Source organism: Maribacter thermophilus (assembly GCF_001020565.1).
GTDB lineage: Bacteria > Bacteroidota > Bacteroidia > Flavobacteriales > Flavobacteriaceae > Maribacter > Maribacter thermophilus.
Genome location: NZ_LDAS01000001.1, coordinates 2,003,342 through 2,060,590, shown reverse-complemented (window position 1 = coordinate 2,060,590; position 57,249 = coordinate 2,003,342). Strand labels below are relative to the sequence as shown.

General features: G+C 38.0%; 59 protein-coding genes, 1 other RNA gene and 2 pseudogenes (2 of these 62 only partly in view). 21 read left to right on the top strand and 41 right to left on the bottom strand.

What is annotated here, in order from left to right:
- Positions 1-138 carry the 3' end of a winged helix-turn-helix transcriptional regulator gene (locus tag AB657_RS08965; protein ID WP_047247895.1) on the top strand. Its footprint begins 240 nt before the window's first position, so the window shows 138 of its 378 coding nt (coding positions 241-378); its start codon lies beyond the left edge, outside the window; the stop codon is at positions 136-138.
- A 129-nt stretch (positions 139-267) separates the two neighbouring features.
- Here AB657_RS08965 and AB657_RS08960 read toward each other — a convergent pair whose 3' ends face one another.
- From AB657_RS08960 to AB657_RS08930, 7 genes are all read right to left on the bottom strand, one after another.
- Positions 268-696 carry a DUF1330 domain-containing protein gene (locus AB657_RS08960; RefSeq protein WP_047246183.1) on the bottom strand — a complete coding sequence of 143 codons (429 nt, stop codon included), beginning with the start codon at positions 694-696 and terminating at the stop codon, positions 268-270.
- 323 nt (positions 697-1,019) lie between these two features.
- Positions 1,020-1,793 carry a DUF6090 family protein gene (locus AB657_RS08955; RefSeq protein WP_047246182.1) on the bottom strand — a complete coding sequence of 258 codons (774 nt, stop codon included), beginning with the start codon at positions 1,791-1,793 and terminating at the stop codon, positions 1,020-1,022.
- Between the two features lie 292 nt (positions 1,794-2,085).
- Positions 2,086-2,652, bottom strand: coding sequence for a hypothetical protein (locus AB657_RS08950; protein WP_047246181.1), 567 nt, complete (start codon positions 2,650-2,652; stop codon positions 2,086-2,088).
- A gap of 63 nt (positions 2,653-2,715) precedes the next feature.
- Positions 2,716-3,447 carry a hypothetical protein gene (locus AB657_RS08945; protein WP_047246180.1) on the bottom strand — a complete coding sequence of 244 codons (732 nt, stop codon included), beginning with the start codon at positions 3,445-3,447 and terminating at the stop codon, positions 2,716-2,718.
- A gap of 242 nt (positions 3,448-3,689) precedes the next feature.
- Complete coding sequence (locus tag AB657_RS08940) at positions 3,690-4,376, bottom strand: hypothetical protein (protein WP_047246179.1); 687 nt, start codon at positions 4,374-4,376, stop codon at positions 3,690-3,692.
- 247 nt (positions 4,377-4,623) lie between these two features.
- A complete protein-coding gene (locus tag AB657_RS08935) occupies positions 4,624-5,565 on the bottom strand; it encodes a hypothetical protein (RefSeq protein WP_047246178.1) in 942 nt (313 codons plus the stop codon).
- Between the two features lie 346 nt (positions 5,566-5,911).
- Positions 5,912-7,201, bottom strand: coding sequence for a hypothetical protein (locus tag AB657_RS08930; protein WP_047246177.1), 1,290 nt, complete (start codon positions 7,199-7,201; stop codon positions 5,912-5,914).
- Positions 7,202-7,560: 359 nt separating this feature from the next.
- On the opposite strand from AB657_RS08930, the pseudogene AB657_RS08925 reads away from it, so the two are divergent.
- Positions 7,561-8,530: pseudogene (locus AB657_RS08925) on the top strand (IS110 family transposase).
- A 157-nt stretch (positions 8,531-8,687) separates the two neighbouring features.
- On the opposite strand, the gene AB657_RS08920 reads toward AB657_RS08925, so the two are convergent.
- From AB657_RS08920 to ssrA, 6 genes are all read right to left on the bottom strand, one after another.
- Entirely contained in the window at positions 8,688-10,040 is a 1,353-nt protein-coding gene (locus AB657_RS08920) for a TrkH family potassium uptake protein (RefSeq protein WP_047247894.1), read from the bottom strand.
- A 231-nt stretch (positions 10,041-10,271) separates the two neighbouring features.
- On the bottom strand, positions 10,272-10,754 hold the full coding sequence (locus AB657_RS08915; protein WP_052958663.1) for an SMI1/KNR4 family protein: 483 nt from the start codon (positions 10,752-10,754) through the stop codon (positions 10,272-10,274).
- A gap of 221 nt (positions 10,755-10,975) precedes the next feature.
- Positions 10,976-11,830: a reverse transcriptase family protein gene (locus tag AB657_RS17655; RefSeq protein ID WP_052503510.1), complete on the bottom strand. Its 855-nt coding sequence runs from the start codon at positions 11,828-11,830 to the stop codon at positions 10,976-10,978.
- A 9-nt stretch (positions 11,831-11,839) separates the two neighbouring features.
- On the bottom strand, positions 11,840-12,130 hold the full coding sequence (locus AB657_RS08905) for a helix-turn-helix domain-containing protein (protein WP_052958662.1): 291 nt from the start codon (positions 12,128-12,130) through the stop codon (positions 11,840-11,842).
- A gap of 38 nt (positions 12,131-12,168) precedes the next feature.
- Positions 12,169-12,366 carry a hypothetical protein gene (locus tag AB657_RS08900; protein WP_157491641.1) on the bottom strand — a complete coding sequence of 66 codons (198 nt, stop codon included), beginning with the start codon at positions 12,364-12,366 and terminating at the stop codon, positions 12,169-12,171.
- 1,029 nt (positions 12,367-13,395) lie between these two features.
- Positions 13,396-13,795: a transfer-messenger RNA gene (gene ssrA / locus AB657_RS17845) on the bottom strand.
- 132 nt (positions 13,796-13,927) lie between these two features.
- Between ssrA and AB657_RS08890 the strand changes: the two genes are divergently transcribed.
- Positions 13,928-15,124, top strand: coding sequence for an NAD(P)-dependent oxidoreductase (locus tag AB657_RS08890; RefSeq protein ID WP_047246174.1), 1,197 nt, complete (start codon positions 13,928-13,930; stop codon positions 15,122-15,124).
- 38 nt (positions 15,125-15,162) lie between these two features.
- Here the strand turns inward: AB657_RS08890 and AB657_RS08885 are convergent, their stop codons facing one another.
- Positions 15,163-16,275 carry an Sb-PDE family phosphodiesterase gene (locus tag AB657_RS08885; RefSeq protein ID WP_047246173.1) on the bottom strand — a complete coding sequence of 371 codons (1,113 nt, stop codon included), beginning with the start codon at positions 16,273-16,275 and terminating at the stop codon, positions 15,163-15,165.
- Between the two features lie 83 nt (positions 16,276-16,358).
- Between AB657_RS08885 and AB657_RS08880 the strand changes: the two genes are divergently transcribed.
- Entirely contained in the window at positions 16,359-16,724 is a 366-nt protein-coding gene (locus AB657_RS08880; protein WP_047246172.1) for a DUF1801 domain-containing protein, read from the top strand.
- Positions 16,725-16,746: 22 nt separating this feature from the next.
- Here the strand turns inward: AB657_RS08880 and AB657_RS08875 are convergent, their stop codons facing one another.
- From AB657_RS08875 to AB657_RS08850, 6 genes are all read right to left on the bottom strand, one after another.
- Entirely contained in the window at positions 16,747-17,103 is a 357-nt protein-coding gene (locus tag AB657_RS08875) for a hypothetical protein (RefSeq protein ID WP_157491639.1), read from the bottom strand.
- Between the two features lie 5 nt (positions 17,104-17,108).
- Positions 17,109-18,677: a PepSY-associated TM helix domain-containing protein gene (locus tag AB657_RS08870; RefSeq protein ID WP_047246170.1), complete on the bottom strand. Its 1,569-nt coding sequence runs from the start codon at positions 18,675-18,677 to the stop codon at positions 17,109-17,111.
- Positions 18,677-18,895, bottom strand: a complete 219-nt coding sequence (locus AB657_RS08865; RefSeq protein ID WP_316933214.1) for a hypothetical protein — start codon at positions 18,893-18,895, stop codon at positions 18,677-18,679. Before AB657_RS08865 ends, AB657_RS08870 begins: the two co-directional genes overlap by 1 nt.
- Before the next feature lie 82 nt (positions 18,896-18,977).
- On the bottom strand, positions 18,978-19,310 hold the full coding sequence (locus AB657_RS08860; protein ID WP_047246168.1) for a hypothetical protein: 333 nt from the start codon (positions 19,308-19,310) through the stop codon (positions 18,978-18,980).
- Between the two features lie 9 nt (positions 19,311-19,319).
- Positions 19,320-20,039 carry a DUF4198 domain-containing protein gene (locus AB657_RS08855; protein ID WP_047246167.1) on the bottom strand — a complete coding sequence of 240 codons (720 nt, stop codon included), beginning with the start codon at positions 20,037-20,039 and terminating at the stop codon, positions 19,320-19,322.
- Between the two features lie 91 nt (positions 20,040-20,130).
- The gene (locus AB657_RS08850) at positions 20,131-22,464 is read right to left on the bottom strand and encodes a TonB-dependent receptor (protein ID WP_047246166.1); all 2,334 of its coding nucleotides are present in this window, start codon (positions 22,462-22,464) and stop codon (positions 20,131-20,133) included.
- An 80-nt stretch (positions 22,465-22,544) separates the two neighbouring features.
- Here AB657_RS08850 and AB657_RS08845 point away from each other — a divergent pair, with 80 nt between their 5' ends.
- Positions 22,545-23,537 (top strand): AraC family transcriptional regulator, encoded by a 993-nt coding sequence (locus AB657_RS08845; RefSeq protein ID WP_047246165.1) that lies wholly within the window; start codon positions 22,545-22,547, stop codon positions 23,535-23,537.
- Positions 23,538-23,579: 42 nt separating this feature from the next.
- Here AB657_RS08845 and kdsA read toward each other — a convergent pair whose 3' ends face one another.
- Positions 23,580-24,398: a 3-deoxy-8-phosphooctulonate synthase gene (gene kdsA / locus AB657_RS08840; protein ID WP_047246164.1), complete on the bottom strand. Its 819-nt coding sequence runs from the start codon at positions 24,396-24,398 to the stop codon at positions 23,580-23,582.
- Positions 24,399-24,485: 87 nt separating this feature from the next.
- Between kdsA and AB657_RS08835 the strand changes: the two genes are divergently transcribed.
- From AB657_RS08835 to AB657_RS08815, 5 genes are all read left to right on the top strand, one after another.
- Positions 24,486-25,052 carry a hypothetical protein gene (locus AB657_RS08835; protein WP_157491636.1) on the top strand — a complete coding sequence of 189 codons (567 nt, stop codon included), beginning with the start codon at positions 24,486-24,488 and terminating at the stop codon, positions 25,050-25,052.
- 90 nt (positions 25,053-25,142) lie between these two features.
- Positions 25,143-25,724 carry a hypothetical protein gene (locus AB657_RS08830; protein ID WP_047246162.1) on the top strand — a complete coding sequence of 194 codons (582 nt, stop codon included), beginning with the start codon at positions 25,143-25,145 and terminating at the stop codon, positions 25,722-25,724.
- Between the two features lie 200 nt (positions 25,725-25,924).
- Complete coding sequence (typA, locus tag AB657_RS08825) at positions 25,925-27,724, top strand: translational GTPase TypA (RefSeq protein WP_047246161.1); 1,800 nt, start codon at positions 25,925-25,927, stop codon at positions 27,722-27,724.
- Between the two features lie 325 nt (positions 27,725-28,049).
- Positions 28,050-28,838: an SDR family NAD(P)-dependent oxidoreductase gene (locus tag AB657_RS08820; RefSeq protein ID WP_047246160.1), complete on the top strand. Its 789-nt coding sequence runs from the start codon at positions 28,050-28,052 to the stop codon at positions 28,836-28,838.
- A gap of 37 nt (positions 28,839-28,875) precedes the next feature.
- Positions 28,876-29,781: a hypothetical protein gene (locus tag AB657_RS08815; protein ID WP_047246159.1), complete on the top strand. Its 906-nt coding sequence runs from the start codon at positions 28,876-28,878 to the stop codon at positions 29,779-29,781.
- A 46-nt stretch (positions 29,782-29,827) separates the two neighbouring features.
- Here AB657_RS08815 and ppgK read toward each other — a convergent pair whose 3' ends face one another.
- Both ppgK and AB657_RS08805 read right to left on the bottom strand, forming a co-directional pair.
- Positions 29,828-30,577 carry a polyphosphate--glucose phosphotransferase gene (gene ppgK, locus AB657_RS08810; RefSeq protein ID WP_047246158.1) on the bottom strand — a complete coding sequence of 250 codons (750 nt, stop codon included), beginning with the start codon at positions 30,575-30,577 and terminating at the stop codon, positions 29,828-29,830.
- 146 nt (positions 30,578-30,723) lie between these two features.
- The gene (locus AB657_RS08805; protein WP_047246157.1) at positions 30,724-31,026 is read right to left on the bottom strand and encodes a hypothetical protein; all 303 of its coding nucleotides are present in this window, start codon (positions 31,024-31,026) and stop codon (positions 30,724-30,726) included.
- 259 nt (positions 31,027-31,285) lie between these two features.
- Here AB657_RS08805 and AB657_RS08800 point away from each other — a divergent pair, with 259 nt between their 5' ends.
- From AB657_RS08800 to AB657_RS08765, 8 genes are all read left to right on the top strand, one after another.
- Positions 31,286-32,152, top strand: coding sequence for a polysaccharide deacetylase family protein (locus AB657_RS08800; RefSeq protein WP_047246156.1), 867 nt, complete (start codon positions 31,286-31,288; stop codon positions 32,150-32,152).
- 174 nt (positions 32,153-32,326) lie between these two features.
- Positions 32,327-33,010, top strand: a complete 684-nt coding sequence (gene aqpZ / locus AB657_RS08795; protein WP_047246155.1) for an aquaporin Z — start codon at positions 32,327-32,329, stop codon at positions 33,008-33,010.
- Between the two features lie 189 nt (positions 33,011-33,199).
- Positions 33,200-33,763, top strand: coding sequence for a TetR/AcrR family transcriptional regulator (locus AB657_RS08790; RefSeq protein WP_047246154.1), 564 nt, complete (start codon positions 33,200-33,202; stop codon positions 33,761-33,763).
- 71 nt (positions 33,764-33,834) lie between these two features.
- A complete protein-coding gene (locus AB657_RS08785) occupies positions 33,835-34,398 on the top strand; it encodes a carboxymuconolactone decarboxylase family protein (RefSeq protein ID WP_047246153.1) in 564 nt (187 codons plus the stop codon).
- A gap of 99 nt (positions 34,399-34,497) precedes the next feature.
- On the top strand, positions 34,498-35,142 hold the full coding sequence (locus AB657_RS08780) for a DsbA family oxidoreductase (protein ID WP_047246152.1): 645 nt from the start codon (positions 34,498-34,500) through the stop codon (positions 35,140-35,142).
- Positions 35,143-35,148: 6 nt separating this feature from the next.
- Positions 35,149-35,808, top strand: a complete 660-nt coding sequence (locus tag AB657_RS08775) for a peroxiredoxin-like family protein (protein WP_047246151.1) — start codon at positions 35,149-35,151, stop codon at positions 35,806-35,808.
- An 84-nt stretch (positions 35,809-35,892) separates the two neighbouring features.
- Positions 35,893-36,690, top strand: coding sequence for a haloacid dehalogenase type II (locus AB657_RS08770; RefSeq protein WP_047246150.1), 798 nt, complete (start codon positions 35,893-35,895; stop codon positions 36,688-36,690).
- A 220-nt stretch (positions 36,691-36,910) separates the two neighbouring features.
- Positions 36,911-38,212: a metal-dependent hydrolase family protein gene (locus AB657_RS08765; RefSeq protein ID WP_047246149.1), complete on the top strand. Its 1,302-nt coding sequence runs from the start codon at positions 36,911-36,913 to the stop codon at positions 38,210-38,212.
- A gap of 81 nt (positions 38,213-38,293) precedes the next feature.
- Here the strand turns inward: AB657_RS08765 and AB657_RS08760 are convergent, their stop codons facing one another.
- From AB657_RS08760 to AB657_RS08750, 3 genes are read right to left on the bottom strand one after another with little or no spacing between them, the layout of a single operon-like run.
- Positions 38,294-38,893 (bottom strand): class I SAM-dependent methyltransferase, encoded by a 600-nt coding sequence (locus tag AB657_RS08760; protein ID WP_047246148.1) that lies wholly within the window; start codon positions 38,891-38,893, stop codon positions 38,294-38,296.
- Between the two features lies 1 nt (position 38,894).
- The gene (locus tag AB657_RS08755; RefSeq protein WP_047246147.1) at positions 38,895-39,140 is read right to left on the bottom strand and encodes a hypothetical protein; all 246 of its coding nucleotides are present in this window, start codon (positions 39,138-39,140) and stop codon (positions 38,895-38,897) included.
- 1 nt (position 39,141) lies between these two features.
- Positions 39,142-40,143 carry an NAD(P)/FAD-dependent oxidoreductase gene (locus AB657_RS08750; protein WP_084696405.1) on the bottom strand — a complete coding sequence of 334 codons (1,002 nt, stop codon included), beginning with the start codon at positions 40,141-40,143 and terminating at the stop codon, positions 39,142-39,144.
- A gap of 85 nt (positions 40,144-40,228) precedes the next feature.
- On the opposite strand from AB657_RS08750, the gene AB657_RS08745 reads away from it, so the two are divergent.
- Positions 40,229-40,618, top strand: coding sequence for a Fur family transcriptional regulator (locus AB657_RS08745; protein ID WP_449405309.1), 390 nt, complete (start codon positions 40,229-40,231; stop codon positions 40,616-40,618).
- Between the two features lie 102 nt (positions 40,619-40,720).
- On the opposite strand, the gene AB657_RS08740 is transcribed toward AB657_RS08745, so the two are convergent.
- The 7 genes and pseudogenes from AB657_RS08740 to AB657_RS08715 form a co-directional block, all read right to left on the bottom strand.
- Positions 40,721-41,509 carry a flavin monoamine oxidase family protein gene (locus AB657_RS08740; protein ID WP_394332529.1) on the bottom strand — a complete coding sequence of 263 codons (789 nt, stop codon included), beginning with the start codon at positions 41,507-41,509 and terminating at the stop codon, positions 40,721-40,723.
- 21 nt (positions 41,510-41,530) lie between these two features.
- A pseudogene (locus tag AB657_RS18275) lies at positions 41,531-41,770 on the bottom strand (FAD-dependent oxidoreductase); the annotation flags it as partial.
- A 130-nt stretch (positions 41,771-41,900) separates the two neighbouring features.
- A complete protein-coding gene (locus tag AB657_RS08735) occupies positions 41,901-42,497 on the bottom strand; it encodes a T6SS immunity protein Tdi1 domain-containing protein (protein WP_047246144.1) in 597 nt (198 codons plus the stop codon).
- 30 nt (positions 42,498-42,527) lie between these two features.
- Positions 42,528-43,001, bottom strand: a complete 474-nt coding sequence (locus AB657_RS08730) for a hypothetical protein (protein ID WP_047246143.1) — start codon at positions 42,999-43,001, stop codon at positions 42,528-42,530.
- A gap of 110 nt (positions 43,002-43,111) precedes the next feature.
- Entirely contained in the window at positions 43,112-43,399 is a 288-nt protein-coding gene (locus AB657_RS08725; protein WP_157491634.1) for a hypothetical protein, read from the bottom strand.
- Positions 43,400-43,476: 77 nt separating this feature from the next.
- Positions 43,477-44,412, bottom strand: coding sequence for a DUF6929 family protein (locus tag AB657_RS08720; RefSeq protein WP_052958661.1), 936 nt, complete (start codon positions 44,410-44,412; stop codon positions 43,477-43,479).
- 307 nt (positions 44,413-44,719) lie between these two features.
- Entirely contained in the window at positions 44,720-45,844 is a 1,125-nt protein-coding gene (locus AB657_RS08715) for a histidine decarboxylase (RefSeq protein WP_047246141.1), read from the bottom strand.
- 155 nt (positions 45,845-45,999) lie between these two features.
- Here AB657_RS08715 and AB657_RS08710 point away from each other — a divergent pair, with 155 nt between their 5' ends.
- Complete coding sequence (locus tag AB657_RS08710; protein ID WP_047247890.1) at positions 46,000-46,458, top strand: Lrp/AsnC family transcriptional regulator; 459 nt, start codon at positions 46,000-46,002, stop codon at positions 46,456-46,458.
- A 132-nt stretch (positions 46,459-46,590) separates the two neighbouring features.
- Here AB657_RS08710 and AB657_RS08705 read toward each other — a convergent pair whose 3' ends face one another.
- The 8 genes from AB657_RS08705 to AB657_RS08660 form a co-directional block, all read right to left on the bottom strand.
- A complete protein-coding gene (locus AB657_RS08705) occupies positions 46,591-47,454 on the bottom strand; it encodes a hypothetical protein (RefSeq protein WP_047246140.1) in 864 nt (287 codons plus the stop codon).
- Between the two features lie 167 nt (positions 47,455-47,621).
- Positions 47,622-49,763, bottom strand: coding sequence for a KAP family P-loop NTPase fold protein (locus AB657_RS08700; protein ID WP_047246139.1), 2,142 nt, complete (start codon positions 49,761-49,763; stop codon positions 47,622-47,624).
- A 576-nt stretch (positions 49,764-50,339) separates the two neighbouring features.
- Entirely contained in the window at positions 50,340-50,828 is a 489-nt protein-coding gene (locus tag AB657_RS08685) for a YybH family protein (RefSeq protein ID WP_047246136.1), read from the bottom strand.
- A 367-nt stretch (positions 50,829-51,195) separates the two neighbouring features.
- Positions 51,196-51,741 (bottom strand): cupin domain-containing protein, encoded by a 546-nt coding sequence (locus tag AB657_RS08680; RefSeq protein ID WP_047246135.1) that lies wholly within the window; start codon positions 51,739-51,741, stop codon positions 51,196-51,198.
- A gap of 84 nt (positions 51,742-51,825) precedes the next feature.
- Positions 51,826-52,629 carry a helix-turn-helix domain-containing protein gene (locus AB657_RS08675; protein WP_047246134.1) on the bottom strand — a complete coding sequence of 268 codons (804 nt, stop codon included), beginning with the start codon at positions 52,627-52,629 and terminating at the stop codon, positions 51,826-51,828.
- A 258-nt stretch (positions 52,630-52,887) separates the two neighbouring features.
- Positions 52,888-53,469, bottom strand: a complete 582-nt coding sequence (locus AB657_RS08670; protein WP_047246133.1) for an outer membrane beta-barrel protein — start codon at positions 53,467-53,469, stop codon at positions 52,888-52,890.
- 212 nt (positions 53,470-53,681) lie between these two features.
- Positions 53,682-54,965, bottom strand: coding sequence for a PQQ-like beta-propeller repeat protein (locus AB657_RS08665; RefSeq protein WP_047246132.1), 1,284 nt, complete (start codon positions 54,963-54,965; stop codon positions 53,682-53,684).
- 161 nt (positions 54,966-55,126) lie between these two features.
- A complete protein-coding gene (locus tag AB657_RS08660) occupies positions 55,127-55,549 on the bottom strand; it encodes a hypothetical protein (RefSeq protein WP_047246131.1) in 423 nt (140 codons plus the stop codon).
- A gap of 247 nt (positions 55,550-55,796) precedes the next feature.
- Here AB657_RS08660 and AB657_RS08655 point away from each other — a divergent pair, with 247 nt between their 5' ends.
- On the top strand, positions 55,797-57,249 hold the 5' portion of the coding sequence (locus AB657_RS08655; RefSeq protein ID WP_047246130.1) for a tetratricopeptide repeat-containing sensor histidine kinase. It continues 551 nt past the right edge of the window; only the first 1,453 of its 2,004 coding nucleotides appear in the window; the start codon lies at positions 55,797-55,799; its stop codon lies beyond the right edge, outside the window.

The window sequence follows — 57,249 nt, the reverse complement described above, 5'->3', positions numbered from 1 at the left end:
CCCGATACCGTTCCCATGGGAATTGAATACGTTTTGACCAATAAGGGGCTGGATCTGGTCCCTATTTTAAAAAGTCTTTGTGACTGGGGAAAAGAGTATGCAAACGGCAAGGAAATTTCTACTGGCCCTGTTTCTTAGATTTATCCGTAACCAAGGTTTTTATTGTGGCTTGTAACGGCTATAAAATACTTTGCGTTCTGCCGCAACCCATGCGGATGGGCATAACTTTGCACTAGGTGTTGCATCCACCATGGCTATACATGTTAGTTAGGAGTAATTGCGTATTTCGGTCGTTGGCAACAATCTCGAATCTTCCAATGCGGCTGTTCTGTGCCCTGCTTTTTTTAGGTATTCCGGATTTTTGGCAAATTCCATAAACTTTAAAACGGATTCATGTTCCACCAACAACACCGCGTCCCATTTTTCAGAGGAGGGTCCGATCAGAAAGTTTTGGCTCTTCCCAAAATAGATGATGCGACTTCCGGCCTTCTCCAATTGAGGTAATGTACCTTTCAAATACAGTTGGTAGGCTTCTTCTCCGCTCATTTCCTTTGTGGGTCTTAATTCATCAAGGTTTGTGTAGTCGGCTATCGGCTTGAACTTTAGCAAGTTCAGCATTACAACCTTTCCTTTGTCATGGAAGTTTATATAAAACTCTTTTCCAGCTTCAGGGCTTGCGTCAATGTATTTCTTCATACCAACTTAAATTACAAATGGTTCTTTTAAATTAGACGAAACAAACTTGTATATGTCATTTATCTTTAAAAGATATGAATTATATATATTGTACCTGCATTATTTATTTTTAATCCGTTTTTATAATTCAGTTCATCCTCACAAAAACTTACAAGTTCAGATTCACAGTTTAATAAAAACTTGTTTTTTAATATTCGCCCGTTGTATTTTAAACGTCTTTGGTTAGATTCGCATTACATTATTGTTATAACCAGAAAGAACAAAAGAGAGAATTAAGAAAGCATTTGTTCGTTTTTTTACCTCGGTTCTTTGTTGTGCTTTCGTTATTTTTTTTCTTTCAGTTCAGATTCAATTAAATTCATTATCTCGTTTGAGTAATCTAACATTTTGGCATACAAGTTTAATCTATTGATTTCAACACCTGTTTTCATTGTGAGTGGGTGTAATATATTTGAATTTTGATATAATTCTGAAATTATTTTATTCTGTAACTCGATATTTACTTCAGCCTTGCTTAAGCCATCAAATTGTCTAGTTCTATCATCTACAAATAGTGTTCCAATTGATCTGAATTCATTATGTAGTGTATTTAATAAATTCATGGATAACGTTTCATCTTCAAATCCTTGATTTATTTCTGCGGAAAATAAAGCTAATTTTGATTTAAGGGTTTCGCTTTTCAATATTTTTAAATCTCCACTTCCGATCATGGCCTGATAACTTCCCAAGACGGGTTCGGCCCTATAATAATTAAAGGCTCCGTAGTAGATAAATACACCAATGGAATCTCTCTTGTATTGTACATCTTTTCTTTCCAAACATTCTATAAGTGATTTACAATTGTCAATAACAAAGGTCTGTTTATCGACTATGTCCGAATATATTTTTTTGTTCTCTATAAAGTCTTTTTGTAGCGTTTTGAGTATTAATACCTCACTCTTTTCTTCTTTTTGTTTTTCATTCCAATCGTTGATATATAACGCAATTAAAATTCCAAGAACCACAAGCACAATTTCGCCAATGGCATAAATCAAATACTTACTGAATTTATTTTCAGAGAGTAGTTTTTGCCTAATTTTTCTAAAGAATTTTATCATTGGTTAGCGGTTGGTTTTAATGCAGCGCAACAATGAGGCCATGCCCAGTGCATAGGATCGACATCTGCGACGGCAGCGCGGGAGTTGGCACGCCGGCAAGTTTTCGTCTGCGCATATAGCTAAAGCTTGTTGTTTTGCTTTTTCCTTTTAATGTTTTAAGCTAACATTGAATATTTGGCTGTGGCGTAATTTTCAATATAGCGACTTTATAAATATACACAGACCTTTCGGTTTGGCCCAAAAGCCCAAATTGTTTATGGGTTTTGTGGTGCGCAGTATTTCTCGCCATTAATTAATGTCCACTGTCAATTAAGGCTCTTTTGTGTGCAGCTGATAAAAGCCTATAAAACTTTTCGTCCCTATCTTTAAACCTTTCAAGTTCGCTGGGCACGTTTTTATATTGAGGGTGAATCTCATTAAAAAAGAAGTAGAAAAAAGACTCAATTTCTTCATCCGTATATTTCTTCAATAGTTCATAGGCCAAGTCGGTTTTTTTTAGAACAATGGGTCTTAAATTGTGCTGAAAGTAATTAACCGCATCGGCATCCCAATAACCATCAATGGAAATATTTATCCATTTTTTCATTTGTTGACTTTCTGATATACTATCTATTGCGAAAAAAGCCTCTACGTATTCAAATCCATCGTAAAGGGGGGCTTCTTTTCCATTTTCAAATCCGAACATTTTTAAAAAGTCCTCAAATGAATCGGGAAACAATTCGAAGTATTTTTTTTGGGTCTTTAAACTCTTGTCCTTTTTTAGTTCCATTAGCGCATTTTTCAACTCTATGGATTCTACAGACTGTCCGTTTACTTGGCAAAGAAGTAAAATAAATATGATAGCTATTGTATTTTTCATATTGGGTATAGCGGTTTGGCTAAAGGTATGGCGTTTGGGTATTGTTACCAATACAATAGTTGTCTACTGCATATATTTTGCAATAAAAGAGCCTTCACTTTCAGTTATTTGAACGCTATATGGCATTGCATCGTGAAAAGTTTCAAAACCATAAAAACCTTCATCAAAAAATGTAAGATTGTAGACCCCTTTGGTTTGAAGAAAATCTGCCTCTTTAAAATCACTTGAAATTTTAGAGAACAGTTCATTTTTTTCAAGTTTTATCAAATTAAATTGTTCTTTTTTTACATTGTATATAACAAAAGGAGAATACGTAAAGTATTCACAAAATTCAAAACCCTGAGCTGGTTTTATATTTTGTAGGTAATCTTGCGATTTTGAGGTTTCAAAAAAAATTAGCGCACTATTTTCTCTCTTTGGTTGCTCTTTAAATTTTTCTAATTTAAAAATAACATTTCCTTTCACAATGTATTCAGTATTTTCATGAACAATTTTAACGAACCTGTAACCATTACAATTTTCGTCTATTTTTCCATTGTTATAGTAATTTCGAGATTTTTCAATAGTTTTTACAAAAGTCCCTGTTTCAATCGTTTTAACGACCTTTAATTCGTCATTAAAAAGCTCTATGTTTTCTCCTATTAAAACAGCACTTTCATTTTCATCTTCAAATTTTAGGGATAAATGAGTCAATTCATTAGTAGACTCATGTTCTTTAAATTTTACCGAGTCGTTTTCTTGGCCAAATAGTAAGACTGATATTAATAAACAGGTTACGGTTATTTTAGTTTTCATCGTTGTTTATAATTTTTGGTAACGGTTTAGCTATGCGTAGTTGCGTGGTTTAGCACTTAACTTTGCAAGTATACACCATACTGAAAATCTGCGAGGATTTTCGTAGGTAGGCGAGAACCAGGCAATTAACTATATACCACAAGTTTGATCCTCATTAATTTGTTGGTGTAGCCAGAAAGAACAAAAGAGAGTATTAAGGAAGAATTTACTTGTTTTTTACCTCGGTTCTTTGTTCGGGCACGTTATTCTGTTCCTAATGGCTTAATATTTTCAGTTTGAAATTTGTTTTTCAGTTTAGTCAATTCCTCTATTTCAGATGATATTTTAGTGTCGGTTAATCGTTTGTTCCATCTTAAATATAATTCCTTAATTGCAAAATAATTAATATCACTTTCTTTTTTTCTTGTAATAGCCATAATTGGATAATAGGCGTGAACTACATTGCAAAAATATTGTCCAATAGTTTTAAATCCAGTTTCATCATCTGCTATTTTTGAATTGAAGGCCATTGCTATAGTATTCATTCTGTGGGCCAAAATGGCCATTTTGTCCACTTTATCACTGTCATTTATTCCACTAACTTTTAAGTAGTTTTTCAATTTAGTCTCACCAAAACCAATCAATTCATCATACGTAAATTTTTTAAGGTTTTCTTTATAGAACTCCATTTTGTATTTATTTTCTTCCCTGAATTTCATTAATTCTAATTCTATTGGCTGTATGTTCTCTTGAATATATTTATCTTGAGCAATAGCTAATTTAATAGCATCTCTTTGTGAATTTATAACTAAACTTTGTTTTGTCTGTTTAATATTTATCCAAGATATTTTTATTTGATAGATTCCTATAATTAGAGTTATAAGTAATAAAGGTCCACTTAAGAAATACAAATTTTCTATGATTGATTTAGTTGTATCAAATAATTCCATATTTTGTTTTTTAATGTGCCGCAACGGTCGCAGCTATGGCAAGTAGGGCGGTACACCGTCTACAACAGCAGCGGGCGAGTTGGCGCGCTGGCCAGTTTCCGTCTGCGCACGAAGCTAAAGCTTTTGGTTTTGCTTTTTCTTTTTTTGTCCAAAGCTAAATCCCAAAGATTTAGCGACTTCATAAATATACCCAAACATTGGTTTAAGCACCAAAGCCCGTATTGTTTATAGGTTGTGTTGGGCACAGTTATTTTTTTGCGTCAACCTCGTAAATATCATAAATTTTCCCAATTCCGTCAAAGCTGACAATAATATTTTTTCCTCTCTTTTTTGGCTTTATATATTTATATTTTAGGTTGGATATTTGGGTATAATTTAAGTTTCTCTTATCTAAAGAGTTTTTAAGAGGCTTTAATTTTACAATTTTTCCTGTTTTACCTATTGCTGATTCAATGAATTCGGTTTTTTCGCCTTCATAGATGTAAGGAGATAGATATTCTTCTGATTTTTTTAATTCATCATTTTCAATTCCTCTTAAAAAGTCAAGTAGGTTTCGGTTTAAAGCTTGTTCTGATAATTGATTTTCAGTTTTTGAATTATCAATAATATCAAGCGTAATCTTAAATATTCCAGTATATGTTGACAATTCTCCCTTTTCATATAATGATGAAATGTCAGTATCCAATTTAACACTTATATTATTGTCAACTTTCCAAATAAGTGTTTTAATTAAACCTCTTTTAATTTGACCATGATCTGACGTCCCAACATATGTCTCCTCAATTGAGTTGTCAATTCCTTTTCCAAATTTCTTTTCAATTGATGATTTAATATCGTAATATTTATTTTTGAATGATTTTTGAATAATTATTTTTTTTGTATCTAAAATACTGTTTGAATATTTAGTATTCCATAAAAACCGGATTGATATAATAGATGAATCTAATTTATCGTATGTGTAGATTGCCTCGTAATCTTTAGTTGCTAGTTCATTTTTATAAAATTTAATGATATGCCTTTCGCCTATTGACGCTAAATTGTTTGATGAATTAACACACACCTCAGAACCTTCTTTTTTTTCCATATTTATGTACTCGGCTATTTTAACGTTGGAGATGTTGAAATTAAAATCTTGAGTAATTCCTTTGATGGATATGAAAAATGTAAGAATAAGTAGAAGGTTTCTCATGGTCTAAAATTTTAATACTGATTATTGTTATTTTGTGTTAATATATTGAGTTTGGAACGTTTTGTTTAATTCTGACTAACGTCAATTTAAAATGTTGATATTCAGTCTTTTGTAAAATTATAATAATCGACCGAATTCCCTTGGTTTTCAGCTCTATTTCTTGATGTTAGCTTAAGAAATTAATAGCGTTTCTTTATGTAGGGAATTGTGCCCAACGGTCTTGGCTAAGGTTCGTTGCTGTGATTCGTCCGAAGGACAATATAGCCGAACCTAAAGATAGCTTTTTGCGCAGGATTTCCGTTTAGGAAATCCGCAAGCAATGAATTATAGCCAATGTTAGCACATGTTAATTTTGACAATTCCCATTTAAGATTTCTTGCTGTGAAGGGTTGTAGGCATTTTCAGAAACCTCATAGCTACCCGTAAACCCAGTTTTTATAAGGGTGTCGATTCCGCAGAAATCTACAAGTTCTGTATTTTGGATGACCGTCAAGCTCTCACCCAAAGAAATAAGTTTAACTAGACCGTCTAGCGATGTAAGAGCGCCATTATTGTTTATTTCAAGATTGGAGCCGATAGATTCAAGTTCGCCAAAACCATTGAAACTCGATAATGAGTTATTGTTTTCAATAACTAAAAAAAGCTGTATTGTTTTTAGGCTACTAAACCCATTAATAGTGTTCAATGTGCTATTATCAGAAATTGATAGTCCAGTGGAAAATTCTAAATTGTTAAAGGAATTTATTTCTGATAATTTGTCATTGTTTCTTATGGCAATGTCAAATCCTACTGATATCAAATTGTTTAGTCCATCGACATTAACCAATTCATCATTATTGAAGATGAGTAGTAAGTTTCCAATTTCAGTCAAATTGCTTAACCCGTCGAGATTTGAAAGAGCACTATTCTGAACTACTCTCAATCCTTCACCAATAGTCCTCAAATTATTCAAACCATCAATGTTGTCAAAAGCCTTATTGGAAGATAGAAATAGCTCTCCCCCTATAACTTCAAGATTTCTCAAGCCCTCCAAACTATTAAGCGCATCATTGGCGTGTAATGTGAGATTTCCTCCAACTGAATTTATTGTACTTAACCCTTCTAAATTAGAAATGGAGGTCGTGGAGGCAACATTAATATTTCCAATTTCAACATTGCCAGTTATTTCTGTATAGCCTTGATTGCCAAAATCATCGATTTCCTCTTGAATTAGAAAAACAATATCACCATCGAAAATTTTTGCTTCAACTTCAGAGGTTGTAAAACTTCTTTCTTCGCCATAGGAAGTACCTACGCTGTTAGTGGCATAGGATCTGAGAAAATAAGTAGTGTTGGCAGTTAACCCTTCAATTACGCTGGTGAATTCACCTATACCATTGCCATCTTGAGTCCTATCATTTTGAATTGTTGGATTTTGATTAAGGCTCCAACAAACCCCACGCGCAATTATTGAAACACCGCCATCATCCGAAATATTGCCGCCACTCAATGCCGAATTTTGAGTTATTTCTTGAACCAACGATGTGGTCAAAGAGGGGAGATTGGGCTCATCCATTATTTCTTCTGCACCTGAGTCATTTGTACTACAGTTGAGAAGGAACAAGGAAAGTATTATAGGTAAGTGTATGTTTCTCATAAATTTTCTTATAGATTAATATGTGCTAACGGTCTTGTATATGAAAAGTAGCGGGTTTTTAGCACTAACTTTTCAGATTATAATAGACCTTTAATTTGTTCATTTTCTTTTGATTAAGTGATTATACCGCTATTTTTTATATACGACTTAAGTTTGATTCTCATTAAATTGATGGTATAAACCAGAAAGAACAAAAGAGAGAATTAAGGTTATGTTATACGGTGAAGCTTTAGACTTCGACAACATTGGTAATCCTCTCTCTTTTACTACTTAGACCACGTTCAGTTCTGTGAGACCTTGGATCTCGTTTTCAAGTTGTTGTGTGCCCAAGTAGCCGGTTCTTTCACAAAACATTTCCTATGAATAAATATAAAGAAACTTTCGGAGTCGACATCAGTAAAGCGGTCTTTGATGTGCACGGCAGTAGCAAAGGTCACGACCGTTATGGGAACGATGGGCCCGGGTTCAAGAAATTCCTTGGGCACTTGCCCGAAGGTTCATTGGTAGTCATGGAAGCTACCGGTTACTATCATTATAGGCTCGCACAGTTTCTTTACAAAAATGGAGTAATGGTCTCAGTGGTAAACCCGTTGTCCGTCAAGCGTTTTATCCAAATGAAGCTGGCCAAGGTAAAGACCGATAAGAGCGACGCAAAGGCTATCTGTGACTATGCCCTGGTCAACGAGGTACCTATTTATAATGCCTTGACGGATATCCAGAGCGAATGTTTACAGTTGTTCCGGTTATTGGATATCTATTTAAAACAACGTACCGCGACCAAAAACAAGATACACGGAGAAGCTGTTCTGGGGGGTGCCCTCAAAGTTTGTTTATCGTTCCTTGATACGTAACAAGAAGCAACTCAATAAAGAGGTAGCCGCTATCGAGTCAAAGATTCTATCATTGGTGAGAGAGGATCAACAAGAGCAATTGACCTTGTTGACATCGATACCTGGTATAGGTCAAAAGACTGCATTGTTCCTAATAGTGGTCACCGATGGGTTCAACAAATTCGAAACGGCAGCACAGCTTTGTAGTTATGTAGGTATAACCCCCACGATACGGGAATCGGGGAGCAGTGTAAGAGGTCGTTCGAGAATAAGTAAGGTCGGCAATAGAAAGCTTCGTAATCTACTGTTTCTATGTTCTTTCAATGCCTGTAAACATAACAAGGCATGCAAAGAGGTATATGAGCGAATCGTGAACAAGGGCAAGAGCAAGAAACTGGCATTGATTGCTGTAGCTAACAAACTATTGAAGCAGTCCTTTGCCATTGCAAAATCTGGCAGGCCGTACGATGAATCGTATGTTTCTGTATTGCCTAGATAAATAGAAGATGAATCGAATAAAAAAAGCCCGAAGAAACTGATTTTAGAATCTATGGGCCTAGAATAATATTGTCTCAGATTAAAGAAGAATTTACTTGTTTTTTACCTCAGTTCTTTGTTGTGTGGCGTTTTTTCTATTTTTCTAATTATTAATTTTTTCATACAGCCAAATCATCAGTTCTAATTTTTTTAGAATCGTTCTCATTTTGTTGCAATAATGCAAATCCAAAAGTTAGAACTCCAACTCGTCCAATAAACATTAAAATAATAATCAATATTTTCCCAACGTTAGTTAAATCTCCTGTAATTCCTGTACTTAATCCAACTGTTCCTAAAGCGGATGCTACTTCAAATAATATGCTGTCAAAAGAAAAGTTTTCAAAGTAAGAAAGTAAAAATGAAAACAAGAAAATTAAACTTGTGTAAAGCATAAAAGTTGATGTGGCAACGTATATTCTTTCAAAAGGAATAAGTCTGTTTAAAAATGTGATTTTTTTCTGACCAAACAATCGACTTTTTAATATCGATAGCATTGCCGTCAATGTCGTTATTTTCATTCCTCCTGCTGTTCCTGAAGGCGAAGCTCCAATATACATAAGAAAGGTTATAAGCAATAATATTGGCAAGGATAATTCACCGATAGGTATTGTGTTAAACCCAACTGTTGTCATAGCTGACATTGCTTGGAAGAAAGAGGTCATAAGTGAACTATTCGAACCGAGAATAGAGGATGATTCTGTTGTGTAAATGAGTAAAGTTCCTAAAAAAAGTAAAAACAAAAACCCATAAATAATGATTTTAGTTGTGAACGAAATTTCTTTTGATTTACCCCTAATTCGATACCACAAATCTGTAATTACAATAAAACCCAAAGAACCAGAAATTGCTAATACAGAAATAATTGTGTTTATAAAAGTATTGTCTTGATAGCTTTCGAAACCATCATTAAACAATCCAAAACCAGCTGTACAAAACGATGAAATACTATGAAAAATTGAAAACCAAATTGCTTTTAAACTCCCCATTCCAGAATTGGTAAAGGCAAAGTAGAAAAGTATAGCTCCAATAGTTTCCATTATTAGGGTAAAAACAATAACGCTTTTGATAAAATCTTTTATCTGAATTGTATTAGGTAATGTAAATTCCGTTCCTATTAATTTACTATGCCAATGTGTTATTTTTTTGGTAGTAAATAATAAATAGTATGTCGTTAGCGTCATATATCCAATTCCGCCAATTTGTATTAAAGCCATAATAACAAATTGACCGAAAAAATTATAGGAATCGAAAACGCTTATTGTCACAAGTCCAGTAGTTGAAATAGCAGAAGTTGAAATAAATAAATTATCTAAAAAAGAAATGTCGGTTTTGTGAAAGAAAGGAATAGACAGTAAAATAAATCCAATTAGCGTATACAAAAAGAATCCCCAAACTAAATTCATTTGAGGTGATTTACTAATTTGGAATTTTCGGTACCAATTAGATATTTTCTTGTATGTTTTATTTTCCATTCTTTGTATTTCGGTTTTTTTAATGACACACAACGGACTTGTGTATGAAACGTAGCGTGCAAAAAGACACTAACTTTTTGGATTAACACAGAGCCGAATTTTTATTGTTTTTAATTTTTCTCTTTTAAAAGCCAAATTAAAAATTTGGCGGTCTTTGTAAATAATCACAATCCCTACGGTTTTACACTTATTAGCTATGTTTTATACACCGTGTTGTGCGTTCGTTTTCATTCAGACTATGTTTTTCAATTCCTTTTTTTCAAGTAAATCAATCAGTTCGTTAAAATTGTTACAAACCTTTTTTATATTTTCAAATTCAGGTTCTGTTCCGTGAACTATTTCTCCATATTTTTCCTTTTCCAAACTAATGGCTAAAAATTGATATTCATCTTTTACTGACAGAATAATTGGAATATGGTGATTCCAAAATCCAGTAATAACCTTTAATTCTTCATTATCATCTTCGCTCCATTCCAAACTCAACAATTCAAATTCGTTCCATTTAAATTCACTTTCTGAATTTCCATTAAACTCTTTAATTAAGTTAAACCAAGCTGTATCATTTTCATTCGTTATTTCTTCAAAATTCTTAAGAAACGTCAGATATTCAATCGGCAAATTATTATACCGTTTTAATAAACTCTTTGGGATTTCCAATTCAGTGGAGTTATTTTTAATCTTAAATCCAGCTTTTATTAATTTTTCTTGATTCATTTTTTCAATTCAGAACGATTTTTTTTAATGACGCACAACGGTTTGTGTATGAAACGTAGCGTGTAAAAAGATGCTGACTTTTCGGATTAACACAGAGCCGAATTTTTATGTTTTGTTTTTACTTTTTTATTTTAAAAGCCAAATTTAAAAATTTGGCGGTCTTTGTAAATAATCACAGACCTTTCGGTTAAGCACTTACTAGCTATGTTTTATACACTTTGTTAGGGTGCGTTTTTTTTCTCCGCAATTCTTTTTATATATTTTATTCGTTGAATATGTCCATTTCTAGAGGCTTCACTTCTTGTTAAATCGACAGACCGTTCAAAAGTGTGAGGTAAGGGACTAATTGCGTTATTTTTAACTTGAATACCTGTAACTATTGGATTATGTGTACAGTAGTGAGTCTTTTTAAAATTTATTTTCAAACCACGATTGCGCAGTTCCTCCAATATTTGAGGTGTCCTATCTTTAAAATCAACTGGACTTGAGATTGTTATATCATCTACATAGACTGAAACTTTTAATCCGTCATTTTTATATTTTTCAAACAAGTCGCCACAACTATGAAAAACAACCAATGAAGCTAAAAATGAAGAAGTCGGACAACCTTGGGGAATAGCTCCTTCTTTAGTTGAAATACGAGTTATCAGTTTTGCGATATCTGGGTAAAAGCCTTCTTTTCTTAAAGCAGTTTCAACAGTCGTGAAATGAACAGACGGGTAGAAGTCTTTTAAATCGGTAAGGAAGAAATACTTGTTTCCTTGATGATAACGTGCGTTTAAAACCGCATCTTTTTTCTTTAAGCCTCCAAAAAAATATTCAGGTAGTTTAAGTTTATACAAGACATTATTCAATAATCTAGATTGAACAAATTTTAATTTGTTGACAGGAGCGTTTATTGGTCTTGTTAAAGGTTTTCCATTTTCAAATCTTGGTTGTCCTTTTTCATCTGTTTTAGGTTCATCCCAATTTCTGTAAAATTTACTTTCGTTTAAGTCAAGAGAGGAAGATAATTTTAGAAGTAAACTTTTATCTATTTTTAAAGCATAAGCTAAATCTTTTACTCTTTTCTTCATTTCAAAAAGTTATGAAATGAAAACATCACTTATTAGACCTTTGATAGAAGGTTCTAACATTCTGAAAGCTTCTTGCTTAGACTCGGCTATATCTTCTTTATCAAGAGAAAAGAATACCAATACAGGCATTGGTATAGCAAGAGCGTTAGCAATTTGCTTTAGAATACTTAATGTAGGTTCTTTTCTGCCTTTTTCAATTGAAGAAAGGTAAGATTGTGACAAACCACATTCGACAGCAAAATCAGTTTGCTTGAAACCTTTTTGCTGTCTTAAATCTTTTATGGCATTACCTATATTCATATCAATATTTGATTTAAAAAAAAATGAGAAGTGGGGAATTAGAATAACCCAGAGATATCGTCAATTCCGAAGAATTTCAAAAATCTTAGAAGTAGGGAGAGAACTTTCAAAATTTGGTCCGGACTGTTGTCCTTTTCATTGTTTGATATCTCTTCCAACTCTACTAGAATTGCTTCTAGCAAAGCTTTATCCTCTTCCGAGAACGCGTACCCGCTCTTTGCGAGTAGTGACCTCACTCCGTTCTGGAGTTGGTCAACTCTTTGTTTGTGTTTCATACTATATCGTATAATTTAATTAACTAGTTTATAAAAAACTAGGGGAGCACTATGCTACCTGCTTAATTAGCTGCGTGAACCCATATAGGATACAGTCCTAAACACTTCTCAAGTTCCTGCTTAAATTTAAAACCTCTTATAGTAATTAGTTTTCTCTTTAAGCAATCTTGTAAGGGGTTGAATAAATCTAAATCGGTCTTCTTCTGTACTTCTTTTCAGTCGTACGTCCGTTCGGTCATTAGGTCTCTTGTTGCCATTACAAATACCCATTACGGGTGGAGGGAAAATCCCTCTTCAATAGTTTTAATAAAAAAACTCTTGGGTTCACTACACAAACATTTCAAAGAACTACAATGCAAATATACATAAATTATTTCTGTGAGCAATAAAAAAAGTAAAAAAGTTTAATATATTTTCTGTGGGGAATAAAACTAGTTTATTTTACTAGGGGTTTGAAGTTTAAGCGAGAGGTTTGTTTAAATGCACCCTAACAATTGTGTAAGCGTACCATGGTACGTATTTCTTTTTTTATGCGTACTATATTCAATAGCAATACATACGGGTGTTTCCTACGATTTAAAGGTGCATACGTGTACGGCCTTTAAACAATCAGAAATTTAAACCAAATTAAAATAATTTAAAAGAAAAGTATTACAGAAAAGCGTAAGATCCACTACAAAATACTTTGTTTTGGGTATTTGTATGGTTTAAGATAAATGGCCCGGAGACGCCCGAGCGTAAAGAAAAGGTCTTGCAGACCTTTTTAGCGAAGGGGCGAGTTGGCGCGTTGGCCTTCGAAGCCCGTAGGCGTAACAAATGGCTTTATACTGGAGTGGGGATTACCTGCGGTGTTCCCTTGGGCTTCCGTTCTGCAAATAAGAAACCACGAAGCTATCGCTTCTCGTTTTGCCTTTTATATCATTTACAAAACTTTGTTTTGACATTTTATAAAACACAAAACCACGCCTTTAAGCGTGGTTTCTTGAGTGATCGTGGAGCCGGAGGGATTCGAACCCTCGTCCAAACAAGCAACGTCAGTGCTTTCTACATGCTTAGTCTCTGCTTGGTTTTCGATGTACACCTGACCAGAAACTGCCTAATGTACACTTATCTTCTTAAGATTTTAGTGGTACCGCCGAAGCAAACGGGTACCCTTGTGTTGACTTTTCTGGTGCTCCTAAATGAATCGCCGTCAACAAGGGCTATTCAGGAACATCTCGCTTCCCTACCTTGTAGGGACGAGGCTAATCTTACTATGATTCAGATTAAGCGGCAAGAGCGTAATTATTTTCGCCAATTAAAAGTGTGAAGTATGATATTAACGAGCTGTACCCCAGCGCTCGACATGCTTACAATGCCATTGGTCTCGCTGTCAAAACCAGTCGGCCCCAATATGTTAAAGAACTTTAATCTTTCCAGATTTCCCTTTAATAGAAAATCCAGGGCAGCAAAACTAACAAAAGTTTGTGAACCGATATAATTCCTTTTACATTTAGGGCAATAATTATACCAAAGCAACCCAATGAAGTTCGGAATTATAAGAGAACGGAAAAACCCGCCCGATCGCAGGGTGGTGCTATCTCCCAAGGCATGTCAAAAAGTCTTAAAGACATATCCACAGGCCGAAATTATTGTAGAACCGTCGCCCATTAGGGCGTATGATGACGACAGCTATAAACAGGCCGGTATGGTGGTGGCCGATAAAATGGACGAATGTGATGTGCTGCTAGGGGTAAAAGAAGTGCCCATAGAGGCCCTGATACCCAATAAAAAATACTTTTTCTTTTCGCATACCATTAAAAAACAACCTTACAATAGAAATTTGTTGAGAGCTGTCTTGGATAAGAACATAGAACTGTACGACCACGAGGTCATTACCAATACCAAAGAGCAACGTTTGGTCGCCTTTGGTAGATATGCCGGTATCGTAGGGGCTTATAATGGCTTTAGGGCTTACGGTCTTAAATATGGTCTGTACGAGTTGCCCAAGGCGAACGACCTTCCAGATCAGGCAGCGTTGATCTCGGAATTGAAAAAAATAAAACTGCCGAATATAAAAGTACTGTTGACCGGTAGGGGAAGGGTAGGTAACGGTGCCAGGGAAATGTTGGACGGTATGGAAATGAGAAGGGTCAACGTTACAGAATATCTAGAAGAGGATTTTAACGAACCTGTTTACTGCCAGATAGATGCCGGGGAATACAATAAAAGAAAGGATGGGGTACGTGGCAACAAGGCCGATTTTTTTGCCCATCCCGAGGAATATAAATCCAACTTCTTTAGGTTCGCCAAAGTGTCCGATTTGTATATTGCAGGGCATTTTTATGGTCAGGGGGCGCCCTATCTTTATACCCGGGAAGATGCCAAACATCCAGATTTTAAGATCAAGGTGGTGGCAGATATCAGTTGCGATATAGATGGGCCCGTGGCCTCTACCATCAAGCCTTCGACCATTGCAGATCCTATTTATGGCTATGATCCCGAGACCGAGGAAGAAACCGATTATAAAAAAGAGTCGGCCATTGCCGTTATGGCGGTAGATAATTTGCCGTGCGAATTGCCTAGGGATGCCAGCGAAGGTTTTGGTGAGGCTTTTATAAAAAATGTGATTCCTGCTTTTTTTAATAACGATAAAGATGGGGTCTTGCAACGTGCACGTATGACACGGCATGGCCAACTCACCAAACGTTATTCTTATTTAGAGGATTATGTTTCCTGATTCTTAATACCCAAGAAGATTTTATCTAGGGGAGCTGGTTAGTCGATGTTTATCTTATAGGTAACGATCGGCTGGGTTTTTGGGGCCGTAAAGCATCCTAGGGCTTTTAGCTTTAGGTCTATGGTGTTTTTTCTGTCCAGTGTCTTGACCATTAAACGTTTTGTCGCGCCGGCGGCAATTTCAAATACCGGAGAACTGTCGTAAAATGTATAGTCCGATGCATTTTCAAAAAGTAGGTCACTGCTGGTACTATTGGTCAGGTCTACTTGCAGCACATTGCTTTTTCCGGCGTAGCTGGCATTTTCTATGGTGATGCTTGCCTTTAACAGGGGCAATAAAAATTCTTCTTTACCCACCAACAGATCGTTGTAAACGGCTACGGTTCTTCCGGCAAACAGGGCTTCTTTTAACGAGGGCAGGCTTTTCTCTTTTGCAAAAACCAAGGTAATGGGCCTGTTGTTTCCCTTTTCGGTATAGTCCCAATCTATAAGCCCGTGTATGTCACTGGTACCCATAATGGTTAGGTTGTTTTCCAAGGCCAGGGCCAAAGACTCTTCGGCGTAATCGGTGGTGTTGATTACCTCGATACCATGTAGTTCACCTTTTTTGATTCTTTCTTTTTGAAAATCGCTCAAGATCGGATTTCCCTGTGGATTTTGGGCATACCATGCCGGATGGTTCCAAAAAACAAAGGCGCCTTGTTTTTTTGCTTCCGAGAAAGAATCTTCGGCCTTATCTTTTAATACCTTATTGGCATCTGCTATAAAAACGGCATTGTTGTGTCCCATGGGGGCACTTCTTGTAATTTCTGAACCGTGTACGATCAAAAGGTCGTGGTCTTTGGCTTCTTTCAAGGCTATTTCGTATGATCGGTTTCTGTCCGGATGTGGAATATCTTCTTTATGCGGTTGGTACTCTAGATGCTCTGTTAAGGAAATAACATCTAAATTGTCCCTAAGTGCTTCGGTAACCCTAATAGTGGGCCAAACTTTACCATCCGAAAAAACCGTGTGCATGTGTAGGTCCGTTTTTAGGCTTTTGTAGCCCGGTATGTCCGGAAAACTCAAAGGCCTAGAACTGCTATGGGTATGGTCCTGTGCATATGAAGTAATGGATAAAAAAAGAAAAAGGCTGGCAAGCTTGGTTTTCATGATCGGACGTTTTTTCAAATGTACTATTTGATAATCTCCAATAGGTATCTCTATATTTAAGAAATGGTAAATTAAAAGTGAATATGAACCCTGCCGAAAGTTATATCTTAAATCAGCCCGAATCCTACAGGGAAATTCTATTGTACCTACAATCTGTAATCGAAAGAAATGTACCCTCGGTAGAATTAAAATACAAATATAGATTGCCGTTTTACTATGTGGAAGGTAAACCCTTTTGCTATATGAACGTTTCACTTAAAAAGCGTTATGTGGACGTGGGGTTTTGGAATGCCGCACACTTGACCGTACACCCTGATAAACTTGTAGGCCAAGACCGAAAGATCATGAGATCGCTACGATATATGGCTCTGCAAGAAATAGACGAGCAGGTCTTAATAGATGTATTGATGGATGCCTATGCTGTAAGGGGAAAAGGATTCTATAAATAGATATAAGATATTCTTATTCTTGTTAAGAATCCCTTTTGTTGGGTTTTACCCTATACTTGGCCAGGGTGGCATCCATATTCAATATAAACTGGGTGCCTTTCAATAGGTCTTCCAAAAGGCTTAGTTTCTTCCCTTCTACCTTTAAGCAGATATCTATAGATGGATTGGCACACCAGATTTTATTACAAGGGTTGCCGCCACACTCCAAACAATTACAGGGCTGCCCCGTACCCGCCACAATGGTCAACAAGTGTTCTATATCTCTTTCGCTCATAAAAATACCGATAGAGTCGACCACCAACTGTATTTTGCAGTTGGGGTTTGGGGCATCTTCTAAAAGCAGCGTGGCACCATAGTCGTTTTCATATATAGTTTCCATAATCATTAATTTTTAGCTGTTTTTAATACTGGTCTTTGTTGCTTGTTCATTTTATAGAGAACCAAAAAACCGGTCAGGGCCAAGAGAATCCAAAAAACATCTATAAATAAAATTTGCTCTAACCTTTTGGAATAACTGACCCAAAACCAATTTCCGGTACAAATACCATTTACGATCGGTACGGCCAAACCAAAAACACTTCCCGATAGTAGGCTGTATTTATTGGTGAAATAGTTGTCTTTTTTTAGAATGAACAAAATACTGATCAATAACCATCCTATAAAAAAGAACGTGTAGAGCATATTCATTCCTGCGGGGTTTACAATCTGCACCATAATAAAGGAGAGTGCCGTTATGGGGTACATGCTCAGACAAATGGCCAAATAGTACCTTACCACCCCTTCGTTGAACTTTCTTTTTTTAAGGGGTATGTTCTTTTTGTTTCTGGCGGTGAGCCATATCAATACTCCGCTAAGGATCACAAAGCAGCCTATGAGGCCCATAATAAACGATATAATACGAAGGCCGTAACCACCATAATCTCCAAAATGGAGTCTAAAGAACATCCCTTTTACGATATCTAGGTACGATGTTTTTAGAGTAGGGTCTTTAACATCGTAGATGCTATTGTCGGCTACTTTGAAAATCATATGTCCAAAGCCGTTCAATTTATCTTTGTAGTCCAGATTTCCACTGACCGAAACATGCATGTTGGTATCCCCGTAATTAAAAATGTGAACCTCGGTCACTTTAAAGTTTTTCCATTTTTGCTTTACCCGATCCACATAACTATTAATACTTATAGGGGTAGGTAGGGGAGTATTGTTGAATGTAAATTCTGGATGCGCATATTCCAGGTCTTCGTACAATTGCTTATCATCACCGTCGTACAGGGCAAGTACACTTGGGGCTACCAATAAAAGCTTTAACATAAAAAAGGCTCCGGTAACGGCATAAACAAATTGGAACGGGAACCCAATAACGCCCAATGCCGTATGGGCATCTGTCCAAAGGGTTTTTAGCTTGGCCCGTGGCCTAAAAACATAAAAGTTCTTGATAATTTTATCCCAGTGAACAACGATACCGGTAAATAAGGCAAAAAGAAAAAAGAAGGCTACAAAACCCGATAGGTAGTATCCGTACGGGTGTGGAAGTTGAGCAAAAAAATGCAAACGATATAAAAACTCCCCAAGTGTGTATGAGCCAATGTAGTCGGTAGTGGTCTTGTTTATAGGGTCTAGATAATAAAAAGATCCCGCCCGCTGCTCTTTTGATAGTAAGGTGTCTTTTGATGCCCCTAGATTAACCCCTACATTTTGTTCGTTGAAGTAATGTCTTAACTCTATATCCCTGCCGAATAGGGTATTTTCTTTGGATATGTCTTTGATAGTCCCATCAAAATCCAAGGTAATTTCATCTGGGACCTTCACGGTATGGCCTCTTTCCCAATTCACGATTTCATCCCTGAAAAATGAAAAAGAACCGGTAAAAAAAATAACGTAAAGGGCTACACTAATTACGATACCGCTTACGGTGTGTAAATGAAATAGTATGTTATAGGTTCTCTTGTTCATTATACGATCGGGTTTAGCGATTTTCCATAAAACATGATGATCGCCAATACGGCGGACGCCAGTAGGTAAATGGCCCATATACGCCAACCATTCTTGGCCAAGAATGCAAAGATCATGAGAGCGGCCCATAAAATGAACGAAGTATAGGTACTGGTTATGATTACGTTTACATGATTAAACCAACTGGCAATCGCCAAATGAAAAAAGATGGAGACCATAAAACCCCCGATAATAGCAGCGGTGATTTTAGAAAACCGGGACCAGAAAGATGGATTTAAATATTTTGGATTGGCAGGCATATTAAAAGAATAAAAATTCACAGATTAGAAATAAGGCCAATGAAAACCCTACTGTTTTATAGGTAATAAGTTTTAAGGGGTGTAAGAGGATAACAAGACTTGCAATGGTCATTAGTATTATGGAAAAAGAGAAGATACCTGCGGCCCAACCATAATATGCCATAGATAGTGTGCAGGCTGCTAGCAATGCCATACTTCCACAAAAATTAGCCAAGAAACTATGTTGTTGTCCCCAGTTTTCTATTCTTAATGTATTCGTGATCACCTGTTTTTTAGAGGTGGAGTAACATAGATAGAATCCTAAAAATGTAAGAGAAAGAATCAACGATATCATACAAATGGTTTATTGGTTTATACAGTAGGTAGCACAATGCCATATAAATTCATATTCCTTTCCGTTATAACTACCAGGAATCCTTTCTTCATAGGTGGTTTCCATGGTGTATTTTGTTTTCCAAGGTAATAAAAAGCGAACGATTCCCTGCGCATCGGTTTCTATGGTTTTGCTCCATAGGTCCGACACATATATTTTAAGTTCGTTTTTTGCCAACGGCTGTCCTTTAAAAAATACCTGTAGCCTTATTTCGTTAGTATCGCTCTTTAATTCCTTAATGGCAATGCCTTGATCGTTCGTTGGTTTTGTATCGGTGTAATCGGCACCAACCTGAACCTTGGCAGTGGCATGGTAATGGGTTTTAAAAATTCCGAAATCCCATTGGGTATAATCCAATACATCAATTTGATTATTATCTAAAGCTATGGTATAGGTACCATTTGTCTTTGGGGTAAAATAGGCGACGTAATGGTCTTTTTCGGCTTTGGTTTTTAAAGTTGTTCTGGATCCATCGGGTAGTACGAGCCATAGTTGAAAATTTGATACTTTCGGAAAATTATCACCCTGTACCGCTTCGATAACGCCGTAGGTATATTCTCCGTAATAGACCCTTACCTCTTGCTCTTGGTCTAAACTACCGGATCTGTCGGTTTCTAGCCAGAGGTAATGGGCAAAAGAAGGGGTGGTCGTTATTACTAATAGTATAATGGTGGTTATTAATTTTTTCATGGTTTCTGGAGTAAAGGCAGGCTCTTGCTACATACCAAGAACCTGCCGGTTAAACTAACTCAACTTCTAAACTTAAACTTAACAAGGTCTTTTAAAAATTATAGGTTACCGTAACCCTACCGTTAATACCGGGTTCTGATTGCCAGTATAGGTAGCTGCCATAATCGGAGCCCGAGTAGAGGTACTCATCCAAAATATTGTTTACGTTCAACTGAACCCGCAGTTTTTCGTTGCTCCAAGAAAGTGCGCCATCCAACCTAAAATAATCGGGGAGAAAAGATTCGTTGTCGGCCGCCCATGCCCAGGTAGAGCGATCCACTTGATATTGGTAGCCCAGCGAGGCCCCAAAACCTTTTAGTTTTGAGAATTCAGAAAATTTATAATTCAGCCATCCGTTGGTAACATGTTTGGCATGCCCAGAAAGGCGCTGGCCGATATTATCGCGATCTGAGTCTTCTGTAATCTCAACATTGGTGTTGGCATAGTTTAAGATCAAGTTTAATTGCGGGGTTATTTCTCCCTGTAAATCAAATTCTATTCCCTTAGACTGTATTTCTCCCAATTGTATGGAGAAATTTGGGTTTTCGGGATCGGTGACCAATACATTTTGTTTGGTTATTTGGTAGGCGCCCAAAGAGGTTTTTAACCTACCTTCAAAAAAGCTCTTTTTAATTCCGCCTTCGATATCATTGGCGTCTACAGGGTCAAAAGCCTCGCCATCAAAACTTACGCCACTTTGTCCGATGAAAGATTGGTCATAGAGTCCATAGACCGAAAGGGTGGGTAATATATCGACACTTAGACCTATTCTTGGGGTGATTTTTGAATCTGTAGCCTCTCTTCCATTCATAAACAAGTGGGTATAGCGTCCTGCCAAGGTTAATCTTGCCTTATCGTTAAAAAAGCCTATTTCATCCTGTAGGTATACCGATCGGTTAATACTGCCGTAGTTGTATACGTTGTCACGGTATTGAACTTCGGGAGATTTATTAAAGCTTGGTTCCACCGTGTTTCCGTAAACGGGGTCATAAATATTAAAGGGCTCATCAATGTCAATAATGGCATACTGGCCAAAATCTGCCCAATATTCTTTTTGACTATAATCAAAACCACCTAATATTTTATGGTTTATGCTACCAGTGTTAAAAGAGCCAGAGATGTACGATTGAAAGTATCTGCCCATAGACAGGGCATCCCAATTACTAATGTACCGGACGGCATCGCCATTGTCTTCTAAAGACCAAAGCCAAATAGAATTGCCCACTTGATCATACCTTAAATAACCAAATTTTGTTTCCCAACTCCAGTTTTTGTTAAAATCGTGTTTAAAGGTGCCAAAAAAGGTAACTTCTTGTATGTCGGATACAGGGTAATTGGTATCGGTAAATTTAAAATCCCTATCAAGGCTACCATAACCATCATCAACAGGGGCAAAAACATATGCCGAGCCAATATAACTCTCTGCCTGCTGTACGTTTAGCTCTGCCGTAACCGATGTTTTTTGGGAAATACGATACGTTAAGGCCGGTGCAAAACCATAACGTTCGGCATCTTCATCGCCTCTGTGGGTATCCGATGTCTGGTACATGGCATTAAAACGATACAATAATTTACCGTCTTTGGTGGCTTTTCCGCCAAGGTCCAACGTTCCTCTGTAATTATCAAAACTCCGGGCCATGAGAGATACTTGGCGGATGGTCTTGGCTGTTGGTTGTTTGGTGACCACATTGTAGAATCCTCCGGGCTCACCGGCCGACATCATAAAACCGGCCGGACCTTTTACGAATTCTATGCGATCTACAAAGGCCATATCTTCAGATAGGGGACCCCAAGAATCCTGTACATTGAAACCGTTTCTAAAAGCGGGCAGACGAAAACCCCGCATGTTTACCCTGGCAAAGTTTCCCCAATGTTCTAACATGGTTACCCCTGATACATTTCTTATTACGCCATCCATGATGCTAGTAACTTGTTGGTCTTGAAGAAGATCGCTACTGATAACTTGAATGTTTTGCGGTAACTTGGCTATCTCGGTTTTTAACCTTAAGGATTGGGAAGGGGCTTTTAACGCATATTTGTTTTGATGGCCTTTAACGACCACTTCGCTAAGCTGTTCTTGTTTCTCTGACAATGCGATGGCCTTTAATGTGGTGGTTGTGTTTGCCGATACCGTAACGGATATGGTTTTAGAATCGTACCCGATCATAGAAAACGTAACTGCATATTTGCCAGGGGCTATATTTTGTATCTGGAAATCGCCATTAGAATCGGTGGTGCTACCTAGACTTGTTTTTATAAGTGCAATGTTTACGTTCGGCAAGGGCTTGTTGCGCTGGTCGGTGACCTTGCCCGCTATGCCTCCTGTTTGTGCCATTGAAACGGATATGCCGAAGAGTAAAAGCAATATTGTATAAAAATTCTTCATATAAAATTAGTTATTTTTAATTAGTCTAAATAAGTTTGAAACGAAATTAAGAAGATGTACTCAATAAGAAATGACGTGAAATGGTAAAAAAAAGACGTGATTTTAATAAGGTGAAGAAGGTAGATCTAACATTGTCCAACAAATCTGTTTATGAGGAAATTGGGGAGCTTTTGGGTACAAAAAATGTTAACCAGACCAAGGTCGATACGTTTAACATAAAGAATGTATATGGAAAGGGGAGCGTGAACCTTATTAGTTTTGAAGATATTACCATTGCCATATGTGCGTTTAAATTGGAACAAGAGCTTATTGTTAAACAAAACTTCTGCGAAGAGTTTGTGGAACTCTGTTTTCTGATAGAAGGTGAAAAAGTTGTTTCTGTCAGAGGTTTTGGGAGTGTTTTTTTTGAAAGTGGCGATGCCTACATGGCCAGGATACGATGTTTTGATTGTGACTGCAAAATTGCCGCTAACAGACCTTGCAAGGAAATGAGTATTAGACTGCCAGTCTCCTTTTTGTCCAAACATGGGTTTGAAAACGATATTATGCCCAAAGAGTTTGTAGACGATAATCTAATATTGCCTATTACAAATGAAGTGCTAAGCATTATAGAATCTATTGAGCAGCTCAATATAAGCGGCTCTGCCAGAAGAATATTTTTAAAGGCAAAGGTGTTTGAGCTATTGGCGATACTGGTTTCAAATTATAAAAGTGGTGGTGCGGAACTAAATGCCTCAATGGGCAGTAACCTTTTAAAAAAGCTTTTTACGGTAAAAAGGATTGTGGACGAAAATTTAAAGATGAACTATTCCGTAAACGAGTTGTCTCGCGAGGTCGGACTTAACAAAACTATACTAGATCGAGAGTTTTTAAGGGTCTTTGGGCTAACGGTGCATCAACATAGTATTGCACAAAAGATTAAAAGGGCAAAATCCTTATTGTGCAACACCGATTTGCCCATTTATGAAATTGCAGAGGAAATAGGTTATAAAAATGCGACCCACTTTTCTGCGGCTTTTAAACGCGAAGTGGGTGTGGCCCCTAAAAATTACAGGGCGAGTACCACACAGTAATTATAATTGCGGTACCCTTAAGGTTGCTATGTGCTATAACCCTTAAAACGAGTTGATCGTTTTTCGTATCGCTACCAAATTGCTCAAAAGTCCTTTCAATAAGGCTAGGTCTAGCATGTTGGCCCCATCGCTTTTCGCATTGGCACAATCAAAATGGGTTTCTATAAAAAGTCCGTCCGCCCCGGCGGCGATACCTGCACGCGCCATGGTACCGATCAAGGCGGGCCTACCTCCGGTAACACCTGACGATTGGTTGGGTTGCTGTAAAGAATGGGTAACGTCCAATACCACAGGTGCATACTGTTGCATGGTAGGGATGCCCCTGAAGTCTACAATCATGTCTTGATACCCGAACATAGTACCACGATCTGTAATAATGGCTTGTTGGTTACCGGTTTCGGTAACTTTGTTTACCGCATGTTTCATACTTTCAGGACTCATAAATTGTCCTTTCTTTATGTTTACCGTCTTTCCTGTTTGCGCCGCGGCGACCACCAAATCTGTTTGGCGGGCCAAAAAAGCGGGAATCTGTAATACATCTACATACTCGGCCGCCATCGTGGCATCTTGTTCCGTGTGAATGTCGGTAACCGTGGGAATATGAAAAGTCTCGGATACCTTTCGTAAAATCTTTAATGCCTTTTCGTCCCCAATACCTGTAAAGGAGTCTAACCTACTACGGTTTGCCTTTTTAAAACTTCCTTTAAAAACATACGGAATCTTAAGCTCGTCGGTAACTTCTACGATATGTTCCGCAATGCGAAGGGCCATTTCTTCACCTTCTATGGCACAGGGGCCAGAAAGTAAAAAAAAGTTATTGGCATCGGTATGTTTTATTTGAGGAATTAAAGAAAGGTTCATACACTAAATTTTTTAGATGCAAAGATACTATTTTAAGCAGCTTTCTGTTGTATATAGGAACGTTTGTACGTACCCAATCTTAAAAAAATGAACCTACTTAAGCATATAACCTGTGTTTTGTTATTGATTTTGAGCTTTCAAATGAATGCTCAATTCGGTAAGAATTGTGAGTTAAGGCAAATGAAGATCAATCTTATAAACCCGGGCTTTGAGTATGAAATGGCCTTGGGCGCGAATACTACATTCGATGTAAAGGCCGGTTTACAGGTAGCCCTGGATCCATTGCTGCCAGACGTATATGAGGAGTTGGCATTTTTGCCTGCCGTAGCCGCACAATACCGGTATTATTACAATTTTGAGAGCCGCCAAAGAAAAAGAAGACAGATCTACGGTAACTCTGCCAATTACATAGCACCTGCGGCCGCCGTCTTTTTTCCTGGTACGCGTACCATTGAAAATGAAATAGTGAAAGGTGCCTTTTGTTATGCAGGTTTGGTTACGGGGCTACAACGTAGTTATGACTCGGGATTCAATTTTTCTTTTGATGTGGGGGCCGCCTATTATGCAGGGCAATTTGAAGGGGCGATCTATCCGGTGGCCAATTTAAGCATCGGTTGGATCATTAGTGAAAAACGATGGTGCGTAGGGCGATAATTTTTATGCCTTATTTCTTAATATTTCTTTAAATCAGATGGTTACCTATCTTTAAAACTTTAGTTTTAAAGACAACTTCAATCTAACCACATGAAGAAAATTACGCTAATACTCTTGTTTTTTGCCTTTCAGATCGTGCAGTCACAGGTAAGGGGTATCACAGAAAAAGGCTCGGGTCTCATAAATCTTGAGCAACATCAGTTTAAGTTCAATTTTTTTAATCCAGGTTTTAGTTATGAATTTGGGTTGTTCAGAAACCAAAGTGTCTCCGTAGATGTGGGCTTGGGGGCCGCCATTTATGAAGAAGGCTATACCTATGGTTTGGCCTTGAACAATAGATATAGATACTATCATAATTTTAATAGGCGTTTGCGAAAGGATAAAAATGTTTCTGGAAACTCTGGAAACTACATAGCGGCCGCACAGGCCATTTTCTTTTCACAGGTACGGCTTGCCACAGATATCAACGGGCCGGATGATTTTAACTTAGGTTTTTATGGTATGGTATACGGTATACAACGTACCTATCCGAAAGGGTTCAATTTTAATGCGGAACTGGGTGCCGGTTATTACAAAGGAGACGGTGTACCCAGTGGATATGGGCCTATGGTAAGTTTTAAATTTGGATGGGTAGCTACCAAACGAAAATCTAGAAAGCCCGTTTTCGAGTAATCTACATAATCCATATTAACAACGAGGTTGGCACTGTTTTGTGTTCTTGGGCATAGATTGGGCTAGGTAAGGGTACGAATCGAAAAAAAAAGTAGTTCGTGGTTTAGGGAACACGCTCAAAATCAATAAGATAAAAATAACATAAGATTAAGTGTACCTAATATAATTTGAAGTATCTTTGCACGCTTAAAATAGACCTTATGTCCACTACAAAGAATATTGCGATCATTGCGCACGTTGACCACGGTAAGACCACCTTGGTAGATAAAATAATGTACCACTGTAGCTTGTTTCGTGAAAACGAGAATACAGGTGATTTAATTTTGGATAATAACGACCTGGAAAGAGAACGTGGTATTACCATTACTTCCAAAAACGTTTCTGTCGTTTATAAGGATACCAAGATAAATATTATAGATACTCCCGGCCACGCCGACTTTGGTGGAGAGGTGGAACGTGTGCTAAATATGGCGGATGGTGTTTTGTTGCTAGTGGATGCTTTCGAAGGCCCTATGCCACAGACACGTTTTGTGTTGCAAAAGGCGATAGACCTTGGTCTTAAGCCATGTGTGGTGATCAATAAAGTGGACAAGGAAAACTGTACACCGGAAGAAGTACATGAAAAAGTATTTGATCTGATGTTCGAATTGGGTGCAGAAGAATGGCAGTTGGATTTTCCTACCGTGTACGGCTCGGCCAAAAATAACTGGATGAGCGAAGACTGGCAGAACGAAACCGACAATATAGAACCTCTTTTGGATATGGTTATAGAGCACATACCAAGCTTTGAACCAAAAGAAGGTAACACGCAAATGTTGATTACTTCTTTGGACTATTCCTCTTTTACAGGTAGGATCGCCATAGGAAGATTGCAACGTGGAACTTTAAGGGAAGGTCAGCCAATCTCTTTGGTAAAAAGGGATGGTACCATCGTAAAATCTAAAATTAAGGAGCTTTTTGTTTTTGAAGGCCTTGGTCGTAAAAAAGTACAAGAAGTGGAAACAGGTGATATTTGTGCATTGGTCGGTGTAGAGGGCTTTGAAATCGGAGATACCGTTGCAGATTTTGAAAACCCCGAAGGTCTAAAGACCATCGCTATAGATGAGCCTACCATGAGTATGCTCTTTACCATTAACGATAGTCCATTTTTTGGCAAAGACGGTAAATTTGTTACCTCTCGCCATATAAAGGAACGCCTAGAGCGCGAATTGGAGAAAAATTTGGCCCTTAGGGTAAATGAAACGGACAGTGCCGATAAATTTTTGGTCTTTGGCCGTGGGGTATTGCACCTTTCGGTATTGATCGAAACCATGCGTAGAGAGGGATACGAACTACAAATAGGACAACCACAGGTTATTATTAAAGAAATTGACGGCGTTAAATGTGAGCCTATCGAGTTCTTAACGATCGATCTACCAGAGGAAGTATCCGGTAAGGCTGTTGAGATGGTGTCTATGCGTAAGGGAGAAATGACAAGTATGGAGGCAAAGGGAGACCGCATGGTATGTGAGTTCCAGATCCCATCAAGAGGTATTATCGGATTAAGAAACCAGTTGTTGACCGCAACCGCAGGGGAGGCCATTATGGCACACCGTTTCTTGGAGTACCAACCTATGAAAGGAGATATACCGCAACGTCAGAACGGATCTTTGGTTTCTATGGAAACCGGTAAAGCGATACCTTATTCTATCGATAAATTGCAAGATAGAGGTAAGTTCTTTGTAGATCCGGGAGAGGATATTTATGAAGGTCAGGTTATAGGTGAAAACTCTCGTGGAGATGATATGACCGTTAATATTACCAAAACCAAAAAACTTTCAAACGTTCGTTCTTCAGGTGCCGATGATAAGGCCAAGATTGTACCGGCCATTAAGTTCTCTTTGGAAGAGGCATTGGAATATATTCAGAAAGATGAGTATGTTGAGGTTACCCCCAAACATTTAAGACTTCGAAAAATATTCCTTACAGAGAACGAGCGCAAGCGAAATAAAATAGCATAACAAAGTAAATAATGAAGAAAGCCTCGATTACATCGGGGCTTTTTTTATGTCTTTATTTTAGGTACAGGGCCTAAATTTTGTTATAACCGGTCTCCCTTAATTTTCCTTAACGGTCCTCTTTGGTTTCAAATGTTAAAATACCACTGAATAAATGTTAAAAAATTAATATTTTTTTTCTTTTTTTTACATAATAACGAAGCTATGACTGGTAGTTTCGTAATAATGTTGCAGGCTTCAACTTTCTTCTGAAGTAACTTGTTTTTTTGACTAAATTAATGACTACAAACAACTTAATTTCAACAAAAACTCAACCAAAAAAATCAACATGCAACTAAAAGGAAAAAAAGTACTGATCACTGGTGGTACTAGGGGAATCGGAAAATGTATGGTGCAAGAATTAATTAGTCAAGGTGTAACGCATATTGCCATTATTGCCCGGGACAAAAAATGTATCAAGGATATCTCTGAGGAGAACGAGGAGGTGGAATTTATCCGTGTAGCGGGCGATGTTGGTAATATTGATGTCCTTAGGGAAGCTGCTGCCCGTATAGAGGATAAATGGGGAGGATTGGATATTTTGATCAATAATGCCGGTGTTGTTTCCGCCGGACCTTTAGAGGATTTACCGGATGAGGAAATTTATGACCAGGTAGCGGTTAACTATACTGCGGTGCTGTTATTGACAAAATACTGTGTTCCCTTATTAAAATCATCGGAAGAGGCCGCTATTCTTAATATATCTTCCGGTATGGGATTGATAGGAATGCCTTTTTATGCCGTCTACGGTAGTACCAAAGCTGCCATACGTCAATTTTCCGATGCTATGAGAAGAGAATTGGCACCATTTAATATTAGTGTAACCTGTGCTTTTCCAACGGCAACCGCTACCGATATGATGCAAAAATTCGAAGGTATGGAAATGGATTCGCCCGAATTTGTGGCAAAACGCGCCATAGAAGGGATGGTGAACAAAGAGCTACATGTAATATTCGGAGGCGAACAACGAGAGAAAGAAAATGTGCTTAACTTTGAAAATCCCGAAAAACTGGATGCAGAGATTGCCAAGGTCTATGAACAAAAAAAAGAAGCAAGTTTAGACCACAAGGCAATGTAACCGATGTAACGGATTTAAAAGTAACTAAATGTATTGTATGAAAAATAAATATTCCTATGCCCTCTTGGCATTATTGGCCATTATGGTCTTTTCTTGTAATGAAAAGCAAAAGCCGAAACCCGAAAAGGTGAAGGCAGAAGTTAAAACGGCCAACAACCCTGCTATGGTGCCACCGGCCTGGATTCGTAAAAGAGTTGAAAAAGCACAAAAAGAATTATTGAAGACAGAAGCCGGTTCTATTTTATGGAAAGGAATGGAAGCACATGGCGGCTTGGCTACATGGTTTGGAAATGGAGCCTTGAGTTTTAGGTTTAAATATATGCCTGTGGATGGCGGAACCGTTAGGGATAGTTACCAGACCATAAATACATGGAGCAACAAAGCAAGGCATTATAGCGTAAAGGACAGTACGGATCAGTTTGGCTGGACAGGTGAAAAAGCGTGGATAAAGACTAAAGACAGTACCAGCTTTGCCTATGATACTAAATTTTGGGCCTTGACACCGATTTATTTAATGGGGCATCCTTTTGTTCTTGATGGTGAAGGGGTGAACCTAGAGCTTTTGCCCCCAACGGAATTTAAAGGAAAAAAGAACGATGTGGTCAAAGTAACCTTTGCCGCAGGCACCGGAGACGCCCCCGATGATTATTATATTTTACAGTTCGATGCGGAAAGCCATTTACTGACCGCTACAAGATACATAGTGTCATATCCAGAATATTTTAAAGATGGCGGGCACGCCCCCGAAAAAATTATGGAAGTGGGGGAATTGGTGAATGTAGATGGTGTATTGTTGCCAAGTTCGTTAAAGACCCATTGGCTTTCAGATGAAGGGGGACTGGGCGAACATATTACCAATATAGAGATATCTGACCTAAGTTTTATTAAAGAGTTGCCAGAGGACTTTTATGAAGTTCCAGAAAACGCAAAAATATTGGAATAATGTTTTAGGGCTTGGTTTTAACCAAGCCCTAATTATTTTTTGAAGATTATACTTTTGGTGCTTTGTGCATAGTTGCCGCGGCCGCTCCTATAATACCTGCGTGGTTTTGTAGTTCTGCAGCGATTACGGGCGTTTCAATTTTAATTTTGTTTTTAAACTGGTCGAAATCTTTGGAAGCACCGCCACCAAGAATAATAAGGTCTGGCGATATAATAAGCTCTACATAACGTAAGAACGTATTAAAACGCTTTCCCCATTTGGCATACGAAAGATCTTCTCTGTCTTTTGCCGAACCTGCTGCCCAACGTTCTATCTTTTTATATTTTTTGTACGGAATCTGTCCCAATTCAAAATTAGGGATCAATGTGCCGTTGAAAAAAGCACCGCTTCCCAAGCCTGTTCCTATGGTAATCATCACTACCAGACCCTGCTTTCCTTTGCCAATACCATAATTCATAGTGGCATATCCGGCAGCGTCGGCATCGTTGATGACGGTAAAATCAAGCCCGGTTTTTTTCTCTAAGAGTTCTTCTACATTTACACCCAACCAACTTGGGTCTAAATTTCCGGGAGATTTGCAAATTCCTTTTTTAATGATCGTAGGAAAACCGCAACCTACTTTGCCCTTATAATCAAAGTGCTTTACGATTTCGGCAATTACATCTGACATTGCCTCGGGTGTTCTCGGTTTTGGGGTCGGTAGGCGAAATCTTTTTGTTAACATTTCTCCGGTCTCTACATTTACCAAAGCTCCTTTAATACCAGAACCACCTACATCAATACCAAGTATAGTCATTTCAAAAGTTTATTATAATCACAAAGAAACAAAAAAGATTTGGCTCTGTGAAGTTTGATTTAGAACCTGCTTTGCATGGACAAACCCTAATATTACTACATAAAAAAAAGGACCTTGGCCCTTTTTTAAGAAGTCAACCTCCCCGGTTATTGTAGTTTTATAATGTTCGTAATAGTATTGTACTCTGTTTTGTTTGGAGTCTCCTTTATCTCGGTATTGTACGTAATGGCAAATAAAAGACCCACATTTTCGCTGCCGGTAAAGTCATATAGTTTTGATGCCTCTTCTGTAATTTCTTGAAACTGGTAGGTATCCCCTTCGTAGGTAGAAAAGTAGTAAACCCCATTTTCATATTTATCAAAAAGGCCGTTCAACTTCATGGTATCTTGGGGCGTACTTCCGCTTAGGCTTGTTAGGGCAAAAGTCAAGATCAGTAATATCGTTTTCATTTTATAAAAATTTTAATGTAAATAGTGTTTAAATATATATTCGATTCATTGGTATAATACCTAAAACTGGCATCATAAGTAAAAATGATTCTTTCATATAACAATGTTTTATGCCCTTTTATTTTATAATAAGAAATAATTGTTTCTAAATACTTCATAGGTATCTGCGTCACTTGGCCGTTATTACCGAATGTTCTTTTTACCTTTTACCTTTTAAATCGATATTTTAGTAATAAACTCTAAATAGATAGTATTTATAATGACTCTAGGACAACAATTGGGTTTCACCGAAAACACCAAATTACTGATGATCCATGCGGATGATGCCGGGCTTTCACACGCTGAAAATAGGGCAACTATGCAGTCTTTAGAAAAGGGCATGGTTAACTCGTACAGCGTAATGGTTCCTTGCCCGTGGTTCTTTGAAATGGCGGTATTTGCCACTAACAATCCTCAATTTGACTACGGTGTTCATTTGACATTGACCTGCGAATGGCAGCATTATAGGTTTGGACCCGTATTGCCGGTGCAAGAGGTTCCTAGTTTGGTGGATGAGAACGGCTTTTTCTTTAAAAAAAGAGAGCAGCTTAGAGAAAATGCCACGGTAGAAGATGTAGAAAAAGAACTTGTGGCCCAAATAGATAGGGCCCTTAAATTTGGGTTGAAACCCACTCATTTAGATTCACATATGTATAGTGTAGGGGCGGACCCAAGATTTTTTGAAGTCTATAAAAAACTGGGAAGGCAATATGGCCTTCCGGTAATGATCAGTGCACAGTTAATGCAAATGGTAGGGTTGGATGTAGATGCGAACCTCGGTAAAAATGATTTTATTGTGGATAAAGTGCATTATGCTACCTATGAGTATTTTGAATCTGGAAGTATGAAGAAATATTATTCTGAACTTTTTAAAGATTTGGTAAAAGGCCTGAACATTATTTTGATACATCCTGCATTTAATGATCCGGAAATGAGGGCGATTGCGGTGAACCATCCGAATTTTGGTGCTGAATGGAGGCAAATAGACTTTGAAAGTTTTACCGATCCGGAAAATATGGCCAAGTTAAAAGAGTACGATATACAATTGGTTACATGGAAAGATGTAAAGGCGGTATTGATGGTATAATTCGTTCAAAACCAATAGGGTATTGTTCTGCAAATAGTTCTTTCGAATGGAAATTTCACTAACTTGTGTAACTACGTACAAGGGTGATGTAGACTTCGTAGCTGTATAAACTATGGTCCTCAGTTTTTTTATTGACACCATCTAGTTAAGTAAATAACCATTAAATATATAATTATGAAAAAACTAGTAGCAGAATTTATTGGAACGTTGTGGTTGGTGTTGGGAGGATGTGGAAGTGCAGTATTGGCAGCCGGATTTCCGGAGTTGGGAATCGGTTTTGTTGGTGTAGCCATGGCTTTTGGTCTAACGGTACTTACCATGGCGTATGCCATAGGTCATATTTCGGGTTGTCATTTAAATCCGGCAGTATCTATAGGCTTATGGATCGGCGGGCGTTTTGATAAAAAAGAACTGGTTCCTTATATTATTTCCCAGGTATTAGGTGGTATTGCTGGTGCGGGTATTTTGTACCTGATCGTAAGCGGTAAACCCGGATTTGATATTGGGGGCTTTGCCGCCAATGGATATGGAGAGCATTCTCCCGATGGTTATAATATGGCATCGGCCCTGATTACCGAAATTGTAATGACCTTTATGTTTTTGATCATCATATTGGGGGCCACCCATTCAAAGGCGCCCAAGGGCTTTGCCGGTCTGGCCATTGGTTTGGGACTTACCTTGATCCATTTGATCAGTATACCGGTAACCAATACATCGGTGAATCCGGCAAGAAGTACCAGTCAGGCATTATTTGTTAGGGGGTGGGCCACAGAGCAGTTGTGGCTGTTTTGGGCAGCGCCTATCGTAGGTGCCATTTTAGCTGGTTTGGTCTATAAATTTATTTCGCCGGAGAAGTAGGAGAAAAATAAGGAATGTTGAATTTAATAGTAGGATGTTGAAAGTAGATGTTCGGCTATCGAAACAACTATTCTCAAGAGTTTTGAAGAGGGGTTTGGTATTTTCAAACCCCTCTTTGTTTGCTTATAAAAAGTTAAAGTTCTTTTTATTTCTAACCAATTGTTTAGTTTTGTGGTGTACTTATCAGCAATGGCAAGAAAAAAGAAATATGATGAAGCCGAGGTCGTAGAGAAGGCCATGAACCTCTTTTGGAGAAATGGGTACGTGAATACCTCTATGCAGATGCTCGAGAAAGAAATGGGCATCAATAAGTTTTCTATCTATGCCAGTTTTGAGAACAAACACGGATTGTTTCTTAAATGTCTGGAACGTTATAAAACAAAGGTTAGGGGTATACTGGAAAAGCTGAAAAATGCCAACAACGGGGTGGCCGATATCAAACAATTTTTCTACGATTCTGTAAGTTCCGATTTTAAAGTCGACCATAGTAAAGGCTGTTTTATTACGAACACCTATAACGAGTTTTCTCAAATTGAAGATCAGCTTATCAAAGAACAGGTAAATTCATTTATGACTGACCTTAAAGGTTTGATTATCGAAAAACTTAAAATGGATAAGACCAAAGATGAGGAAACAATTCTAAGGGAAGCCAATTACCTATTATTGGCCAAACATGGACTGGCGGCGGCTTCTAGGGTAAATACAAAAAAGGAAATAGAGGATTATATAGAGATGACCTTTAAGAATATTTGAACATTTTTTTTACTTTAAAACTAAACGATTGTTTAGAAATAATTAATAATAATAAATTTAAATAGAATAGCATGACAACATTAAAAGTTCACAACATTGAGACGGCTCCCGAAGGAAGTAAGGAACTATTGGAAAAATCACAAAAGGCCTATGGGATGATTCCCGGTCTGCACGGTGTTTTGGCCGGGGCGCCAAAAATTTTGGAAGCCTATCAAACCTTACATGAGTTGTTTACCCAAACTTCTTTCAACGAAGAAGAACTGACCGTGGTATGGCAGACCATTAATGTGGAGCATGCATGTCACTATTGTGTTCCGGCCCACACGGGAATCGCAAAAATGATGAAAGTGGACGATGCCATCACAGAGGCATTGCGTAACGAAACCCCTCTTGAAAACCCCAAGTTGGAGGCCTTGCGCACCATGACATTGACCATTGTCAGAAACCGTGGGCACGTAACCCAAGAAGACCTAGACGCTTTTTACGCGGCCGGTTATAGCGAGGCCCAAGTACTGGAAATTATTTTAGGCCTATCACAAAAAACAATAAGCAATTATGTGAACCATATAGCCAATACTCCGGTAGATGCCGGTTTTAAAAAGTTTGCATGGTCAAAAGAGAATGTGGTTTCATAGATGACTGCAGGTTGATTGATTGTTATGAACCTTCCGTTTATTCGGAAGGTTTTACCAATCTCCAAAATCAGTTGACAGTGAATTAATACCCTTTTTTACATGAAAGAAAAATTAAAAATAGATATCGTATCCGATGTGGTATGCCCTTGGTGTACCATAGGTTACAAACGTTTGGAAAAAGCTATTTCGGAATTAGGTATCGAGGACCAAGTTGAAATCGAATGGCAACCTTTTGAGCTGAATCCGGATATGCCTGCAGAAGGCCAGAATGTAACGGAGCATATTGCCCAAAAATATGGGTCTACCATAGAACAGCAAAAAGAATCGCAAGAGCGTATGGCCGAAATGGGAAGAGAACTCGGTTTTACATTCGATTATTTTGATGAAATGCGGATGGTGAACACTTTTGATGCACATGTTTTATTAGAGTATGCCCAGGCTCATGGCAAACAGACGGAATTGAATATGCGGCTCACCACGGCTTTCTTTAGCGAACGCAAGGATGTTTCGGATAGAAATGTATTAAAACAGGCTTTATTGGATGTAGGTTTAAATGCGGAAGAAGCCCTTGCCGAACTGGACAAGGAGGAAGCCCGTTACAACGTAAGGAGCAAGCAAGGCTACTGGAAGAATATGGGGGTCAATTCCGTGCCCACTATTGTATTCAACCGAAAAAGCGCCATTACCGGAGCACAGCCTGTTGACACATTCAAACAAGTGCTTTCAGAGTTTATCAGCGAATAATATGATATGAAAAATAGAAACACAGGGGAATTGGATGCCCTATTGGATGTACAGCGAAAAGCTAGTGCGGCAAAATTCACCGAAGAAAAGAATAGGGTCTATGCGGCCGGTATTAAAAGTGTAGAAGATTCCGGAGTACTGGACAGGGCTTTGAACGTGGGCGATAAAGCGCCGGATTTTACTTTAAAAAATGCCCTGGGCAAATCGGTGAAGTTGTACGAAGAATTAAAAAACGGTCCCGTAGTGTTAACATGGTACAGGGGAGGATGGTGCCCGTATTGCAATATCACTTTGCATTATTTACAAGAAAAATTACCCGAATTTAAAAAAGCAGGTGCCACGCTAATGGCGTTAACGCCAGAATTGCCCGATAATTCCTTGAGCACTGCCGAAAAACACAATTTGGAGTTTACTGTATTAAGTGATGTGGGCAATGGTATTGCCAAAGCATATGGGGTCGTATTTAAACTTACCGACGAGGTGGCTTCTATTTACCAAGAAGCATTTGGCTTGCATGGGGTAAATGGGGACGATAGCAATGAGTTGCCATTGGCGGCAACTTATGTGATAGACACCGACGGCGTTGTCCAATATGCCTTTTTAGATGCGGATTATAGAAAAAGGGCCGAAGTGTCGGAGGTATTGGCAGTTTTAAACAAACTATAATACAGGCCCGATAAGAAAATAGAGAATTAAAAAGCAGTCTTGGGTTACTAAGTCTGTGTTTATAAAAAACACCTAATCTTAATAATGGAAAACAACAGAAGAAAATTTATAAAAAGTATAGGACTAGTAGGGGCAACGGGTATTGTTATGCCTAATGTAGCTATGGCAGGTTCTCAAAAAAACAAGAGTAGTATGATAAACAGAACAAGACCCAAAGTATTATTTTTTGACGTAAACGAAACACTTCTAGATCTTACCGATATGAAAAAACAGGTAGGGGAAGCCTTGGGGGGAAGAGAAGACTTATTGTCGCTTTGGTTCACTACCATGCTACAATACAGTTTGGTGACTACCGCAAGTGGGCAGTACGAACATTTTGGTTACATAGGTGCGGCGGCATTGCAAATGGTAGCGGCCAATAATGGTATTACCATGACCGAAGAGGAGGCAAGAAATGTTATAGTAAAATCGCTACGGGGCTTACCGGCGCATCCAGAAGTAAAAGATGCTTTGGCGCAATTAAAAAAGGACGGTTACAAACTGGTATCGTTCACAAACTCATCTAACGAAGGGGTTAAAAAGCAATTTGAAAGCGCTGGCCTAACAGATTTTTTTGATGAGAGACTAAGTGTGGAGGATATAGGTAAATTTAAACCTTTTACGGATGCCTATGCTTGGGCAGCCCGTAAAATGGGATTAAAGCCGGAGGAATGTATGTTGGTCGCCGCCCATGGTTGGGATGTTGCCGGAGCCCTTTGGGCAGGTTGGAGAGCCGCATTTATTGGTAGGCCAGGGCAACAAATCTTTCCGTTGGCACCAAAAACCGAAATTTCAGAACCCGATTTGAAAAAGGTAGCGGATATTTTGGTAACCTATAAATAATCGAGAATAAATGGAAAAACAACAAATAGGACTATCGGCCAATAAAGGTATGATACTAGCGCCGACCTAATTGTACATGTACTGTTTTTCTTCTTGGTTAAAAGAACGTTTTTACATGATCTTTTTTATTAATTGCTACACAATCAGTATGTTTACTATGTAATATCAGTGTTGTATCGGCACGCCGTAGAGGTGGGGCGTATTTAAAAAAGAGGAAAACATGTATAAAAATATTATTTACCTGCTTCTTGTCGTCCTATTTGTGCAGACCAGATCGGTTGGCCAGGAGCAGGATATTTATATCAAAGCCGGGCAATTTTACGACAGTAAGAACAATCAACTTCTTAAGAACAAGGTAATACGCGTAAGCGGAAAAACAATTGAGTCCATTAAGGATTTTGGTAAGATTCCCAAGAATAGTGAAGTGGTGGATCTTTCCGATTATACCGTGTTACCGGGTTTAATAGATGCACATACACACGTTCTTTTCTCTCAGGATGCCAATGTTGATTTTAGTGAGCATAGCGTGCAGTCGCTTACTATGGAAAGTGACGGGCTAAGAACCCTTCGCGGGGCCAAAAGGGCCAAATCGTATTTAGAGGTGGGTATTACGAGTATCAAAGATCTGGGGAATTCGGGTCTTTTTTTGGATGTGGGCCTACGAGATGCCATTAATGAAGGTACAATAGAAGGACCTCGTATTTTTGCATCCGGACCTATTATGGCTGCCACTGGCGGACAAATATATGGGGTGTTGACCGATCATCAAGATATCATAGATTTAGAGTATAGGATTATTAAAGGCGTGGACGACGCCAGAAATGCGGTTAGGGAACACGTAAACCAAAACGTAGATCTTATTAAGATCTGTGCGGATAACCTGCCCAACAACACCCGTCTTACAGTCGATGAAATAAAGACCATTGTTGAAACCGCCCATTCGTATGGTCTTACCGTAACGGCGCACTGTGTTACCGATGCATCTGCAAGAAACGCCATAGCGGGAGGTGTAGATGGTATTGAACATGGGTTTAACATAGCCGATTCCACCTTAACTTTAATGGCTCAAAACAAGGTTTTTTTAGTGCCCACAGAAAACAGTGGTGCCTATATGGATACCTATGTTCAGTTGGCAGGTTACAAGAAAGAGAATACGGGTTGGATATCCAAATATATGTCCAATATGAAAAAAAGGCTGATGAAGGCCTTAGATGAGAAGGTAACCGTGGTGGCGGGGTCCGATAATTATACGGATATTGGCACAACACGTGGAGAATCGTCCAGAGATATGTTCCGTACCTACTTTGAAGCGGGTATGAAACCTTTGAATATCTTACGATCGGCAACGTATCTTTCGGCTTTGAGCCTTCACAAAGAAAAGGAAATTGGTTATTTGACCGAAGGGGCAAAGGCCGATATCATTGCGGTAAAAGGAAACTTGACAAGCAACTTTGTACAGACAATGGGGAATGTCGTGTTCGTAATGAAAGATGGGCACGTATATTTAGACAAGGTACCATAGTTTTAATTGTCTTATGCGTATTTAGTTGGGTGCTCGTAATTTGGTTGCCAACCCTTTATCCAATGTAAAAACATCAACGGATTATTTTTTACACCTTATCAAGAACATTGGTTGGTTTTCGTGTACCTCCGTTATTTCCAATAGACCGTGTTCCCCAAATTCCGAACTTACCGACGCCCTGTCGTAATAGTAAATTTTAGCTCCTTTATGAAACTCGTATCGGTCTTTACCAACCCGTTTTCCCTTACCAAAATTCGTTGCTTCTTTTGTGATGGCGGTAAAAACCATGAGTCCGTTATCGGTCAATTGATCGTAGCAATCTTGGATCAATTTTTTTCTTTCTCCCTTGCTCAACAAGTGAATAAGGGCATAGCAGAAAATACCATCGTATTTGTTGTCATTAAAAGGCATATCGGTTACCGAACCATGGTAAAGGCTTATTTGCCTACCGTATTTTTCTTTTGCCAGTTCAATAGCTGTTTTCGATATTTCTATTCCGGTCACCGTTAGCCCGTTTTCTATAAACGGTTGTGCATTTCGGCCATAGCCTATTCCGGGAATGAGTACGTTTTTTATATTATTTTCAATAAATAGGTCCTTTGTCAATATGGTGGAATTTGCAGGTTTTGAACCCCACATTTTTTTCTTGTCCCTAAAAGCATCTTCCCAGAATTCGGCCATATCAATTACATGTTTTGTCTTCTAAAATTTCACATTTAATTCCTTTGGATCTTAGTTGTTGCAAAATGGCGGTGCTGTCGATAAATCCTCCTTCGGTTCTTAATATAGAGTGCCCGCAGGGATAAGGAACATTAAAATCTTCCAAATCAAAATTGACCTCTAAATCTGGATGGTCCTTTTTTAATGATGCGAGCACCTTGTTCGCATCACTCTCTGATTGTATGTCGGTTATAAATACTTCTATCATTTTAAAAAGATGCTTCTGTCAGCTCCATATTTAGCATGGCACCCGTGACATTTCCTCCATAAACCGCTGTAGCTACCGATCGGAACATAGAAGTACTGTCGCCACAGGCAAAAATGCCTTCTTGCGTAGTTTTGTACATGGGGTTTACCTCGATATGACCGTTTTCGGTAATGTTACAGCCCAGTTCTTGTGGAATAGTCGTGTTTTGTTCGAAGGGGATTGTAGCGTAGGCTGCATCATAATCTTCCTCGCTACCATCTTTAAAAACCAAGGTTTTCAATTGTCCGTTCTCGTGCTTTATTTCTGTAATTTCTTTCTCAACAATTCTAATCTGGTTTCGTTGTAGCTTTGACATTTGCTCGGTATTAAAGTCAGGTTTTCCAGCAGTTATAATGGTAATGTCATCGGTTAGGTTTTTCACCAATTGTGTTATATGAAAGGTCCTTTCACCATTGGCCAAAATGGCGGTTTTTTTATTTCTTATTTCATACCCGTGACAATAGGGGCAATGTACGACCGAAATTCCCCAACATTCGGCAAACCCTTTTATATTGGGCATTATGTCTTTGATGCCTGCGGCAAAAACCAGTTTTTTAGCCGTAAAAGTATCTTTGTGCGAAGTGATGATTTCAAAACCTTCTGAAATTCTCTTTCCAGAAATGGCATGTCCGTCATAAAATTCTACATGATCATATTTTAAAACCTGTTTTTTTGCCAGTTCCGATATTTCTTGTGGCGTGCTTCCATCTTGGGTCAGAAAATTGTGCGAATGGGGCGTTTGGCGATTGCAGGGTTTACCGGCATCTATAACCAATGTTTTTCTCAGCGATCGCCCTAAGCTCATTGCTGCGGAAAGTCCGGCGTAGCTTCCTCCGATAATGATGACTTCAAATTCGTTTTTATCCATTTTGTTGTTGTATTGGGCAAAGAGCGATAACGGGCCGGGTAGTGTAAGTGCGATACCTGAAACTCCCAATAACTTATGTATCTCCCTTCTTGTCATTAGATTCTATAAATGCGAAATTGTCGCAATAGTGATTTTGACAAATATACATGATTTTTGTATTATTGCAACTTATTCGCAATAAATGATGAACAGAAGAAATACACCTACTAAGGAAGCGGTGCTTAATTTGCTTTCAAATTCGAAAAAAGCATTAAGTCAAGATGCCATAGAAAAGCAGCTCGACATTAAGATAAACAGGGCTACCATATATCGGGTATTGAATAGATTCTGTGAAGACGACATGGTACATAGAATCGTAGCGGAAGATGGCAAGCAGTATTTTGCCATTTGTAAAAAATGTGAGAAACCCGAAGATGTGCAATATCATTTTCATTTTCGGTGCTTGTCTTGCGATACTATAGAATGTTTGCAGGTTCCGGTAAACTACGCAGTTCCCAACGGATACCAGGTGCAGAGTGCCAACTGTGTTTTAACGGGCACATGTAGCGATTGTTCGCAGGCAGTTGGGTAGGGACTATCAATAAATTGTAGTTCGTTACTTTTACTAAGCAGGGTTACTTTTGCAAAAGAAAATAAGTAGAATAAGGAGTTCTATATTCGTTTAAATTTGGCTTTACATCTTTTCAAAAATGTTTTTGGCCGCTCGTATGGCCCCTTCCATATAACCGCCATATTCGGTAGCACTTTCGGTACCTGAAAAGAACAATTTACCGTTCATGTAGTTTTCTTGCAGTAAGGGATGACCGTTGTTTTGGTGTGGTCGGTGAATGGTCTGGTCTTCGCTTATCACAAACTCGTCCGACCAAATCTTATCAAAATAATTCATGGGATGTAAGGCTTCCTCTCCCATAAGTTCCGATAATTGTTTCAATACAAACTCCTTTCTTACCTCTTTCGAATACGATGCCGCACCCCCGTTTAAAAAGCCCGTAAAACCATATTTGTTTTCTTCAAAGTTGGTATGGTCGTACATTTCGGTAACAATGCCGCAGTGACTGAACAACATGCCCGAATAGTCTTTCTTTCTCCAGAATGGTTCGGTATATTCCAATACAAATTTTATGGACCCTGCCATCCAGGTCTGAACGCTTGGTAACATGTCGGACACCGCCTCTGGCAACTTGGGCGAAAACCGAATTTGCGAGCCCGCCAATTGGGGAGGCAGGCACAGAACCACTTTGTCCGCATGTAACTTTTTCCCGTTCAAAGTCTCCACCAACACTTGGTCTTTAAGTTCGGTAATGGCGGTAACCTTGGTATTTAGATGTATGTTTTTTGGATTTAGTTTTTCTGCCAGGGTATCGATGAGGTTTTGTGTACCATCTTTTAATCGGTACGAGGGGGCTTCGGCTTCGGGTACAAAAAACTTTTGGGGCGGCTCAAACGATTTGGTCTGAAACAAGGAAATACCTTTTGAAAACTGCGGGTATTTTGTAAGTCCCAGTTCATCGATGAGAGAAAGCAAATTCCCGTGCATATCGGAAAACCACGTGGCGCCCAGCTCCAAAGGAGTTTCCAAGTTTCCTTTTAGGGTTTGTATGCGTCCGCCCAATCGCGACGATGCTTCAACAACTGTAGCTTCTTTATTGTTTTTGGTCAGTAAATAGGCCAAAGTCAATCCGCTCAATCCTCCACCTACGATTACGATCCGTTCTTTCATGTATTCATTTTTTAAGGCCTAAAAGCCACGGCAAAAATACGACAGCTTTATATTACATACCTTGTCTCGCTTTGCGGTATTTAAAAATACGGGTAGGTTTACTCCATAAGAAGGGCTAACGCAAGCGTTCTTCTTATTGGGTCATTTGAAAGACGATATCTTGATATACCTGGGCATTTCCCTTTTTTAGGTATTTTGTTTCCATAGCACCACCCATGGCAAAAACGGGAGCGAAGGTAAATACTTCATGCTTGCCCAGACCGCCCAGTTCGGCAATCGCCTTTTTAAACAATGATTCCCTTAACCATTCTTCCCTATTTTCATCGTTGGTAATAAAGTCGGTAAAGAACGACTCAAGGCTCCATACCAAGGTCTCTATTTTTCGGTATTGAATGTCTATCATACAAACATCTTCATCGGTTTCCGTCAGTTTTCTGTAATAGAACAATTCGCCAAAACCACTGATCGCAAACGGGACATAATTTTCTACTTCCTTCCCCAACCAGGTCCATAAAGAAGCTTCAAAATCTTTCGGGTTTACCAAGGTGATCAATCCGTCGTCATATTTTTCAAAACCTTTCGATTTCCATAGATCTATCAAATAAGGCGACACTTTGTTCTTGTATTCCTCAATGATGTCGTCGGGTACGGGAATGGTACTCGTTTTGGGTTCTCCCGTTTCGTTGTTCTTTTCAGTGTTTTTATGGAATAATTTTTTAAAAAAGTTCATTTTAAAAGTTGGTTTTAGGTTTATGGGACTTTAGTGCATACATCCCATATAGATTCGGCTGTTTACAATAAATGCCTTGTCGGCATATTTTTTTAAACGCGCCAATTTTTGGTCCGCCTCTTCCTTGTTATCGGTGATGGCCGTCACCAATGCCATGGTGTTTTCCCTTGTTTTCTGCCCTTCGGTGTAATAAGCCAAATACTCCAAGCTTAAAGTTTCTGAAGGATAGCGCCTTATAAAATATTGACCGGCATAAATTTCATCTTCATCGTTTTCGGGTAGGCAAATACGGTTTTTCTCTTGGTTAAAACCCCTTCCCATGGTATCGATCTTTATTTTTAGCTTTTTGTGCAGGTCGAACATTTTTTGCCTTAGTTCAAAATAGTTTTGCGAAGTGTCAGATACCACAACATAGGCGTTCATATTTTCCCCTTCGGAAATTGCTTGTGCACTGGAGTTTAAGGTCCCTAATAAAAAGAGCCATAAAATGTAGATCTTGTTCATATTAGAATAACGTATTTGATGGGTTCTTCTTATCCGTTGATTCGTATCGGGTAGTTTTAGACCATTAATTTAAACTTTCTTTTTTAATCGGGATGAGGGGCTCGATGTACTTAAGACTTGTTCACGATTTTTAATATAAGTAGCACCACCTGGGCGATTACGCACAGCGGAAGCAGGATCATATAGAGCCATAATATGGCCCCAGGGCCGTTCTCGTCCCACATGTTGCCCCCTTTTGGGGTATTAAAATAGGCATAGCAAATGGGGAGCAGATATATAATGGCATTTAAGACCAAAAGGCCGTTGAGAATCAGCTTTCTTTGGGTGTTGGAATCACTAATAAACAGCAAGGCAATACTTGAAATCGGCAGGATCAGAAATAGAAATAGTGCAATCATATTCTTCATCTTAATGCAAGCTTAGTTCTTCTACGATAAGAACGATTGTTTGGTCAAAATTGTTTTAAGACGGTTCGCTATAAGTTGATCTGGCAGTCGATTTTTATCGAATTTCCCTTGTCATCGTCGGTGACCAAGGCCACTTTGTATTTTTTGGGACCTATTTTATTGGCTATAGTTACGGACTCAACCTTTAAGGGCTCCCCGATATTCGGAATTCGGGTTGCCTCGTACGAATTTAGAACCGTATTGTTAGAGATGGGGATCGTACCGATAAAACTGCCCAATATCTCTCCGTCGTCATAGGAGTTGGACGAGTTTTCTACTGAAGCGGTAAAGATGATCAGCGAGGTGTCCTTTACGATGGTAGCCCCCGAAAAGCCCGATTCCATTCCATTGATCTTCGGTAGGGTAAATTCGGTTATTGTAGGTTTTGGAAATGGGATGGATCCCTCTAAATAGGCCAAAAAATCGTCGTAAATAAATTCGAAAATAAGGTTTTTGCCCCGGTTAAAAAGATAGATCTTATCATTTTGAAAGGCCACGGCCTCTATGTTGAGGTCTTCGTTTTCCATGGCTTTCAGAGCTCTTAGATTATCGTAGAAAGGGGAAATGTCATAGGTTTTAATGCGAAGGCTGTCTTCTAGGAAAATATGTAAAAAGACATCCCTTTGGGGAGATTTGGAGCCAGACCCAAAAGCGACCAACTCATTGGTGCCGATCATTTCCAAGGATTCAAAATCGGGCTTGTCCGTTTTTGGGATCCTACCCTTATTTACCTCTTGAGCGGCATGGATCTGCGTTTTGGAAACAACCTCGTTCTCGGTGTTGAGTTGAAATAGAAACGGCGAGTCGTCGCCTATGGCATAAAAGTCGTTTTCGACCGCAACAAGGCCCGAGCCACTGGGAAAGTCTTTTATGGTTTTACTGTTTAGAACCTCAATGGCCAAGGGGTGGTTTTTACAAGAAGCCATGATCAAGATCAAGGCCAATAGCAGAATGGTTCTTTTCATTTCTTATCTGAATTTCTCCTGCTAAAATACATATTGAAAGTAGGAAGACCTTGCCCATACCTGTAAAGCTTTGCTAAAATCTAAGAGGTGTACTGTTCTTAATGCCGAGGGTGGATATGATCGTATGGTGGGTGGGTTAATGCCCTTTCAGGTGGTTTAAAGGGATTTTTCCTCGTGTGTATTAGGCTGGTGTGATACTTAAAAAACATAACCGCTTAAAAAAGCGGTTATGAAGGTCATTGTTGTTTTCCATTATTTTGGGGTTGAACAAGGGGTTCCATTGTTCTACACCGTTTGCTGTTCGTATCTAATAAACCGGTGTTGCATAGGCCTCTACGGTTTTCAAATCTTCTTTATACTCCGCTACAAAGGCATCAATTTGGTCTTTGGTAATACCAGGAACACAAATAATATGGGCAATATTATCTTCTGACGCCAATTGATATTTTGAACATATTTTATCGCTAGGTTTTTCGAATACAATGGTCAAAGCTTGTGGGTTTCGCCATACGTCAATGCCAAGTTCTTTGATTTTTTTCTCGGCATAGTCGGCTATTTCCATTGATTCTTTTACTCTTTTCGCCAAACCGTCTTTGCCATGTTCTTGAATAAATTTCCATAAAAACAAAGGTGTTAACCCATTTCTTGATCCTGTAATCGTGGTATCTAATGTGCCAACATAGGAAACGGAATTTACAATGCGGTTTCTATGTTTCCTTTTTACCAAAACAACGCCACAGGGTAGGGGACTACCAATAAATTTATGGCCAGATATGGCAATGCTATCTACACCTTCTAAAAAATCAAATTTAGGTTTGGGATCCCTAAATGGAGCTATACAGCCCAAAAATGCGGCATCACAATGAATGTAATAATCTTTAATGGAATACTTTCGAATCGTTTGTTTGATCTTGTCTAAATCGTCAATGGCCTCTTTCATGGTACTACCTATGTTTAAAAAGAATATGGCAGGTCTGTGCCTGTTCATTGACAATAATATTTCTAGATCTTCGTAATCTATTTCTCCGTTGTTTTGACTGCGAACAACAATACTGTCAATATTTAAAAGGTGTAAATTCTTTTTAACGCTATAGTGCGAAGCTTCACTGTAATATACAATTGGATTTCGAAAACTTTCCCGCGCTAAATAAAGTCCGTAAAGATTGCCTTCGGTGCCACCATTGGTTACATAGCCCCACGCTTTTTCCATGTCCGTAGACAAAATATCGGCAAAAAATGCAACGACTTCTTTTTCAATGCTTTTTGTGTTGAATAAAAGTGTAGAAGGTGATTCTGGGTCGCCTATATTGTTGAGGCATACGTTTAAAAATGGTGCGAATTCTCTATAATCAAAATCTTTTGCCAAGGGGTAACCCAAAAAATTCTTTGAATTCTCATCTATCTTTTGATAAATCTCTTCTATCAATTTCATATTTTAATTATTATTTTCGACTATAAAATTATATTTAATTAGTCATTTAGTCTATTAGAATGATTAATTTGGTATATATATCTATATTGGTGAAATATGATAGTTGAAACAACTTTAGAAGTGATGTTCACCGACTATTAATGGTTAGAAAAACTATGCAAAAAATAGATAGAATTGATTTGGAGATACTTTCAGAGCTTCAAAGAGACTGTAAACAACCGATTAAAGTGCTTTCTGAAAAATTAAATCTTTCTATAACCCCTATTCGTGAAAGAATTAAAAAGTTGGAAGCCTCTGGAGCCATCGATAAATATGTTGCTGTTGTAAACCCAAGGGTTTTAGGAAAAGGACTCACTGTGTACTGTATGGTAACTTTGGTAAAGCACCAAGAAAAGTATTTTGAGGAATTTGAAGAATTTACCGCTACACTGCCCGAAGTGGTTGAGATTGTATATGTAAGTGGATCATATGATTATTTGTTGAAATTGGTATTGGACGATATGAAGGATTTTGAGAATTTTATTGTGAGAAAAATTTCTCGGTTAGATGTTATTTCAAACATCCAAAGTTCGTTTGTAATTCATCAAAAAGATAAGAAGCTTTCTTTTTTATAAATCGGGTGGAACGGTTGGGCTAAGTGTAGTGCGGAGGTAAGGAAATTTTTCGTTTCCTTCTGCGCACGAAGCTAAAGCTTATTGTTTCGCTCTAAAGTCCGCATTGCGTTTAGGTTTTGTTGTGCGTAGTATTTATTTGTTTTCGTTTTTATATTTTTCACTCAGATATAAGCTTTTTGTATAAATTGTTCCTTTTAAGCATGATAGTTCATGACCAATTTTTTCAAAATTTGATTTGCTTTTAACCTCGTCTTTCAACAGTTCTTCACAGAATGTTATACCATCTACAATATGGAATATGGACCAAAACATATTTTCACAAACTTCATTTATTTCCATTTCTTCCAACATCATTGACATAACTCCAAAATGGTCATATTTTGAATAAATATCGTAAAGTGAAATTACATGTTGATAATCAATTGTTTTTAAGTTGTGAGAGAAGTTATCAAGTCTTTTTTTTATTGTCTTTGGATTGATATCGTCCTGTTTTGTATATTTTAGAGATTTTATAGGTTTATTGTAATCGAGTGGTTTGGATTTATCAAATAGAAAATCAAAATTCAGATAAATTCTATCAACAAACCTGCAAAAACTCTTATGGTCGTATGCTGATGTTTTCTTGTCTGCTTCTGTTACAATTAGCATACGTCTAACTTGTTCGGAGAGCAGTTTCGTAAATTCTTCGTCATAACTTGATTTAAGACCTGCTTTTTTTTCCACTTGGTATGTCCTCAAGTAAATTGTGGTCAGATAGTCTAGCAAACTAGCTCTTAATATTATAGCTATCGAATTTCCTCTATAAATTGTTTCATTTCCGAAATCCTTTAGAAGAATATTTAATGAGTCAAAGCAATAAATATATCTTTTATAAAGGCTTTGATAAATATTAAACCTATCGCTATTTTCTCCAATTATTTTCATCCCTTCAGCCAAGATGACTTTCAGATGAACTCTAATTTGGATTAGTTTGTTTTCGTTTATCTCTGTAAGCATTATTTGTTTTGTGAAGTTGAGATATTGCGCAGAACGGTCTCATGTATGAGTAGTAGCGGATTTCTACTCACTAACTTTTCAGTTTTGCACTGACCTTTGATTTTCTTTTATGCTTTTCATTTTATCATTTAAACCGCATTACTTATACACATTGTTGTAAGCCGTATTTATTCTACGATTTCCGCCTCTTGAATTCCGTCATCCTTTGAATACCAATGCTCAAACTGTCTTAAAATATTTAAATCTGTTTGATTATTCTCAAAATCAAAAAATTGCACTTTCTCCTTTTCAACTTCTTCCGAATAATGAACCGATATTATTTTATGCAAATAATCTTTATCTAAAATATTGGTTAAATATTCATAATCTTCTTTAGTGAAATTTGATTTATACGGTTCAGGATGATTTGTACTAGTTACAGTCGGTGTCATTGCAACTAATAGTTGTTTTAATTGCTCAGCATCTTTATCAATAAAACCTTTTAGATAAGATTCTAATTCCTTTGGACTTTCTTCAAACCAAGTAGAAAAGATATAAGATAAATTGTCTGGGAACACCTCAAAAATTGATTTTTCTCCACACTCTTCTAACAATCGTGTTCTTAAAATTTTTGCTAATTCAATATATTGTTCGTTTGTAAATAGTTTCTCTTCAGGTGTTTTACCAGAACGCATCCAATTATTTAATGCATATGCAAAATCATACGGTATGTCTTTACCCATTAGTATTTTTGAAAGTTCAAAAACCTCCTCTTCGTTTTTATACTTTTTAAGAAGATTGTAAATAAAAATAGCCGCCTGTGTTTGCGCACCATTCATACCAAATGCAAAGAATGATTTACTTTTAGGAAATAAATCTCCCATTAAAGAAATTGACAATGATAAGTTCATAGTAGATTTCCAACTCAAATCTTCTTCGTAAGTTCTGATTTTGAAAAGGAACGTATCAACAGAGCTTTGTTCAATAATTTCTTTGATTTTTTTGGCAGTATCAACTAATTCTGCGTTTTCAACTGAATTTATAAATTCATCAAATGCAACATCTGATAATTCCCCATCAATTACTGCATAAGAAAAGTATCTATTAAAGTAACTAGTTGAAACTACTCTTTTTTCTTTAAGCCATTCTTTATGTCCCTCGTGTTGAAAAGTATTATGAAAAGCTTCATTAAGTCTTGGAAATAGTGATTTTAATAGATTTAAAATAGCACCTTTTTCCGCTTTTGATAAATCAGAACCGAGATTATCTAAATGTTCTGAAAGTTCATCCTTTTTGCCTTTTACATCTTGACCGCCATACGAATGTGATGAATACGATGAAGTAAAATAATTTGAATTATTTTTTATAAATTCATAATGCTTTGGATAAAATATTTTAATTGCTTCCATAAGCATTAAATCAACGTGGTTTACTTCTCCTTTGAGAAGTGGAATAGCAAAGGATAAAGAATTCCCATATCTAACTGCCATTCTTGGTGTAGAAAGTCTTAAAAGAACATTGTGAGAGAAAGCAGAAACGAAGCGTTGTACTTCTTCTTTATTAAGTTCTAGTTCACTTTCATTTATTGCTTTATCAACAAGTTCAAAACAATATTTTTTAAGGGCAGCTATTTGTGCTTGAGGAATTTGTAAAGGAACTTGAATGATTTTTTCTAAAAAATTCTGACCAGATTTCTCATTACCAGCACCAAATCTGTCGCCAATGGCTGATGCTACCATTTGTTCATCAAATGATAATATATAAGTTGTATTGGTAAAATCAGCAGTTAATTTTACAAGTCTGAAAAGCGAGTAAATCTCTTGTTTGTCTAATCTATCTATATCATCAACGAAAATGACAAGTTTACTTTTACCTTCTTTAAGAAATTCATCTATTCTATTTTTGAGTTCTTCTAAATCGACATTAGAAAGAGTCTTTCCTACATCCGTTAAATCTTTACCTATAATCGAACCAAAACTGCCATATCTTTCTATAAAACTGCCAAATTTTTCTTTCTTACTATCTAGTTCTTTGCCTAAAACTTCAGCGATTTTTTTGAGAAAATTTTTGATTAAAGTTTCTTCATCATTGTATCTCCATGGATTTAAAGAAACTTGCAATATGGTATCATCTTGATTTAATTCGTTTTGAATAAAATTCAGGACAGATGTTTTTCCTTCTCCCCAAGCTCCATAAATTCCGATTACTATTCCTTCGTCAGCGTCTCTTTGTTTGATAGTATCAGCAATTCTTTTGGAAAATCCATATCTCTGGAATCTGTCCTCTTCAGAATTTTCTACTGGTTTGTCCGATGAAAAATTTTTACTCATTATGGGTTTCGTATATGGCTTACAACAACTTTATATATGTACAATTACATAGATACCTCTTTATTTGGGTATAAAGCAATAGCTAGCGCTAGCCAAACCCATACGAATATAAAAATTCTTACAATTTTGTTCTTACAGAAAAGCGTAATCCTTTTACAATGAGGTGGTTTGTGTTTATTTGGTTTTCATCATTTTTAAAATGCTAATTAGTATAGCTATACCTGAAATCACAGTTAGTAAACTAACCATCAATTCCATGAAATTCAGTACATAATAATTCTCATGAAAACTTATCGTAATACTTTTTCCTCCAAAAATGTGTGTCACAAGTAAAACTGAAAACAATAGTATCTTTTGTTTTAAATTCATATCTAAAAATTTTGACTATTAAAAAAGGCATTGAAATAAGTGTAATTATCCATTACAATATCATCAAAGTTCACATCTTTTAATTTCTTTAGCCAAACCCACACGAATATAAAAATTCTTACAATTTTGTTCTTATAGAAAAGCGTAATCCTTTTAAAATGAGGTGGTTTTGTATTCGGTAGAAAATAGGTTGTAGGGGGTGTTGTTTTAATGATTCTGTAAGGTCTCAAATACTATTTTCCAAGAATCATCCGATTGTCTTTTCCAATTAATAATATAGGTGCCGGTGTTTTTAATGGTATCCAAACTTTCTTTATTAATGAAAATTTCATTAAAAGTGTTATAAGATATGGCCATGTCTTCCGAAGGTATAATTGTGGGCCTTCCGCGATGAATGAGCTGTACATCGTATTTTTTGTAGATCTGTTCCCATTGTGTTATTAAAGAGTCTTTGGTCAAATTTTGAATGGGCGAATCTGGGTAAATAGCTACGTAGTTGTCCGCATAAAAATCTATCCAATCGTACTCGAACCTTTCATAGACGGCGTAAAGGCTGTCTACCTGCTCGGTTATTAGGGCCGTTATCTCAGCGTCGGATGTTTTGGTAACGGGCAAGGGCTTTTCATTATTTTGGCATGCGATGATTACAAATGGAAGTAGGATCAATAGTGCGGATCGTAATTTTAGGTTTTTCATACTGGTTTGTTTTAATGGTCTGTAACAGAACGTGGTTGTTGTTGTTAAGTTACTGATAATTAGTGATATGAAGAAATAAATACAAAGGGGAACCAACAGGCGGTTTTTGGCAAGAAGCCATCATCAATATTCAGGTTGAGAGTACCAGGGGCAATTTCATTTTTAATGTAGGGTTTTAACACCTTTAAAAATGCATATTGAAAATTGGAAGACCTCGCAAAGACCCATTAACCTTAGATTAAAGTTATGGTGAACATATAAGACCGGTGGGGCTATCGATAAAATGGTCTATTCTTAAATAAAAAAGAAAGTGGTTTAAGTATACGGCCCAAACCACTATTTCTTTTATACGCTTTAGCTATTGGTATTAGACAAAGCTAATTCCGTACTTAGCGCAAATCCCCGTTACTTTTTCAAAATCTGGCGGTCCTTCCGGAAGTGCTGCCAATTCTTCGAACATGCTTTCTATGCCTGCCGGAAAAGCGGATGTGATCATTTTTGCCTTTTCCGTTCCGACCACCTTCCATGAATGTGGTTTCCCTTTTGGGGCAAAAGCTATGTCCCCTTTATTTAGAACGGTCGTTTCTCCGTCTACCATTATTTCGACCTGTCCTTCTATTACCCTGAATATCTCATCTTCCTTGGTATGAATATGAGGTGGAATTCCTATTCCTGGATCAACATTGGAGACCCATTCCATAATTTGGTTGCCCGTATCACTACCGACGAGTTTGTGGGTCTGTATATCACCGATTACGTTGAATACACTTCCTTGGTCATCTGTGACAATTTTAGGTATGGCTTCATTTGATGCGAACACTTCGTTATCATTTGTTTGACATCGCGTCATTAAAGGAAACATGGTGAAACCTACAACCAGTCCCGAAGTTTTAATAAATTCTTTTCTGTCCATGATTATGTTTTTACGACAATTTATATGTAATCTATTGACGTAACAATGTGAAAATCACGGTAAATACATGGATTTTGCGAGCAGTTAACTTTTTCTGAGGGCCGAGGGGGTAATTCCCGCGTGGGTCTTAAAGAAATAACTAAAATAATCAGGGGAAGAAAAACCTAGTTCAAAGCTGATTTCCTTAATGGTCTTGTCCGAAAATTTTAATGCGTGCCTAGACCTCATTAGCAATTGTTCTTTTATGATACTTTTTGAACTTACGCCCAGCACCTCTTTTACACATTCATTTAAGTATTTTGGGGAAAGGTTAAGAAGTTCCGCATAATCGGCTACCTCATGTTGTTTGTCTATATGCTTGTCTACCAGTTTTTTGAATTTATAGACCACATTCGTTTTCGAATTGTTGTTAGATACTACCGATTTAATGTTGCATTGTCCGTCGCAGTACACGAAAAATGTGTTCAATAGCGATAATATGGCATCATCTTTATGGTTAAGATGCGTGCCTAAAAGCTCATCTATCATTTCTAAGATGGCCTGTGTTCTTTTTTCAATACCCGGGCTCAGTTTAAACAAGGGAATCTCACCTGAATTAAAAAGCCTTATTCTATTGATGTGAAGTTTGCTTAAAATAGGATTGTTCAGAACCTCATTGGACAAGTACAGTACATAACCAGAAGAAGTGGAAGCATCTTTTTTGAAAATCTTCCATTGATATTGGGGGTCGAGAAAAAAAATGGAATTCGATACATTTTTATAGAGAACACGATCTATTTCAATTCCTTCTACCTCATTCTTGATCCAACAAACGGCATATGCGTCACCGGGTTGCTTTAAAGTAGTTTCTTTGTTTATTTGCGTAATGTTAATAGAATCGGATCTCATACGGTATTAATGCCAGTGCAAGGTGCTGTGCCTTAACGTGTTCGGTGCTTCAATACTGCCTAAGTTACATAAAAAGAATATACAGGGGCACCGATCGGGCGGCCTTTTACTGTATATATGCGCATTTATTTCTTTTATACTGTCTAAAAGTAATTTACGGCATAGGCCGTACGGGTTTTGTATGTATTGTAATAAAAAAGGCACTGTATTGCCACAGCGCCCTTTACTAAAAAATAGTAGAACCTAACCAACTTAAGATTATACCCCGAATTTATAGCCAAAAGTGACCAATAGGGCTGTATTTTTTAGCACATTGTTTTCATTACCGGAGAAATCTAAAAATCCGCCTTCATAAGAAAGTCCCAATTGAATTTGATCGTTGAAAAGCACCCCGAAGCCCACGTTGAGGCCAAAATCGAACCCTTTAACGTCTTCGCCTATGGTGTAGGTTACATCACCTTGTTTGGCACCTATGGGGGTGGCAAGGTAAAACCCCGAAGCGGCATAGAAAGACCCGGAGCGGCCCAATTCAAAAATGTTATATCGGGCACTGAGGGGTATTTGTACATAGATCAAGCTTAGATTATCGCCCGTAGTGGATGCCCCTTTTTTTGCAAACGACAATCCGGAGCCCAGATATAGATCGTCGGTAATGTCGAACTCAATGGTACCGCCGAGCTTGGCGCCCAAAGTTCTGCCGTAAAGGTCGTTTACATAAGTATCGGGCGAAACGGCACTGCTCAAACCTACCCCGGCCTCGATACCGAAAATTTGGGCATTAGAAGAAAAACTGATGAATGCCACTGTTGCAACAACTAGTACTTTTAACGATTTTTTCATAATTCTGTTTTTAATGATTGCGGATGTTCGTGTTCTCGAAAATCCCTGTTTTTATATATGGCAAGGTATTGGAACACTGTACGTTATGAAATACCGTGTTATTTGTATTTTTTTCTACCTGATTTCCTTTAGGAATGTATTTCGCGAGATCAAAAAAAAGCCCCACCGTCATAAGGAGGGGCTACAAACAATAAACCAACTTAAAACCATGTTTATTCCCCTCGATAATCGGAAGGGCCAAAAACACCATTTTCTGCAATAACGAGTGGGGCTATGTGAGAACCGTATCTAAACAGGGGGTTTAGCCATAGGGTCTTGCCGGTATTGGCATCTATGGCCATTAACCCTATATTGTTGTTCGGATCCGAGCTATGGAAAAAATCGTGGCCATAGGTAAACAAAATACCGTTTGCGTATACGGGGCTGTGCGCTACGCTCGTATTATTGTTGTGCCATAACCGTTCGCCATTTTTCAGGTTTACGGCAAAAGGTCTGGCACTGAAGACATCAGAATTGCTAGAACCATTGTCATAATTGCTGTAGACGACATTTTCTACTATCAACGGGCTCCATAGGGTATTTACCCCAGTAGCTACCTGCCAGATATTCTTTTTGGTACGTAGGTCTATACAATAGAGCACCGACCGCTTCTCTTGATCGGCCGGTACGGCATTTACGACCAGTTTGTTGTCGGAAACAGCGGGAGTTCCTACTTTTTTTGCCTTGAACTGCCAGGTAATTTCAAAAGTTTCCATATCTACGATATAGAGGTTCTGGGCAGGTAAATAAAGGGTGTTTTCTACCAATAAAGGGGTTCCGGATACTTGGTTCGGTAATTCCCATTTTTTTAATAACCGGCCTGTTTCCTTATCTAAAATATGAAGGTAGGCCGGCAAGTCGCTTATAAAACCTTTGTCGGAAAAAACATAAACCTTGTTGTTACGGACTATAAGTGCACTGTTATCGTTTAAGATATCATCTAGCTCCCCATTTGGCTCTGTGCTATAGTGCCATTTTAAACGACCGGTTGTTTCCTCTACGGCTACGACCACGCCCGATCCCCCAGATGCATAACATACACCATTGGCACATACCGGTTGGGTGGCCCCGATGGTCCCAAAGTTGTATTGAAGCATATATTGTTCCCATAAAAGGCTTTTGTGGTGTATGCTCAAGGCGTTTATAGCGTTGTTGTCCGAGGTTACATAGATCGTACCGTTCTTATAATCGGGCATTACCTGAAGGTCGGTAAGGTCGGGAAAGTTGTAGATAGATGTTTCTTTTCCCGTTTGGGCATTTACCGTATACACGGTCTCATCTTGTGCGGCTATTAAAAAACAATTTAGATCTGCTTTGCCAGATACCAATGTCCGCCCCATTTTGGGGTTGCTTACTTCTCCTTTTTTATTGTATTGGGTACGATTACCGCCATTACAACCGATCGGTAAAATAGTTGCGGCGGACCAAAGAAGAATGTATAAAAACCTTGTTTTCATTTGCTGCACCTAATTAGATGTCTGCCATCTGTATACGGTAGTACTATGCACCGTACAGGAGGCATTTTTAAAACTTGAAAAAGAAACGGAGTTTGTAAAAACCTTGGTTTTGCGTACCCCGTTTCTGGCCAGTGTAGCTGTATAGCTATTTTTATGATCCGTCATTTAATATGACTTCTCAATTCTTTATAAAACTCCAAGCGGTCTTTGGAAAGCCGTTGGTCTTCTGCTCCCCAAACAATTCTGTTCTTGAGGTTTTCGTTTACTTCTTCCAAGAAATAATAGTTGTTACCTGGATGGTTAAAGTCTATATCGGATAGCGATAGTTCTTTAATGCCATGAAAAAAGGCTTCGGCCTGTTTTGTGGAGAGCGGTTGCAGCTCTACGGTCGTATTGGTAATAGAATTGGTATGGAACAACTGTCCGTTCTCTAGAAGAATGTAGGTGTCCACAACTCCCGTAATACCATTGCCATTGCCAAATACCAATTGTTTGTCCGGTAATTCCTTAGAAGAGTATTGTTGCGATCTGCATCCCAATAACAAATAAAAAAGTAAACTGAAAAATAGTAGTGTCCATTTCATTGGTTATTATAAATTAGATCTGTAAAAGTCCTAAATGCAACATACCGTTACCATGTACTATTTTAGGTCTTTCATGACTATTGTAATCAATAGCGTTTGGTATGTTGCAAGTTATTTTTAAAAGCATGACTATGAAATACCGTGATCATGGTATTTTTTTCTACTGGTTTTCCGGTATATTGGTGGGGTGTATTTATAGTGCGGTATAGTTATGGTATATTGGCTAATGATAAATTTAATAGATTAAATGCGTGTAATTGTACTTGTTTTTATTCTTTTTCTGCCAATTTTTGGGCAATCGCAAACGGGGCGCGAAACACGTATAGATAGTCTTGAAAATGCCCTGAAAATGGCGGAACACGATACCACACGTGTTCTTGTTATGAGCGAGCTGGCCAGAAGCTATGGCGGTGTGGATTCGGTAAAATGTTTTGAAAATGGTTTTAAGGCGATCGCATTAAGTAAAAAGATAAATTACTTGAAGGGTTTGGCCGATGCGAATATTAACGTAGCGGGTGGTTATCTGGATTATTTTGATGTTGAAAACGCCAAAAAGTATTTTGAGATAGGAAACAGTTTGGCCGATAAGCTCATTGTTAAAGACTCTTCGAAGGCGAATATGAAAATATGGCTGCGGGGTTATTATAACTTGGGGGTGGCATACGGTTATGAAGGCAATGTGGCCAAAGAAATTGAATTGGCGGCAAAGACAATACCCATTGCCCAACAAATGGGCGATAAGATGTTCGTGGCCAACGGCAACACCAATCTGGCCATAAAATATAGTAATATGTCGTTGACGGACAAGGCATACGAGATGTTCAAGATCAGCCAAAAACAGTTTCAGGAAATAGGTTCGCCCGAAGATATGTTATACCATAGCCTCGCTTTTTCTTCGTGTTTGGCGAGTATGGATTCTTTAGATCAAATGAAATCTGTGCTTGATATTGCAAAAATAAACCTAGACAAGATTCCCAACTCGTTCTATCGGGGGCCTTATTATACAGAGTTAGGACTCTATTACGGAAGGGTAGGGGAATATGACAAGGCCTTAAAGGCACTTGATAGGGCGTATGATTTTTACAAGGATAAAAAGACACATTACTACTTAAAATTGCTCTATCAACGGTATGCCAAAACCTATGAAAAAATGGGCGACTATAAAAAGGCGAAAGAGTACACTTTAAAATATGTCAACTTTTCAGATGACCAACATTCCTTTACAGATAAGATCAATGCCTATTTTATGCTGGCGCGATATGAGGCCAAGCTGGATAATTATGAGGATGCCTATAATTATTTGCAGGGTTATGTAACTGCCATAGACAGTGTTCGCGTAACGGAATTGGGCAACGACATGCAAAAATTGGAGGTACGTTATAAGACGGCAACCAAAGAGAAAGAGATTTTAACGCTTAAAAACGAAAAGACCGAAACGGCCCTTGCCCTAGAAAAAAAGAAGTCGCAGACCTATATGCTCGGGGCCATAACCAGTATTCTTGCATTGCTATTGTTCATAGGGTTTTATGCGTACAACCAAAAACTTAGAAGGGCCCGTAAAAAGGAAGAGCAGCGCGAAGCCGAGGTATTACTTTTAAAACAAGAGCAACAGAACAAGATATTTTCTGCCATGATAGAGGGTCAGGAAAAAGAGCGAAAAAGGCTGGCGATAGATCTGCACGACGGTTTGGGCGGAAGAT

What these genes read in the sequence shown, in the direction of transcription:
- AB657_RS08955 (WP_047246182.1), bottom strand. Translation starts at nt 1,793, where the DNA reads ATGATAAAATTCTTTAGAAAAATTAGGCAAAAACTACTCTCTGAAAAT.
- AB657_RS08765 (WP_047246149.1), top strand. Translation starts at nt 36,911, where the DNA reads ATGTATAAAAATATTATTTACCTGCTTCTTGTCGTCCTATTTGTGCAG.
- AB657_RS08855 (WP_047246167.1), bottom strand. Translation starts at nt 20,039, where the DNA reads ATGAAAAAATTAATAACCACCATTATACTATTAGTAATAACGACCACC.
- AB657_RS08860 (WP_047246168.1), bottom strand. Translation starts at nt 19,310, where the DNA reads ATGATATCGTTGATTCTTTCTCTTACATTTTTAGGATTCTATCTATGT.
- AB657_RS08665 (WP_047246132.1), bottom strand. Translation starts at nt 54,965, where the DNA reads ATGAAAACAAGGTTTTTATACATTCTTCTTTGGTCCGCCGCAACTATT.
- AB657_RS08760 (WP_047246148.1), bottom strand. Translation starts at nt 38,893, where the DNA reads ATGGCCGAATTCTGGGAAGATGCTTTTAGGGACAAGAAAAAAATGTGG.
- AB657_RS08890 (WP_047246174.1), top strand. Translation starts at nt 13,928, where the DNA reads ATGAAGTTCGGAATTATAAGAGAACGGAAAAACCCGCCCGATCGCAGG.
- AB657_RS08865 (WP_316933214.1), bottom strand. Translation starts at nt 18,895, where the DNA reads ATGGTCTCCATCTTTTTTCATTTGGCGATTGCCAGTTGGTTTAATCAT.
- AB657_RS08835 (WP_157491636.1), top strand. Translation starts at nt 24,486, where the DNA reads ATGAACCTACTTAAGCATATAACCTGTGTTTTGTTATTGATTTTGAGC.
- typA (WP_047246161.1), top strand. Translation starts at nt 25,925, where the DNA reads ATGTCCACTACAAAGAATATTGCGATCATTGCGCACGTTGACCACGGT.
- ppgK (WP_047246158.1), bottom strand. Translation starts at nt 30,577, where the DNA reads ATGACTATACTTGGTATTGATGTAGGTGGTTCTGGTATTAAAGGAGCT.
- AB657_RS08720 (WP_052958661.1), bottom strand. Translation starts at nt 44,412, where the DNA reads ATGAAAAGAACCATTCTGCTATTGGCCTTGATCTTGATCATGGCTTCT.
- AB657_RS08805 (WP_047246157.1), bottom strand. Translation starts at nt 31,026, where the DNA reads ATGAAAACGATATTACTGATCTTGACTTTTGCCCTAACAAGCCTAAGC.
- AB657_RS08725 (WP_157491634.1), bottom strand. Translation starts at nt 43,399, where the DNA reads ATGATTGCACTATTTCTATTTCTGATCCTGCCGATTTCAAGTATTGCC.
- AB657_RS08930 (WP_047246177.1), bottom strand. Translation starts at nt 7,201, where the DNA reads ATGAGAAACATACACTTACCTATAATACTTTCCTTGTTCCTTCTCAAC.
- AB657_RS08940 (WP_047246179.1), bottom strand. Translation starts at nt 4,376, where the DNA reads ATGGAATTATTTGATACAACTAAATCAATCATAGAAAATTTGTATTTC.
- AB657_RS08915 (WP_052958663.1), bottom strand. Translation starts at nt 10,754, where the DNA reads ATGAATCAAGAAAAATTAATAAAAGCTGGATTTAAGATTAAAAATAAC.
- AB657_RS08700 (WP_047246139.1), bottom strand. Translation starts at nt 49,763, where the DNA reads ATGAGTAAAAATTTTTCATCGGACAAACCAGTAGAAAATTCTGAAGAG.
- AB657_RS08710 (WP_047247890.1), top strand. Translation starts at nt 46,000, where the DNA reads ATGCAAAAAATAGATAGAATTGATTTGGAGATACTTTCAGAGCTTCAA.
- AB657_RS08960 (WP_047246183.1), bottom strand. Translation starts at nt 696, where the DNA reads ATGAAGAAATACATTGACGCAAGCCCTGAAGCTGGAAAAGAGTTTTAT.
- AB657_RS17655 (WP_052503510.1), bottom strand. Translation starts at nt 11,830, where the DNA reads ATGAAGAAAAGAGTAAAAGATTTAGCTTATGCTTTAAAAATAGATAAA.
- AB657_RS08670 (WP_047246133.1), bottom strand. Translation starts at nt 53,469, where the DNA reads ATGAAAAAATCGTTAAAAGTACTAGTTGTTGCAACAGTGGCATTCATC.
- AB657_RS08850 (WP_047246166.1), bottom strand. Translation starts at nt 22,464, where the DNA reads ATGAAGAATTTTTATACAATATTGCTTTTACTCTTCGGCATATCCGTT.
- AB657_RS08870 (WP_047246170.1), bottom strand. Translation starts at nt 18,677, where the DNA reads ATGAACAAGAGAACCTATAACATACTATTTCATTTACACACCGTAAGC.
- AB657_RS08730 (WP_047246143.1), bottom strand. Translation starts at nt 43,001, where the DNA reads ATGAACAAGATCTACATTTTATGGCTCTTTTTATTAGGGACCTTAAAC.
- AB657_RS08800 (WP_047246156.1), top strand. Translation starts at nt 31,286, where the DNA reads ATGACTCTAGGACAACAATTGGGTTTCACCGAAAACACCAAATTACTG.
- AB657_RS08660 (WP_047246131.1), bottom strand. Translation starts at nt 55,549, where the DNA reads ATGAAATGGACACTACTATTTTTCAGTTTACTTTTTTATTTGTTATTG.
- AB657_RS08815 (WP_047246159.1), top strand. Translation starts at nt 28,876, where the DNA reads ATGAAAAATAAATATTCCTATGCCCTCTTGGCATTATTGGCCATTATG.
- AB657_RS08875 (WP_157491639.1), bottom strand. Translation starts at nt 17,103, where the DNA reads ATGGAAACTATATATGAAAACGACTATGGTGCCACGCTGCTTTTAGAA.
- AB657_RS08830 (WP_047246162.1), top strand. Translation starts at nt 25,143, where the DNA reads ATGAAGAAAATTACGCTAATACTCTTGTTTTTTGCCTTTCAGATCGTG.
- AB657_RS08950 (WP_047246181.1), bottom strand. Translation starts at nt 2,652, where the DNA reads ATGAAAAATACAATAGCTATCATATTTATTTTACTTCTTTGCCAAGTA.
- AB657_RS08785 (WP_047246153.1), top strand. Translation starts at nt 33,835, where the DNA reads ATGACAACATTAAAAGTTCACAACATTGAGACGGCTCCCGAAGGAAGT.
- AB657_RS08775 (WP_047246151.1), top strand. Translation starts at nt 35,149, where the DNA reads ATGAAAAATAGAAACACAGGGGAATTGGATGCCCTATTGGATGTACAG.
- AB657_RS08820 (WP_047246160.1), top strand. Translation starts at nt 28,050, where the DNA reads ATGCAACTAAAAGGAAAAAAAGTACTGATCACTGGTGGTACTAGGGGA.
- aqpZ (WP_047246155.1), top strand. Translation starts at nt 32,327, where the DNA reads ATGAAAAAACTAGTAGCAGAATTTATTGGAACGTTGTGGTTGGTGTTG.
- AB657_RS08945 (WP_047246180.1), bottom strand. Translation starts at nt 3,447, where the DNA reads ATGAAAACTAAAATAACCGTAACCTGTTTATTAATATCAGTCTTACTA.
- AB657_RS08845 (WP_047246165.1), top strand. Translation starts at nt 22,545, where the DNA reads ATGGTAAAAAAAAGACGTGATTTTAATAAGGTGAAGAAGGTAGATCTA.
- AB657_RS08935 (WP_047246178.1), bottom strand. Translation starts at nt 5,565, where the DNA reads ATGAGAAACCTTCTACTTATTCTTACATTTTTCATATCCATCAAAGGA.
- AB657_RS08685 (WP_047246136.1), bottom strand. Translation starts at nt 50,828, where the DNA reads ATGAAAAACCTAAAATTACGATCCGCACTATTGATCCTACTTCCATTT.
- AB657_RS08780 (WP_047246152.1), top strand. Translation starts at nt 34,498, where the DNA reads ATGAAAGAAAAATTAAAAATAGATATCGTATCCGATGTGGTATGCCCT.
- AB657_RS08885 (WP_047246173.1), bottom strand. Translation starts at nt 16,275, where the DNA reads ATGAAAACCAAGCTTGCCAGCCTTTTTCTTTTTTTATCCATTACTTCA.
- AB657_RS08905 (WP_052958662.1), bottom strand. Translation starts at nt 12,130, where the DNA reads ATGAATATAGGTAATGCCATAAAAGATTTAAGACAGCAAAAAGGTTTC.
- AB657_RS08735 (WP_047246144.1), bottom strand. Translation starts at nt 42,497, where the DNA reads ATGAACTTTTTTAAAAAATTATTCCATAAAAACACTGAAAAGAACAAC.
- AB657_RS08745 (WP_449405309.1), top strand. Translation starts at nt 40,229, where the DNA reads ATGATGAACAGAAGAAATACACCTACTAAGGAAGCGGTGCTTAATTTG.
- AB657_RS08705 (WP_047246140.1), bottom strand. Translation starts at nt 47,454, where the DNA reads ATGCTTACAGAGATAAACGAAAACAAACTAATCCAAATTAGAGTTCAT.
- AB657_RS08880 (WP_047246172.1), top strand. Translation starts at nt 16,359, where the DNA reads ATGAACCCTGCCGAAAGTTATATCTTAAATCAGCCCGAATCCTACAGG.
- kdsA (WP_047246164.1), bottom strand. Translation starts at nt 24,398, where the DNA reads ATGAACCTTTCTTTAATTCCTCAAATAAAACATACCGATGCCAATAAC.
- AB657_RS08750 (WP_084696405.1), bottom strand. Translation starts at nt 40,143, where the DNA reads ATGACAAGAAGGGAGATACATAAGTTATTGGGAGTTTCAGGTATCGCA.
- AB657_RS08790 (WP_047246154.1), top strand. Translation starts at nt 33,200, where the DNA reads ATGGCAAGAAAAAAGAAATATGATGAAGCCGAGGTCGTAGAGAAGGCC.
- AB657_RS08715 (WP_047246141.1), bottom strand. Translation starts at nt 45,844, where the DNA reads ATGAAATTGATAGAAGAGATTTATCAAAAGATAGATGAGAATTCAAAG.
- AB657_RS08770 (WP_047246150.1), top strand. Translation starts at nt 35,893, where the DNA reads ATGGAAAACAACAGAAGAAAATTTATAAAAAGTATAGGACTAGTAGGG.
- AB657_RS08680 (WP_047246135.1), bottom strand. Translation starts at nt 51,741, where the DNA reads ATGGACAGAAAAGAATTTATTAAAACTTCGGGACTGGTTGTAGGTTTC.
- AB657_RS08675 (WP_047246134.1), bottom strand. Translation starts at nt 52,629, where the DNA reads ATGAGATCCGATTCTATTAACATTACGCAAATAAACAAAGAAACTACT.
- AB657_RS08755 (WP_047246147.1), bottom strand. Translation starts at nt 39,140, where the DNA reads ATGATAGAAGTATTTATAACCGACATACAATCAGAGAGTGATGCGAAC.
- AB657_RS08920 (WP_047247894.1), bottom strand. Translation starts at nt 10,040, where the DNA reads ATGGAAAATAAAACATACAAGAAAATATCTAATTGGTACCGAAAATTC.